Raw genomic sequence first — 57,671 nt, forward strand, 5'->3', positions numbered from 1 at the left:
AGGGCGTCGCGGTCGAGCTGGTTCTCCCAGCGGGCCACGACCAGGGTGGCCACGGCATTGCCGATGAAGTTGGTCAGGGCCCGGCATTCGCTCATGAACCGGTCGACGCCGAGAATGAGCGCCATGCCCGCGATCGGCACGCTCGGGACCACCGCCAGTGTGGCTGCGAGCGTAATGAAGCCCGCCCCGGTGATGCCCGCCGCGCCCTTGGACGAGAGCATGGCGACCAGCAGCAGCAGGATCTGCTGCTCGAGGCTGAGGTGGATGCCCAGCGCCTGGGCGATGAACAGGGCCGCCATCGTCATATAGATGTTGGTGCCGTCCAGATTGAAGGAATAGCCCGTCGGCACGACCAGACCGACCACCGACTTGGCGGCCCCGGCCCGCTCCATCTTCTCCAGCAGGCTGGGAAGCGCGGCCTCGGAACTGGAGGTGCCGAGCACCAGCAGCAGCTCTTCCTTCAGATAGCGGATCAGCTTGAGGATATTGAATCCATTGGCGATCCCGACGAGGCCCAGGATCCCGACCACGAACAGAATGGCGGTCAGATAGAAGGTCGCCACCAGGGCGGCGAGGTTGGCGATCGAGCCGATCCCGTAAGCCCCGATGGTGAAGGCGAAGGCCCCGAAGGCCCCCACCGGCGCCGCCTTCATCAGGATGGCGACCAGTTTGAAGAAGGCCGCGGAGATGGACTCCATAAAGGTCAGGACCGGCTTGCCGAGGTCGCCGATCAGGGCCAGGGCAATGCCGAACAGGATCGAGACGAACAGCACCTGCAGGATGTTGCCGGTCGAGAAGGCGCTGACCACGGTGTCGGGAATGATGCCCATCAGGAAGCCCTGGATGGTCGTCTCATGCGCGGCGCTGGAATACTGGGCCACGGCCCCGGCGTTCAGGGTCGAGGGGTCGATGTTCAGCCCCCTCCCCGGCTGGACCAGATTGGCGACGATCAGGCCGAGGATCAAAGCCAGGGTCGAGAACACCAAGAAGTAGGCGAAGGCCTTGGCCGCCACCCGCCCGACCTTGCCCAGATCGCGCATCCCCGCGATCCCGGTGACGATGGTCAGGAAGATCACCGGAGCGATGACCATCTTCACCAGCTTGATGAAGGCGTCGCCCAGCGGCTTCAGCGACTTGCCGAACTCCGGCCAGAAATGACCGATCACCGCCCCCAGCACGATCGCCGTCAGCACCTGGAAATACAGGTGGGCGTAGAAGGGCTTCTTCACAGCCGGAGCGGCCGCGGTCTGGGTGATCGGTTGCAACGCCTGTTCCTCATGGCGGACGCGGTCCGCGAAACTCCCGGGACACGATCTTCGAGTCGTGTTTCCAGCCTTATTCTGGCCTCAGGCGCGGCGAACGTGAAACCACATCGACAAAAATCTTAATCAACTGATTGTGCTAGATTAAATGTCCATTCAGCGCGGAATATCGCACTCGAAATGCGAAAATCCGCCACGACATCTAGGCAAAACGTGCGGATAATCGCACACTAGATCATGACCTTCACCAACCTGCAGAGCCGATTATCGACAATCCTTCGACCCACGGCGCGACCGTGGATCGGACTGGCTGTGGTCTGGCTCGTTCTCGCCATCGGCGCCGCCGTGGTCGCGGGGGAGCTGGCGCGACGGCAGGCCGAGGGGGATCTGGCACGGCAGGCGCAGGCGGGCGCGGCCCTGCACGCGGCGGTGCTGCGAAGCGAGCTGGAGAAGCACCGGTCCCTGCCGCTGGTCCTGGCCCAGGACCCGGAGGCCGTCGCCCTGCTGACCGAGCCCGGACCGGCGCGCACCGATCAGGTCGATCGCAAGCTGGAGCGACTGGCGGGCCAGACGCGGGCGGCGGTCATCTATCTGCTGGACGCCCGGGGCGTGGCGCGGGCGGCCAGCAACTGGCGGCTGCCGACCAGCTTCGTCGGCGAGGACTACAGCTTCCGTCCCTATTTCACCCGCGCCATGCAGACCGGCGACGCCGAGTTCTTCGCGCTCGGCACCGTCAGCGGACGCCCCGGCCTCTATCTGGCGCGCCGCATCGCCGATGCGACCGGGCGGGTCGTCGGGGTCGTCGTCGTCAAGGTGGAGTTCGATGCGCTGGAGGCCGACTGGCGCGGCTCGGGCGAACCGGCCTATGTCGCCGACCCCTCGGGCGTGATCCTGATCACCAGCGTGCCCGACTGGCGGTTCCGCACCGTCGCTCCGATGAGCGACGCCCAGAGGCGGCAGGTCCTGACCGGCCAGACCCTGGGCCACGACGCCCTGGCCCCCCTGCCCTTCCGCACGCCGGACGCGCGTCCCGCTCTGGTCAGCGCCGGCGTGGACGGTCCGCCGGAAAGCTGGATGGCGGCCTCGGCGGAGACGGCGACGCCGGGCTGGACCCTGCATCTGCTGTCGCCGGCGGGGACGGCCATTCTGGTGGCGGTGTCCAACGCCCGGGCCGTGGCCCTGCTGGCCGTGACCCTGATGATGGGCGCCGTCGGCATCCTGCTGCGCCGCCGCCAGCTGGCCGAGGCCCAGATGCGCGCCGAGGAGGCCGCCCGCGCCGATCTGGAGCGCCGCATTGACGAACGCACCGTCGAACTGCGCGCCGCCAATGACGAGTTGAACCGTCAGATCGACGAACGCCGCGCCGCCGAGGCCGGTCGTGAGATGCTGCGCGAGGAACTGGTCCAGGCCAACAAGCTGGCGACGCTCGGCCAGATCGCCGCCGGGGTGGCGCATGAGATCAACCAGCCGGTCGCCGCCATCCGCACCAGCGCCGAGACGGTGCTGGCCTATCTGAAGCGCGACGACGGCGAGGGCGTCACGCGCACCGCCAACCGGATCGCCGAACTGACGGCGCGGATCGGCTCGATCACCGACGAACTGCGCGCCTTCTCGAGGAAGACCACGTCTCGCCCCTCCGCCGTCAGCCCGGACGAGGCCATCGACGGGGCGCTGGTGCTGCTGACCGGGCGGCTGCGGGCCAGCCGGATCGCGGTGACACGGGCCAAGGCGCCGTTGCTGAAGGTGCTCGCCGACCGGGTCCGGCTGGAGCAGGTGATCCTGAACCTCGTCCAGAACGCGGTCGAGGCGCTGGACGAGGCCGGCGCGGCCGAGCCCCGGTTGAGCCTGTCCGTGGCGGCGGCTGACGGCGGCGTCGAGATCGTCATCGCCGATAACGGCCCGGGCCTGTCCGACGAGATCGCCGGCGCCCTGTTCACCCCCTTCGTCACGACCAAGGCGACGGGGCTGGGCCTCGGCCTCGTCATCTGCCGCGACATCGTGGCGAGCTTCGGCGGGGAGCTGAACACTCGCGCATCGGACGCGGGCGCCGTCTTTGTCGTTTCCCTGAAGGCCGCCTGATGGATTTCGCCCAGCCCAAGGCCGTCGCCCTGGTCGACGACGATGACGACTTTCGCGAGGCCCTGTCCGAACGTCTGGCGCTGGAGGGGTTCGAGGTCTCGGCCTACCCCTCCGCCGAGGCCGCGCTGAAGGCCGTGGACGCAGGGTTCGCGGGCGTGGTGGTCAGCGACCTGCGCATGCCCGGTCTGGACGGCCGCCAGCTGCTGGCGCGGCTGCAGGCGATCGATGAGGGCCTGCCGGTCCTGATGATCACCGGCCATGGCGACATCGCCGATGCGGTCGAGGCCCTGAGGCACGGCGCCTATGACTTTGTGGCCAAGCCCTTCGCCTTCGAGCGGCTTCTGGACAGCCTGAACCGGGCGCTGGAGAAGCGGGCCCTGGTGCTGGACAACCGGCGGCTGGCGGCGGCCCAGAGCGACGCCGGGCTGGAGCTGCCCCTGCTGGGGGCCAGCGAGACCATGGCGCGGCTGCGGGCCACCATCGCCCAGCTGGCCGACGCCAGGCTGGACGTCCTGATCGAGGGCGAGACCGGGGTCGGCAAGGAGGTCGTCGCCCGCGCCCTGCACAACGGCGGACGCAGGCGCATCCACCCCTTCGTGGCGGTCAACTGCGGCGCCCTGCCCGAGGGTCTGATCGAGAGCGAACTGTTCGGCCATGAGCCCGGCGCCTTCCCCGGCGCGACCCGGCGGCGCATCGGCCATATCGAACAGAGCCATCGCGGCACCCTGTTCCTCGACGAGATCGAGAGCATGCCCATGGCTGTTCAGGTCAAGCTGCTGCGGGTCATCGAGGAGCGCGAGGTTCAGCCGATCGGGGGGCCGGCCAAGACGCTGGACCTTCGCATCCTCGCCTCGTCCAAGATCGATCTGGAAGACGCCATCCGGGCAGGCGCCTTCCGCGAGGACCTTTATTACCGGCTGAACGTCGTGAAGCTGAGGGTCGCGCCGTTGCGGGAGCGGCGCGAGGACATGCCCCTGCTGTTCGCCCATTTCCTGAGGCGGGCGGCGGGGCGCGAGGGCCGGTCTGCGCCGGGGCTGACCGCGTCGGTGCGGCGGCATCTGCTGGAGCACGACTGGCCCGGCAATGTCCGCGAGCTGGTCCACTTCGCCGAGCGGGTCGCGGCGGGCCTGACCGATCCGGGCGGGGTGGGAACCGTCGAGGAAGAGGCCGGCGGCCTGACCGAACGCGTCGCCCGCTATGAGGCCGAGCTGATCCGCGAGACTTTGGAACGCTGCGACGGTGACGTCACCGCCGTCACCGAGGCCCTGCGGCTGCCCAGGAAGACGCTCTACGACAAGCTGCAGAAACACGGGCTGAAACCGGCGGATTTCCGGCGGCGCCGCGAAGGATAATTCCGCCCGGCACGCATTTTTTTACCCAAGGCACAAGCCAAGGCGATGATTCTTCGCTATAGGGACCAAATGGTCTGTCACTCGACGCAATTTCGCCGCCTGCCGCTTCGGCTTGACGCGCGACTTATCGGCAGCCGCCGCGCCTGATCTGCGCCCGGCGGCTCTACCCGCGCCGTAACCTGTCCAGACCATTCCAATAAGAGGAGACGCGCCCCGATGCTGCGCGATCCGTCCGTAAAATACCGTCCCTTCCCCCAGGTCGATATTCCTGACCGCACCTGGCCCTCGAAGACGATCACCCGGGCCCCGCGCTGGCTGTCAACCGACATGCGCGACGGCAACCAGGCCCTGATCGACCCGATGAACGCCGAGAAGAAGCAGCGCTTCTTCGACCTGCTGGTGAAGATCGGCATCAAGGAGATCGAGGTCGGCTTCCCCTCCGCCGGCGCCACCGAGTTCGACTTCATCCGCTCGCTGGCCGACCGCGGGGCCATTCCCGACGACGTCATGCCCCAGGTCCTGACCCAGGCGCGCGCCGATCTGATCGAGAAGACGTTCGACAGTCTGGACGGGGCCAAGCAGGCCGTGATCCACGTCTATAACGCCGTCTCGCCCGCCTGGCGGCGCATCGTCTTCGGTCTGGAGCGGCCCGAGATCAAGGGCATCGCCGAGACCGCCGCCAAGCTGCTGCGCGATCAGGCGGCCAAACGTCCGAACACCGACTGGCGCTTCGAATACAGTCCCGAGACCTTCTCCACCGCCGAACTGGATTTCTCCATCGAGTGCTGCGAGGCGGTGATGGACATCCTGCAGCCGACGCCCGACCGGCCGCTGATCCTGAACCTGCCGGCGACGGTCGAGGCGGCGTCTCCGAACGTCTACGCCGACCAGATCGAATGGTTCGGACGCAACATCTCGCGCCGCGACAGCGTGATCATCTCGGTCCACCCGCACAACGACCGGGGCACGGGCGTGGCGGCGGCGGAGCTGTCGATCATGGCCGGCGCCGACCGCGTCGAGGGCTGTCTGTTCGGCAATGGCGAGCGGACAGGCAACGTCGATCTCGTGACCCTGGCGCTGAACATGTACACTCAGGGTGTCGATCCGGAGCTGGACTTCTCCGACATCGGCGAGGTGGTCCAGACCGTCGAATACTGCAACCAGATCCCGGTCCACCCGCGCCACCCCTATGCCGGCGAACTGGTCTTCACCGCCTTCTCTGGCAGCCACCAGGACGCGATCAAGAAGGGCTTCGCGGCCCAGCAGACGCGCAACGACCAGATGTGGGACGTCCCCTATCTGCCCATCGATCCGGCCGATATCGGCTGTTCGTATGAGGCGGTGATCCGGGTCAACTCCCAGTCGGGCAAGGGCGGGGTCGCCTGGATTCTGGAGCAGGACAAGGGGCTGAAACTGCCCAAGCGCCTGCAGGCCGACCTGAGCCGCCATGTGCAGGAACTGGCCGACCAGACCAGCCGCGAGCTGAACGCCGCCGACATCTGGAGCGCCTTCCAGACCGCCTATCACCTGAACAGTCCGCAGCCGCTGCGGCTGATCGACTATCAGGAGGGCGCGGTGACCGGAGGATCGCGCCACTTCGTCGGCCGGATCAGTCTGGACGGGCAGGAGCACACCGTCAGCGGGCGTGGCAACGGCCTGATGTCCAGCGTTCTGGATGGTCTGCGTGAAGGCGTCGGCATCGATCTGGAGATCGCCGACTACCAGGAGCACGCCATCGGCCATGGCTCCGACGTGCAGGCGGCCGCCTATGTCGAGTGCAAGGGCGCAGACGGGGCGACCTGGTTCGGCGTGGGCATCGACGCCGACGTGGCCACGGCCTCGGTCAAGGCGCTGCTGTCGGCGGCGACCAGCGCCCGGGCGGCGGCTCAGGCGCGAAACAAGGCGCCGGAGCCGGTTCAGGCGTAGCGGGAAAGCGCCAGGTCGGCGGTCTCGATCTCCGGCTTCTTGCCGCTGATCTGGTCCGCCAGCACCCGCGCCGAGCCGCAGGCCATGGTCCAGCCGAGGGTGCCGTGGCCGGTGTTGATGTGCAGGTTGGCGATGCGCGTCGGGCCGACCACCGGGGTGCCGTCCGGCGTCATCGGACGCAGGCCGGTCCAGAATCGGGCGGCGTCGAGGTCGCCCGCGCCCGGGAAGAGGCTGGACACCGAATGCTTCAGCGTGCGCTCGCGCGGCGGCGGCAGGTCGTGGCTGAAGCCCGAGAGCTCGGCCATGCCGCCGACCCGGATGCGGTCGCCGAGGCGGGTGATGGCGACCTTGTAGCTCTCGTCCATCACGGTCGAGACCGGGGCTCCGGCCTCGTCGACGATCGGCATGGTGATGGAATAGCCCTTCACCGGATAGACCGGCAGGCGCAGGTCGATCGACCGGGCGATGGCCGTCGAATAGCTGCCCAGCGCCAGCACATAGATGTCGGCGGCGAGCTCGCCCTTATCCGTCGTGACCGAGACGATGCGGCCGGCGTCCACGCCCAGCCGCTGGACCGTCTCGTCGAAGCGGAAGACCACCCCGGCCTCGGCGGCCATCTCGGCCAAGCGGACGGTGAACAGGTTGCAGTCGCCGGTCTCGTCATGCGGCAGGCGCAGGCCGCCGACAAAGGGCACGTCGGAGCGGGCCAGACCCGGCTCGGCGGCGATACAGCCGGCGGGATCCAGCACCTCGCACGGCACCCCCTCGGCCTTGAGCACCTTCACGTCCTTGTCGACGTCGTGGAGCTGTTTGTCGGTGCGGAAGAGCTGCAGAGTGCCCCGCTGGCGGCCGTCGTAGGTAATGCCCGTCTCGCCGCGCAGGGCGTCGAGCTGGTCGCGGCTGTATTCGGCCAGACGGACCATCCGCTCCTTGTTCAGGGCGTAGCGGGTCGAGGTGCAGTTGCGCAGCATGGCCACGCCCCAGGTGATCATGTCCCAGTTGACGGCGGGACGCAGGATCAGGGGCGCGTGCTTCATCATCAGCCAGCGCGGCGCCTTTCGGGGGATCGACGGCGCGGCCCAAGGGGAGGAATAGCCGGGTGAGACCTGTCCGGCATTGGCGAAACTGGTCTCCAGAGCCGGTCCCGGCTGGCGCTCGATGACCGTGACCTCATGGCCCTGTTTGGCCAGGTACCAGGCGGTCGTCACCCCGATGACGCCGGCTCCGAGCACGATACACTTCAAGACAGACCCTCCAGAGGGAACATTCGACCCTTCTTAACGCGGGGTCGCGGAATCGGGTGCAGTCTGGAGAAGCGACGCCGGCTTGGCGAGCCCCCCTATTTCGGCGTCACCGGACAGACCACGGTGTCGGTCCGCAGAGCCGTCAGCCAGCCGGCCTCCGAGGCCGAAATCGCCTTGCCGTCGGCCTCCAGCGGGATGCGGACCCGGCTCGGCGGACGCCCCGCCTCCTCTCCCGAGGCGTACTGGCGCATGACCGCGACCTTCACATAGGCGTCGGGCAACGGATAGCAGGCGAAGAACTGGCCCCAGGTCTGGATGCCGGTCGCGTCCACGGTGACGGCCGCGCCCTGTTTGCGGTCCTGCAGGTCGACGGTCCGGCCCGCGCAACGGCCCATGACGATCAGCAGCAGGGCGAGCACGGCGATCACCGCCGGAACGCGCCACAGGGTCGAGCCGGCCTTCGGACGGGCGGCGGCGATGACGGACTTCCTCACCATCAGCCGATCACCCGGTTCGCAGAATCCTGCGCCAGCCAGTCGAGCACGGCGCGATCCTGCACCAGCAGGGCCGCGACCTTGGTGGCCGGGTTGTGGATGGCGTCGCTGCGTTGCTGGACGTTGATGGCCACGGTCAGGGCGCGCAGGGGCCGATCGTCGGGGGCGCCGACCGCATAGCGGGCGACGACGAGGGCGATGGCATGGCCCTTCTCCGCATCGAAGCCCGCGTCGGGCGAGACGCCCAGCACCCGGCCGGTATCGCGATCGACCTGCAGCGCCGAGGGCGCCGAGCCGCCCGCGCCCATGCGGTCGATGCGCTGGAAGGCCTGGGTCAGGGCGGCGACGCCGACACCGTCGATGACCGTGCGGCAGATCGGCTTGACCCGCTCATGGGCGCGACGGAGCCCGGACGTCGTGCCCGGCTGGTCGGCCAGGGTCAGCTGGCGCTGCCGCGTGTCCCACTTGAGCCCGCAGTCATAGGCGGCCAGCGCCATCATGGTCAGATCGACGGGATTGAGCGCCTGCTGCCGGTCGACGTTGGGCGTGCCGGTCTTGGCGAAGATCCGATACTCCTGACCCTCGGGCGCGGTCGGCAGCACAATCTCATGACCGGTGCCGCCCGGGCCGACGACGGCGCGCAGGCCGGTCATCATCGGCTTCCAGGCCTCGTCGCGGATCATCAGTGGCTGCAGCGGCGGCCGTTCGGCGTCGATCAGGAAGCGCGCCTCGACCTGACGCCGCAGCACCATGCGCGAAAAGACCTCGGCCAGCCTGAGCGTCGACCAGCGCGAGCGACCGCCGCCGAGCGCGCTCATCAGATAGTCGCCCTTGAGGTCGTGGATGACGTTGAGGCCGAGGGACTCCCGCTCGAGGCCGAGCGCCTGCAGCGCCGGACTGTCGAGGTTCACCCCGCCGGCCTTGGCCTGCCAGACGGAGGTGTCGCGGCGCGGAGTCTCGCGGTCGAACTCGGCCTGGACGCCGAACAGCCGGGTCAACTCCAGCGCCCAGGGCACCGCGCGCTGCTGGGCCATGTCAGGGACGATGCCGAACTCGCCCCGGGGCTGGCCCGACAGGATCGGCGTCACCGGCAGCTGGCAGAACTGGTTCCCGCCGAGGCGATAGCAGTCGGTCGGTGCGGGCGGCAGGGTCTGGTCCGGCTTCGTCGGATCGTCGCTGAGCGACAGCAGCATCAGGGCCGCCGCATATTTGTTGCTGGAGGCCTCGAGGAAACGGGTGAAGTTCATCCACGCCGGGCCGGAGACGGTGTCGGAGAAGGCCATGCCGTCGGCGCGGCGGGTGCCCAGATCAACGCCCAGCAGCTCGCGGAAGCCGGGCGCGCCGGGCCGGACCTCCAGCGTCGCAAGGGCCGGGAAGGTCTGGAGGATGGCCATCGACAGCGGCGCCTTGGCCACCGACCCCACGGGCATCAGATCGAAATTGTGATTGGAGGTGGTGAAGCGGTGGCGGCCGCGCGTGTCGTCCTGCTGATCCGCCGTCGCGACGGGCAGGCTGGCGATGGCCAGCACCTCCCCGGTCAGGCCGTCCATCATCGTCACAGCCGAGCGGAAGGCGGGCGCCGAGGGCAGCTGGTCGACGATGGCGTGGAGCTGGCTCTCGGCCTCGGACTGGAGCCGTTGGTCCAGGGTGACGACGATGGGGCGGTCGTCGCGGCGTGTGACGGCGGGCTCCAGCGACCGGGCGAAGCTCTCAAGACCAGACGCCCGCAGCCTCTGGCCGCTGACGGCCTCGAAGCGGGACACGGTCGGCGCCGCAACCTCATAGACGAAGCGTTCGGCCCGCTCGCCCCGGGTAAAGACCAGATCGCGGTCGGCGGGCAGGCGCAGATACTGGACCTCTCCCGGTCCCGCCGAGGCCTCGACCCCCGCCACGGTGACCGTGACCGGCGAGCCGCCGATGACGCGCACAAGGGCGTTCTGGTTGTCGAGGGCGATGACGTCGGCGACCTCTTTCTCGTCGACGAATCGGTAACGACGCGGCCAGAGCTGCTGCCCCTCCTCCGGCTTGAACAGGTTCAGGGTCGCGGTCGTCAGCCCGCCTTCGGAGGCGCCGCGCGCCGGGCGGAACAGGAAGGCCCGGGTCTCGCCGACGCGCCTCAGCGACGCCCCGCCCGAGGAGCCGGTGCGGAACTGGATATCGCCGCGCCACTGCAGCGTCCCGGCGTAGGGGCCGAGCACCTGATGCGCCGTGGGATCGATCTCGGTCAGGCGGGCGCCGCGTCCCAGGTCATCGTCGAACAGCCAGCGGCCCGGCTCGGTCATGTCGACGCGCAGATAAGAGCTGCGCACGAAGGCTCTCCAGCCCTCGGCGTCGCTCGGGGCCAGGGCCGAGGGCTGGATGCGGACCTCGCCGTCCGGACGCTGTTTGATCTCCAGCCAGCCACGCTTGAGCACCAGATCGTTGATCAGGGCGTTGTAGGCGTCGGCCTGACGCACGGCGTGGATGTCCGAGCGCGGATGGCCCATCAGCTCCCTGATCCACGGCGCGCCGACGATCAGCAGAACGAAGGCGAGGCCGACGAACCAGCCGGGGGCGATGCGCGAGGACGACAGGGACACGCGCGGGATGGAAGGGCCACGCGGGGCTTCCGGGGGCGGCGTCTGATCCGGGCCTTGCTCCGATCCGGCTGGCGGTGTGGCGGAGGCCTTGGCCGCGAGGGCCTCGGCGGCGGCGGCCTTCTTCTTGCCGGCGGCGATCAGGGACTTTCCACGGGCCATCAGACGGCCTCGTCTTCAGGGATGCGGGCTACCGCCGTCAGGCCGAACCAGGCCATGAAGAACAGGGTCATCCCCTCCAGCAGGTCGCTGTCGGAGGCGGCGGCCAGCAGATAGACGTTGCGGCCGGTGAAGGGCGCGAGCTGCAGATTGGCCAGCACCACATAGGCCCCGACGCCGAACAGGATCCACAGCGCCATCAGGCCGAGGATGCGTCCCTGCCCCGGCTCGCCTTCCACTTCGGCCCGGGTCGCCCGCGCCGCCGCCGCTGCCAGCACGCCGAGGCAGAGCAGCAGGGCGGCCGCCCCGAACCGGCCGTAGGGGGCCATGATGTGGATGGTCGAGACATTGTCGTTCAGCTGGACCGGCTTGAGCACGCTCAGATTGACCGGCGCCAGCCAGCCCCGGCCGAACAGGGTGGCGGTGTAGTCCGACAGGTGCTGGGACCAGACGCGCAGGTTCTCGGCCTCCCACGAGCCGTAGCGCTCGACCTGATCGGGCGAACCGAAGGCCCAGAGGCGCAGCTGGTTCTGGCTGTAGGCGCCGGCGCGAGACAGGATGTCGAGGGCGGGCTGGTCCGAGGCGGAAACGGCGGCGCGGGCGAGGTCGTCGGGCGAGGCGGCGGCGGGCGCCTGGAAGACCACGAGCGCCGCGAAGACCATCAGCACGGCCCCGCACAGGGGGGCGGCCCAGGCGGCGGCCGCGAGCCGGGATTCACCGTCGGTCGCCATGCGCCGACGCTCCCACACGCCCCACGCCGCCATGACCATGACCGGGATGCCGACGAGGGCGTAACCGTTGTCCTTGACCCCCACGGGCAGGAGGACAAACAACACACCGAGCGACAGGCAGAAGGCGACGCCGAGCTGGATCGCGCGCCGTCCCGTCGCCCTCGCCCCCTCGGCCATCAGGCCCGAAAAGCCGAGGATAAGGGCGGGCGTATAGAGGGCGCTGACGGCGAAGCCGAGCACCGGCAGCCGCTCCTTGATCGACATCAGCCCCAGCAGGCCGCGCACGATCCCGGTCGCCGGCAGGACGACACGCCAGTCGGCGACACGGTCCTTGAGACGTTCAGGAACAAGATCTTGTGCGCGAGATTGGAGATTCTGGACGAAGTCCGCGCCGCGCTCCGTCGCGCCCCAGGCCTGCACGCCGCTGAGGACGAGGACGACAGCCGTGGCCAGCAGCGACAGACCGCCGGGAGTCGGCGTCCAGAAGGCGCGCTGGAACGGCGCCGTGAAGATCGAACCCGGCGTCGAGATCATCCACAGATGCAGCGCGAGGCTCACCGCGAGCACGAAGCCGAAGACCAGCGCCAGCCGCATCGCCCTTCCCTGCGCCGGCGGCGCCACCAGCAGGAACAGGCCGGCCATGGCGACATAGGCGAGACCCGCTTCCCCTACGACCGAGATCCCGCCCGCCAGCTCCGGATCGGCGACGAGGCCGGCGAAGGCGGTCAGCATCCGCATGGCCAGCAGGGCCTGAAGGGCGACGAACAGCATCCACTGCAGCCGACGGCGCCCCGCGTCTTTGGCGCTCGTCTCACCGCGCCAGTCCTCGCCCCAGACGGCCAGAACCACCACGGCCCAGGCGAGGCTCAGCCAGCCGAGAATCCACGGCCCACCGAGCCGGTCGAGCCGCAGCTCCGCCGCCTTGCCGACCGCCACCGGATCGGTCAGGCGGAAGGTCCCCGAGACCAGTTCGGCGCAATGGGCGGGCTCCGGATAGGGGAGATCCTGGGTCAGGGCGTTGGACAGGTCGCCGCCCAACACGGGAAAGTCGGGCGCGACCGGCGACGGAGAGCCGTTCCTAGGACAGCGGCCCACGCGCTCGACCGCCGGGGTCGACAGGGCGGCGGTCAGGACTGTCCCGGACTGACCAAGAGCGATCTCGCGCCGCTCCTGCAGCCGGCCCAGAGGATCGCCCGGATCGACGGCGTTGTAGGTGCGGATGTCCCAGATCGACAGGGCGCGGGCCTGATCGACGGGAATGGGTTCGGGCTTCGGCGCCGGCAGCGGGACCACCTGCCCGCCCTCGACCTTGCCGAGCCGCGCCTTCGGATCGAGCAGGACGATCTTCCAGCCGCCAAACAGCTTGCCCGTCTGATAGACGAAGCCGTGCGTCGCCGGCGCGCCGGGCAGGACGCGATTCAGCGGATGGATCGCCTGCGACGGCTTCCACGACACCGTGGGGGCCAGACCGAAGGCGCGACGCTGCGGCAGGACGGGTCCGGCCTGACCTTCATGCTCGAAGCGGAGCGGACCGCGCTCGAACCGGTACCAGACGGCGCCGGGGGCCTCGCAGCCCTTCAGGCAGACGGCCATGCCGGGACCGAAGTCCCGCGCGCCAATGACGTCATAGCTTCCACCGTGCCGGACCGCCGCGACCGACAGGGTTTCGCCGACGGGATTGGGCGCGGGGGCCTCGGGAACCTCCATCAGGACCGCGTCCTTGCCGGGCGTCTGACGCGGGATGGTCACGACCGAGGGCGAGGCGCCGCGGATGAAGAGGTCGTCGTCAGGGCCGCCGCCAATGCTCAGGCTCCCACGCGTCACACCCACGGTCAGCCGGCTGAGCGACAGATGCATGTCCCCGAACCGGCCGTTCAGGGAGCCGTCGATCAGGCTGGCCCAGACGAGGGCCGGGGCGATCAGCACGCCCAGCCCGACCAGCCAGGGCGTCATCGGCCGCGACCGGTCCGATGCCCGCCAGATCACCCAGACGGCCGCCAGGAACAGGGCGGAAAAGACGAGCCCCAGCCAGCCGGTCATCGGCTCTCCGGATCCGGCCGGTGATGCGAGACATAGAGGCGGCGATAGGCGTCGCGGACCCGGGCGAAGGCATAGACCCCGACCGTCATCCCGCCCGCCAGCAGGATCAGGATCAGGCCGCCGAGGATCGCTCCAGCGCCCGCTCCGAAGCTCCGGGCCAGCCGCGCCTGATCAAGCATCTTGTCAAAACCCTGGCACAGGCCATTGGATTCGCTGATGCGATAGGCAACGGCCGCGCGGCTGACCGGGTTCGACTGCGCTTTCGAAAACGGTCCACAGACGTGACGGTCCAGCCAGTCGCGCTCCTGCCCCGGTCCGGCCGGAAACGGCGGCAGGCCTTCCGGCGCCTCGCCGTCGCCGCGCAGGAATTCGGCCCACTGGAAGGCGGAGTTGCCGGCGGCGGCGCCCAGGCCCTCATCGCTCTCGGCGCCCGCCGGAATGACCATGGCCCCGCGCTCCCCGCCCCAGGGCGAGGGGAAGCCGGTCAGCCAGATCGCGACGATCAGCCAGAGCACCACGAAGGCGGCGGCCAGCACCTGGACAGGCCTCTGGTCCGCCTCGCCGAAGACGATGTCGATGCCGTCCATACGCCAGCGGCGCAGGCGTTGGGTCAGGGAAACAGTCGGTGCGGCGTCGGTCACAGGCTGCGTCTCTTCAGCGGGGTCAGGCGGCCGTCATCCCGGAAGCGGCGGATGGCGCGGGCGGCGGAGATGAAGGCCCAGTCGGCCTGGCTGGACAGCTGCTGCCCCCGCCCCGCCCACTGGATCCAGCGGATCACCGGGACCACGCCCCAGCTGCGCCGGCTGTAGTCGACGCGCAGGGGATCGCGCTTCCTCCGCGCCGGGTCCTCGGACTCGGCGAAGGCGGTGACGAAGTCCAGCTTGCACCAGCGGAAGCCCTCCATGCACTGCACCAGCCCCCGCCGGAACCGGCGCACCGTGGTCAGGGGATCGTCGTCGAACTTCTCCAGCGCCAACAGGTCTTCCTCAGCGTCCTTGAACAGCAGGTGCAGCAGATTGACAGGCTTGTCCGGCACGCCGTCGGCATAGGCGTCCTGAATCTCGCGGATGTAGTCCTTGATGACGTCGGCCTTGGCCAGGCCGATGAAGACGGGCTTGGACGGGCGTCTGGCGGTCGCGGCGTGGGCGATGACGCCATCCCGGCCCATGGCGATGACCTCGTCAACGTCGACGCCCGTCTCGAGCAGGGACAACAGGTCCTGCAGCCGGCCCAGTGTCTTGATGAACCGCTCGAGCTGGGGATTGGACTTGGCCAGTTCGCGGGCCTGGGCCTCCAGCGTTTGCTGGGCGCGGGGCACGCGGCTGCGCCCGGGAACCGTCTCGTCGTCCCACAGGGCGTAGCGTTCGGCGGCGCGCTCGGCCAGCAGCACCTCGTCGGCGGGCAGGACGATGATCACCGACTTGCACACCTGCAGGGCCAGCAGCTCCTCGCGGCGGCCGAACAGGTCGATGCCCGCCACCCCCTCGAACCGCTCGCCGGGCATGTCGATAATGTGGAACAGGTCGTCGGCGTGAGCGCCCTCGGCCCCGCCGACCGGCAGGAAGCTATGGGAGGAGATGTTGTTCGACCGGCTGACCCGCGCACCCTGATCGGCGAAGGCGGGCTCGGATCGCAGCGGGAACCACGGATCGTGGAACAGCTTGTGCTTCAGCCGGGTCAGGAACCAGCTCTTGCCCGCCGAGGCGAAGCCGAGAAGGACGACCACGTTCTGGTCGGCTGTCTTCCAGCTGTTGAGCAGGGTCTCGGAGACCGGCTGGTCATGCTCGGGCACCCCGGCCAGGCCGCGTGCGGGCCGGCGTGGCGCCGGACGGGCGGCGGACTTGGCTGCATCAGCGGTGTCGGCGATTTCGGCGGCGGGCTCGGCGACCGTCTCCACGAGGGTGGCTTCCAGCACGACGGTCTCGCCGTCGGGAGCGCTGCCCGGAGGCCTGTCGAAGGTCGGGACGACGATATCGGTCCCGGCCGCCGCGAACGGCGTCACGACCGGCGCGGCCTCGGCCAGGGCGTCGATGCCGGCCAGAAGCGCGGTCTGGTCCTCGCCGGAGGTCGGGGCCTCGGGCGGGCGCGGCTTGGCCGCCTCCTCGCGCCGGACCTCGACGCAATAGGGACATTCGTCGAGCTGCTCGGGGTAGGAGATGAAGTGGATCGGGCAAGTCTTGTCGGCCATCAGCGCCCTCCTCCGCTCACCGCATGGAGCGCCGTTTTCAGCGCCGTAACATAGGCTTGTTTCGGCATCTGGATGTCGTTTCTCAGGATCGGCGAGAGCACGCGGCCGGCATAGGCCGAACGGACAGCGGGGCCGCCGGCTTTCAACAGATCATAGACGGCCGGGGTCGCCAGAGCCGCGTCCTCGGCGCTGGCCGGGAGCGCCAGCAGGCTCGCGACGGCCTGGGCGCAGGGCTTTCCGGCGCCCGGCTCGGGCAGGCACAGACCGATCAGCCGCACCGTCAGTCGACGCCGTTCGGCCGCGCCTTCAGGCTGGATCGACGCCTTGAGCAGGCGCAGACGGGTCGCGGCGGGCAAGCTGTCCAAGGGGTACGCCGCCTCCGCCGCCAGCCGGTCGGCAAGCCCGGCAAAGGCCAGCAAGTCCAGCGACTGGGCCGACATCCACGGCAGGACGCCTTCCCGCAGGGCCAGGGCCGCAACCGGGGCCACGGCGGCGGGCCGGTCGGCGTTGGCCTCGACATAGTCGTTCAGATACCAGGCCGCGCCTTCGGCCTCGCCGGGCTGTTCCATCAGACGACCCAGGGCGATGGCGGCGCCCTTCAGCAGGTCGGGGCCGTCGGCGGTCTGGTCTGCCTGATCGGCGACGGCGGCGAGAAGCGCCGCGCGGCCCACGGGGTCGAGATCGAGACAGGCTTCGAGAATGGCGATGGCGGCCGCAGCCTCGGGCGCGTGGTCGGCATAGCGCGGCGACCAGTCCAGACCCCGGCCGGCGCCGGTGGCGCGGGCCACGGCCTCGACCTCGGTCCAGACACGCCAGGCGGCGGGCGGGGCGGCGGGCGCCGTCGCGGGCGTCAGCGAGGCGATCTGGCCTTGCGTCAGGCGGCCGGCCCGGCGGGCGGATTTCGCGGGCGCATCGCCCTCCCCGGCCCCGCGCACGATCAGGCGGAAGGCCTCGTCCGGATCGAAGGCGCCCGAACGGGTGAAGGCGCCGGAGGTGGCCCAGCCGGTGATCCGCGCCCGCTGTTCGGACGGATCCATCCCCTCGACGGCGCCGATCAGGACGGCCTCCGGGCTGGCGGCGCCGACCGCGATGTCCTGATCGACCCACTCCAGACCGAAGGGCGCCAGACGCGGTCCGGCGTCGGCGCGGGACAGGACGTCGAGGTCGAGCCTCAGCGGCGCATCGGCGAAGGTCAGGTCATCCTCGGCTGTCGGCGCAGGGATATGGGCCAGCAGCCGATGCGCCCGCCAGTCCAGGGCCCGCATGGCCGTCGCCGGAACGATCACCACATGGGCCATGGCCACTGTGCCCAGATCGGCTTCGCCGAGGAAGGCGACGCGGGCGACGGCGAACATCTCTCCCGAGCCATCCAGCGGAAACATGACCACGCAGTCGGACGGCTGCCGGTCGGCCCAGCCCGCCAGGGCCAGACTGAAGTGGCGCAGCATCCCCTCGGTCGCCACCACCTCGGGGCGATCCGACGACTGGGCGAGGATGGTATAGCCCCGGCCGTTCTCGACCGGGCCGAGCACCGCCGTCGCCAGCGTGGCTTGGCTCACCGGGGCCGCTCCTGAAGCTGGGTCGCCATCCCGGTTGGCGCCGCGCCGGTCGCCGGAGCGGTGGAGGTCGCCGGAGCCGTTGGGGGCGTCAGGCCGTCCGCCGTCGCGGGCGGCAGGGCGTTCGGATCGGCCAGCACGGTGGTCGGCGTCGCCGGCGCCGGCTGCAGCTTCTCGAGCCCGCCGCCCAGCGCGAAGCCGCCGAGGAAGATAGCCACCGCCAGCAGGGCGGCGACGCCCATCAGGATAATGTCGCGTGTGCGGTTCGGCGCGGAGGGCACGGAACCGGAACGGAAATCCGTCGCGCCGCGGGGGTCGGTTCCGATGCGTCGCGCGATCGCCTCGGCCAGGGCCTCGCTGTCGATGACGGCGCCGCCGTGGCGCAGTTCCTCGACCGCGCCCGCCATCTCGCGCCGGACGATCCCGGCCAGAAGCTGGGCGACCGGAGACTTCGGGTCGGCCGCCACGCGCCCGCCCGCCTCCCGCAAAACCAGATCGATCAGATCGCGCCGGACCTGATCGAGGCCGTCATCCTGAGCTGTCGCCATTTCCTGCTCCCGATCCCTATGCCTATACGATTCCGGCCCGAACACACGTGAACGAGAAGACAGAAAGAAGGCCAGTTTCCGTCACCCGTTCACCATCCCGCAATCGGGCGAATAACGGGGGTCGATAGTTGGTCGAGACGGACGCGGGCGTCGGGGTCGCCGGCCTCGGCCGCGCGCGAATACCACCGCGTCGCCTCGCCCAGATCCCGGACCACGCCCAGACCGCGCTCATAGTTCTGGCCCGTCCTGAACATCGCCCGCGCATCCCCGGCCTGCGCCGAGGTCAGCATCAGGGCCGCCGCAGCCGTCGGATCCGGCTTGAAGCCCGCCAGACCGTCCAGATGGAACAGGGCGAGGTAGTACGGGACGCGGGGATCACCGCCGGCGCCCGCGCGCTCCAGCCAGACCCGGGCCTCGCGGTCGTCGCGCTGAGCGCCGCCCCAGCCCTGATAGAGATATTCGCCCAGACGCCCCATGGCGGGTGTGATCCCGGCCTCGGCGGCGGCGCGGAACAGCGGATAGGCATTTTCCGGGTCGGGTTCGACCGACCCCGGAACGCCGGTGTCATAGAGGAGCGCCAGATTATACCGGGCCGCCGCCACGCCCTGATCGGCCGCTGCACGATACCAGCGGATGGCCTCGGCGCGGCTGCCGACCGGTGCGGGCTGCACTTCGTAGAAATAGCCGAGATTGGCCATGGCCAGGGCGTCGCCCCGCGCCGCCGCATCGACCGTGTCGGGGGTGATATTGGCGCCCTCCACGACCCGCCAGCCCGAGCCCTCCCCGCATTCGAGGACCGCATCCGCGACCGAGGCCCAGCGGCAACCGGCCGGGGCGGAGGGCGGCGCGGCCGGAAGCAACACCGGCTCCGGCTCAGGCGCTGGCGCGGACGCGGCGATCGGGGCCTGAACCCGGGCCTGGATGGCGGCGGACAGGCTTTCCGAGGCGTCCACGGGCGCGGTGTTCAGCCCGACCGTCGGATTGACCGTGGTGTTCAGGCGCGGCGTCGAGGTCGGCGCATTCAGCCGGGGCGTGATGGTCGAGGGCGCGGGGCGCGGCGCGGGCGGCGGACGCACCGGAACCGGAGCTGGCGTGGGCGCGGGTGTCGGCGCCGGAACCGCCCTCGGGATCGGCGGGGTCGGGGCGCGCGGCCGGACTCGGGGCGCCGGCGCAGTTCTCGCAGGGGCCGCTCTTGGGGCCGTTCTGGGCGCGGGCGCCGGTCTCGGAGCGACCACGATCCGGGGCGGCGGCGGCGCGCATCCGCCGAGCGCCTCGCGCTTGGCCGCGACCATGGCGCTGTCGAAGCCGGGATTGCGGGCGGTGAAGGTGGTCAGCTGGGCGCAGGTCTCCACGCTCTCCAGTCGCAGGCCGCCGGCCATCTGGGCCTGCGAGACGCCCGGGACCGCAGCGACAAGGATCAAGGCAGGGATCAGTCGGCGGAACATGCGGTCCACCTTTCCGTCGAATTGGCCACATCCAGCCGCCGCTCAACCATCTCGGAGCCGTCGCGGGTCAGGAGATAGCGCTGGCCGGTCATCAGCTTCGGTCCGTCGAGGATGACCGACAGCCGGTCGTCCTCGCGCGGCTCGGCGATCTGGCCGACGGCGGGATCCCCGTCCCCGACCGCGAACGAGAAGCGGTCGTCCTTGATGGTCAGACGGGCGGTCACCTCGCCCGAGCGCCAGCAGCCGGCGAAGGCGCCGTCGCGCGCCTGGACCAGCCGGGCCTCGATCCTGAGCGCCCCCTCGTCGGCCAGACGGATCTGGTCGGGAGACGGAATCCGCGCCGTGGCGCCCTCTGCGGGCGCATTGACCTTCCGATACCAGTCCAGGCTCTGCCGCAGGACGGCGGGGCTGGCCTCGCGCTCCCCCGCCGAAGCCTCATAGAAGTCGCCGAGGTCGAGCATGGCCGAGGTCTCGCCGGCCGAGGCCGCGCGCTGCAGCCATTCCAGCCCGGCCTGTTCGTCCCGCCCGGGCGTGTCGCGAAGATAGAAGGCGCCGAGCCGGGCCATGGCGGCGGACTTGCCCGCCCCTGCGTCGGCGACGTCGGTCGGCCTCAGGGTCCCACGATCGACCGTCTGGCCCTCGCCGGAGCCGCAGCGCAGGGTCAGGTCGCTCTCGTCCTCGCCGTAATTCCATGAACAGCCGTCCGGCGCCTTCGGAAGCTCGCGGTGGACCGGTGTCGCCTCCGCTTCGGCCGGGGCCGCTTCGGGTCGGGCGCCGCCGAACCTGCCGCCCGCGAAGGCCACGACAGCGACCAGACCGGCGGTGGCAGCCATCACCCCGACGCCGATCGCCCGGCCCCGCCCGACCTTCTGGCCCGGCTTGGTCGCCTTCGGGATCGACCCGGTCTTGTAGGACAGCATCTCCGGCGTCGGCGCAGGCCGGAGCATCCCGAGATCCTCAACCACCGGCGACACAGCGGGATCAGGCGCGACCGATGGCGGGGCCAGGGCCAGGTCGTCCGGTGGCGTCGGCGGTACGTTCAGGTCCTCGACCGCATCGAACCAGACGCGCCCCTCCACCGGCGCCGGCTCCGGCAACCCGGCGACCGCGCGCCAGTCGGCGACCGTGGCGAACCGGTCGGCGGCGTTCCGCGACAGGCCCGTCTCCACGGCGGCGATAAAGGCGACCGGATAGGCCGCCGCCTCAGGCCGGGCCGACAGCCGGGTCTCGTCAGTCCAGCCGAACCAGTCGGGCGCGTCCCGCCCCGTGATGACGCGATAAAGGACGGCGCACAGGCCGTAGACGTCGGTCGCCGGAACCAGGGGCGCGCTCGCGGTCGCATCCTGGGCCTCGAAGGGCGCGAGCCCCGGCCGGAACAGGCCGTCGAGCCGCCGCACCAGCGGGATGAAGGGCCGCCGGTCGACCGAGGGGTCGTGCAGCACCGCCCGCCCCGTCCCGACCCCGATACTCTCGGCCGCCAGATTCAGATGCAGCTGCCCCCGGGCGTGAATGGCCTCCAGCCCGGCGGCCAGATCGGCGGCGAGGGTCAGCACCGCCTCGGGCCGGACCACGGCCCCGCCGCCCAGCCGCGCGGCGAGGCTGACGCCCATGGGCTCCGTTCGCACAACCGCCAGATCATCGAGATCGGAGATGGTCCGAATGGTGCCCACATTCGGATGCGACAGACCCGCCAGAGCCGTCGCCTGGGCCAGAAACGCCCGCCGCCCGGCCTCATAGGCCTCGGCCCATTCGGGATGGGCGACGACAGGTTCGCCGGTCTCGCTGCGCACGAGAATCCCGGCGGGCCAGTACAGGCGCACGCGCTCGTCAGGCGTCTCGTGCGTCCAGACGTCTCCGACGGATTGGGAGCGGTTCGCTGAAATCAGCTTCAGCACGGTCTGGCGTCGATCCGACGTCATTACAGCTCCGCCGCGAACAGGCCGACTGCGAGGCGAACCGTCGCCCCCGCCCTGTCCGTGATTACTGGCGCCCCCATGCCTGAACACACTCTAGGGTCACTCACGCCCCGCGAACAAGTCCGCACAAACCCGAAAGTCGGCTCGAAAAGAAACTCCCCCGAACCGGGTCAGATTCGCGACACCGTCCGGGGTGCAAATCGTCCCTGTCGACCGATGCGGGACTGGACCCGGAGCGGGGCTTGATGTTCGGTGCGGGCGACGGAATTGAACCGTCCGGGGCCGCTCCCACGGTCCACGCAGAAACCGAGACCCGAGGCGACGCGCATGACCACCCATCCGACCCACGATTCCGAAGTCTATCCGGTTTCCGCCGAATGGGCGGCGAAGGCGCATATGGATCGGGCGGGCTATGAGGCGGCGCGGGTCGCGGCGCACGACACGCCGGACGCCTTCTGGGCCGAAGCGGCGAAGCGTCTGGACTGGGTCACGGCGCCGACCAAGATCAAGGACGTCAGCTTCAACAAGGACGACTTCCACATCCACTGGTTCGCCGACGGCGTCCTGAACGTGGCGTACAACTGCGTCGACCGGCATCTGGCCGAGCGCGCCGACCAGACGGCGATCATTTTCGAGGGCGACGACCCGTCGGTGTCGGGCGCCATCACCTATGCGGAGCTGCACCTTCAGGTCTGCCGCATGGCCAATGTGCTCAAGGACCTCGGCGTCAAAAAGGGCGACCGTGTCACCATCTATCTGCCGATGATCCCGGCCGCCGCCGTGGCCATGCTGGCCTGTGCGCGCATCGGGGCCATCCACTCCGTCGTCTTCGGCGGCTTCAGCCCCGACAGCATCGCGGGCCGCATCGAGGACTGCGGCTCGACCGTGGTCATCACCGCCGACGAGGGTCTGCGCGCCGGCAAGCGCATCCCGCTCAAGGCCAATGTCGACGAGGCCCTGACCAAGGTCGCGGTCGAGAAGGTGCTGGTCATCGCCCACACCGGCGCCGATGTGCCGATCGTCGAGGGCCGCGACGTGCGCTTCGAAGACGCCGTGAAGACCGTCGCCGACGACTGCCCGTGCGAGCCCATGGCCGCCGAGGACCCGCTGTTCATCCTCTACACCTCGGGCTCGACCGGTAAGCCCAAGGGGGTGATGCACACCACCGGCGGCTGTCTGTTCTGGGCCAGCTACACCCATGAACTGGTCTTCGATTATCGCCCGGGCGAGGTCTTCTGGTGCACCGCCGACGTGGGCTGGGTCACAGGCCACTCCTATGTCGTCTATGGCGCGCTGGCCAACGCCGCCACGACCCTGATGTTCGAGGGCGTGCCCTCCTGGCCCGACAACGGCCGCTTCTGGCAGGTCGTGGACAAGCACAAGGTCGAGATCTTCTACACTGCGCCGACGGCGCTCAGGGCTCTGATGCGCGACGGCGACGAGCCGGTGAAACGCTCCAGCCGCAAGTCCCTGCGCCTGCTGGGCTCGGTCGGCGAGCCGATCAACCCGGAGGCCTGGCGCTGGTATCATGAGGTCGTCGGCGAGGGCCGGCTGCCCATCGTTGACACCTGGTGGCAGACCGAGACGGGCGGCATCCTCGTCTCCCCTCTGCCCGGCGCCACCGACCTCAAGCCCGGCTCGGCGACCAAACCCCTGCCCGGCGTGGAGCTGGAGCTGGTCGATGCCGACGGCAAGGTGCTGGACGGCCCGAACAGCGGCAACCTCGTGATCACCGACAGCTGGCCCGGCCAGATGCGCGGCGTCTGGGGCGACGACCAGCGCTTCTTCGACACCTATTTCAGCGCCTATCCGGGCAAGTATTTCACCGGCGACGGCTGCCGCCGGGACGAGGACGGCTACTACTGGATCACCGGCCGGGTCGATGACGTCATCAACGTCTCGGGCCACCGGATGGGCACCGCCGAGGTCGAGAGCGCCCTCGTCCTGCACGACGACGTCGCCGAGGCCGCCGTGGTCGGCTTCCCCCACGACATCAAGGGCCAGGGCATCTACGCCTTCGTCACTCTGAACGCCGGCGTCACCCCCTCCGACGAGCTGCGCAAGGCCCTGATCGCCCAGGTCCGCCACGAAATCGGCCCCATCGCCGCCCCCGACGCCATCCAGTTCGCCCCCGGCCTCCCCAAGACCCGCTCCGGCAAGATCATGCGGCGGATCCTGCGCAAGATCGCGGAGAACGACCTGGGGTCGCTGGGAGACACGTCGACGCTGGCGGATCCAAGTGTGGTGGAGGATCTGGTGAAGAACCGGGTGGGGTGAGCGACTTCGGCTGAAAACTTCAGCCGCGAGCGACGCAGCGCTTGCCGAGGGGCGACAGCTGTTCTATCAGCCTCGCCTCCCGCCGGAGAGACCATCCGGCGCTGCGAAGACCCTCGGGCGAATCGTGGAAACGGACAGGTGGCGGAGTGGTCGATCGCGCACGCTTGGAAAGCGTGTGTAGGTGAAAGCCTACCGAGGGTTCGAATCCCTCTCTGTCCGCCACCGACCCCAGCTAAATTGGCTCTGCCGTCCCGATCACCCGCGGGATGCCGTGATGCTGGCCGTTTGCTCGCTCCAATGTCCCGTGGATGCCGGCGCCAAGCCCCTAGATCATCGCCTTATCCCAGCCGCTCTCCCCACGAGTCTCCGCGCTGTCTGTGGTAGGAGGACTTTGCATGTTCGCCTGTTTATTTAAAAGCGCGGCCCGACGCACCAGCTGTGCTTTGCATCTCAACCAAGGCATTCCGCGCTTTACGAGGCGATCGGGCCCAGAACCGTGGCCCAAACCATGCCAATAACAGGCGGGTTAACAGGCCGGTATCAGGCGCTTAGCAGGCCGTGATCACGCGGCAAGCAGGCGGGCAACAGGGATTTCAAGTCAGGTCGGGGCTTGGAGGCGTCACGCAAACGCGCGCCGTTGATTCCCCCAGTCGGTCGGAATGGGCTCGTGGAGCAACCGGGCCAGCGTGAGACCCGGCGACTGCGTCCCGGACAGGATCGCGCGCTGAATATCCGGAGCCAGGAACGCCAGCCGGACAAGCTTGCGTTCGTAGGCGCTCTCCGGCTGCTTCATCTGACCATCGCCAACCGAACCGTCCCCCGCCCGCCAGCCCATGAGCTTGGCCAGCCGATGCGACTGCTGAAGACCGCGGATCAGGGTCGGGTCCCGTTTAACCGTCTTCCGCGCCGTTCCAGGCGGAAGGATCTGCTCGACTCGACCTCCCCGGCGCCGGCAACGGACCGGGACGATCAGGGCCAGGTGGTCACGATCTGCCGGCGTGAGGCCTTTTCGTCCGGCTGGCGTCAGTCGATCGGCGGTCAGCTCAAGGCGGACCTCGTCGGCGAGTATCTCGACGCGGCGAACCGCGCCGATGACCGATCCGATCCCGTCAGCCGCCCCGCCTAGCCGGGGCTGAACCGCGCTGCTGACGACCTCATGGATCGTCTCTGCTGTGACGCGTCGTATAGCGGCGCCCTGATCGACCTTATGCTTCTGGCCGGTCTGGAGCGGCGACGACACATAGTAGCGATAAACCCGGCCGCCACGACCGTAGCCAAACGAAGGGCTCATCGGGTGGCCATCAGCGTCGAACAGCTTGCCCTTGAGCTTCAGATCCGCCGATCGCAGTGGCCTCTCGGCGCGGGTTACAGCATTACCGGCCAACTGGTGCTGGACACGGTCGAAGACCGCTCTATCCACGATGGCCGGATGCAACCCTGGCGCAGCCACGTCACCATGAACGATCTCTCCGATGTAGATGCGGTTCTTGAGCAGGTGGAACAGCATCCCGCGGCTGTATGGCGCGCCACCGGCCCGGACGCCTTTGCGGCTTAGCCGCTCGCGAGTGCGCCAGCCCAAGGATGCGATATGTTGCTCGACTGCGGACACCGTTCCCAGTTCGAGATAGAGCTGGAAAATCGCTCTCACACGCTCAGCCCCTGAAGCCTCGACGACAAGTGCACGGGTCGTCTGATCTTCGGGCAGATCGTAACCGAGCGGCGGGACGCCGCCCATCCACATGCCCTTCTTTTTGGACATTGCGATTTTGTCGCGGATACGTTCGCCCGTGACTTCCCGCTCGAACTGAGCGAACGACAGGAGCACATTCAGCGTCAGCCGCCCCATCGAGGTCGTCGTGTTGAACGACTGTGTGACGGACACAAACGAGGCGTCGGCCTTGTCCAGGCGTTCGACGATGCGGGCGAAGTCCGACAGCGCGCGGGTCAGGCGATCGATCTTGTAGACGACGACCGTGTCAACCAACCCCGCATCGACATCAGCCAGAAGTTTCCGCAGGCCCGGCCGCGTCATATTACCGCCAGAGAACCCGCCGTCGTCATACTCGGTTGGAAGCGCGATCCAGCCCTCGGCGGCCTGGCTTTTGATGTAGGCCTCGCACGCCTCACGCTGCGCATGCAGACTGTTGAACGCCTGATCCAGGCCCTCCTCAGTGCTTTTGCGGGTGTAGATCGCGCAGCGTGTCCTGGCCTTCGTCATGCCGCTGGTCCCCTCAGTCCAAAGAACCGCGGCCCATTCCACCGTGATCCCGTGATCACCCGCGCGACTTCCGACAGGCTCTTGTAGGCCTGTCCTTGCCAGCCAACCCGGCCATCCGGTTCCACGACCACCTCGTGGCGAATGCCCTGCCACTCGCGCGACAACTTCGTCCCTGGCGTTAGCAACGATGTCGCCTTTCCGGCGGCGGGCCTGCGAAGCGTCCGGCGAAGTTCGACGTCTATGCCACCCTCTTCTGCGGCCTGGATCCGATACGCCAACATCAACGCAAGCAGCTCGGGGGACCGAAGTCTCGGTGGCGATCCGAAGCGCTTTCGCCACTCTTCGCGAAGCTTGATCAAATCCATGCCAGCGATCGCTGCGAGTTCAGCTGCATTCATCGTCTCTTTGTCGGCCATGAGATGAACAATTGCTCGAATTCTATTCGAAATCCAATCCGAACTCACGCCAACTAAAATAACATCCTATCAACACTCATTGGCGGCACGTTCGGATCACGTGCATACTGAAGAATACAGTTGACGGGGCCGAGCAGTTTGATAGGTTGCCGATATCAGGCGGCCCGGTGGACAGCCCGATGTCGGCAACCGTGCCGTCCCCGCACCCGTGTCCGGCTAGGCCGGCCGCAACTTCGCGGGAAACACCTCTGAGCCGCAGAGACGCAAGGCGTCCGAGCGAGTTGGTCTAAGGGGCCGGCGCAGATTCCGATCCAATTTCAGGAGTTTCGCCATGCTCGCCGTGGATGCGCCAACCCGTGCGCTTGAGATCGTCTATCGTCCTTTGAAGGACCTGAAACACGACCCCGCCAATCCCCGAACCCACCCGTCCAGCCAGATCGACCAACTGGCCCGCAACATCCAGGCGTTCGGGTTCGTGAATCCGATCCTGGTCGATGAACGGATGATCATCATCGCCGGTCACGGACGGGCGCAGGCCGCCAAAAAGTGCGGGCTGGAGCATGTGCCCGTTATCATGCTGTCGGGTCTCGATGAGGTCCAGAAGAAGACTTTGCGGATTTTCGACAACCGGATCGCTCAGAAGTCGGGCTGGGATCAGGATCTGTTGCGCGAGTTGATGGTGGATATCCAATCCTCAGAGATCGAGATAGACCTCGAACTGACGGGCTTCACCGTCGGCGAGATCGACGTCATGCTCGCCCAAAAGCCGGGAGCCAACACTGACGACACGCCCCTGCCCCCGCCCAGCAACGCTCCACGGGCCAAGCTCGGCGATATCTGGGTTCTGGGCGATCATCGGATCGGCTGTGGCGACTGTCGCGATCTGGAGTTCCTGGCGCGCGTCGTCGGACCCGACGCCAAGGTCGACGCTGCATTTCTCGACCCGCCTTACAATGTCTCGATCCAGGGACATGCGAACGTGCGCAGCAAGCACCGCGAGTTCGCCATGGCCTCGGGCGAAATGAGCGACACGGAGTTCGAGGGCTTCCTTCAGCAGACGCTTGGCGCCTGCGCCTCGGTGTCCCGCGACGGCGCCGTGCATTTCGTCTGCATGGATTGGCGCCATGCCAGCCACCTGCAACACGCGGGCGATCAGGTCTACGGCGACCTGCTGAACCTGTGCATTTGGAATAAGTCCAATGCCGGCATGGGCTCGCTCTATCGGTCCAAGCACGAGCTGGTTTTTGTCTACCGGGTCGGTGACGCGCAGCATTTCAACGCCGTTGAGCTAGGCAAGCATGGCCGCAACCGAACGAATGTCTGGGACTATCAGTCCGTCAACGGCGGCGGGGGCCGAAGCGGGGAGCTCGACTGGCATCCGACCGTCAAGCCGGTCGCGCTGGTGTCCGACGCCATCAAGGACGTCACCAAGCGTCGAGGTCTGGTGCTCGACGCTTTCCTAGGATCCGGCACGACCTTGATCGCCGCTGAGCGATCAGGCCGTCAGTGCCGAGGGGTCGAAATCGACCCGGCCTATGTCGATATCGCGATCCAGCGCTGGGAAGCGGCGACCGGCCGGGAAGCCATTGTCGCGGACGCGCCCGCCACGGCGACCGAGGAGCTCGTCTGATGGACGACGAGGAAATCTTCCCGAAGAGCCAGTCTCGGACAGCCAAGGGGCAGTTCGCGAAGGGGCGTTCCGGCAATCCGATGGGCCGGCCGAGGAGCAAGCACCAACGCGCGCTTTCAGACCGCCAGTTTCGACGAGACGTTCTAGCAGTCACCGAGGAGGTCATCTCGGTCAGAACACCGACAGGCACGCAAATGATGTCGGTCAATCTGGCCATCCTCCTCTCAATTCGAGCGAAGGCCGTTCAAGGGCACGCGCCGAGCCAGCGCTTCCTAGCGAAGCTCCACCATGACGCGCTCTTGGCTCATGAGAAAGCCAACCCGCGCCTCACGCAGATGCTTGAGCGTCGGGAGGAGGTTGCCGTCACCAAGAGCGTAGACGGGCTCAAGAAGTCGGAGTGGAAGGACCTGAATCTGGTCCGTAAGTACTCTTGGCGCCTATGATGGCGGTAGTTGCGGGTTGCGCCGCCAATGGTGGCTGATGAGGACTTGAGAGTTCGACGCAGGGAAGCAACAGTCGGTTCGGCAGATATGCATGCACGACCGACAAACTCCGGCTAGCGAAGGCCCCTCCCCGATCCACGAACTCATCCGGACGCGCCCCGAGGCCTTCGACTTCGGGGACGCGCCGGATACCCGGCCACTCAGCCACAGCTATGAGGCCGACATGAAGGCTCTCCGACCCGTGTGGATCACGAGCCTGATCAAGCGGCTGACCGAGGACTGACGGAGGCGCGTGTGGCGATGTCAGCACCGGAGTTCATAACATCAGCGATCAGGTTAGGTCTTCGCGGACGTCCGGCTCAAAATGCCGACCTGCTCGACAGCGATCGCCAACATGGCGTCATCCATACCTCGGACATGCTCGATTAGGCTGGCCTCCAACTGCAGCCGCCGGCGTCCTGCCCCATGTGGCTTCGTCGGCTCGTCCACCAGCTCGGATAAGGTCAGCCCAAGCGCGGCAGCGAGGTCAGCAAGCGTCTCGAGCGTCGGCAACTGGCGGCCCCGCTCGATATTTGAGACGCTCTCTGCGGTCTTGCTAATCGCTTCAGCCAACCCTTCCTGGGTCAGGTTTGCCCGCTTTCGAGCAGCGTGAACTCGCGCGCCAATCGCCATCTTCAAATCATGCGCCATACCGAACTCTGGGTTCGGGCTAGGCGTCAGACCATGAAGCTGGCTTCGGGTTGAGAACCATGCATGAAGTGGACTTCGGATTAGTCGAAAAAGGTCGGCATCATGCTGTGTTCGAGGTTGGCGACGGTCGCACTGGCAACCCTGGTGCTAAGTCCAGGACAGACTATGGCTCAAAGCCAAATCCAAGCCGGATCTGCGCCATCGGATCTGCCTGTGTGTTCGGGCGTCGGCGGTCCCGACATCGACTTGCGAACACAAACCTATCCTGCGCTTGAGCGAGAAAGCGAGGTCGAAGTGGGTCAGGTTCTTCTGGACGCTACGCCGGTCGTGATCAGGGCCGGGACGCTGGAATTGAAGTCGCCCGCCACCTTCGGTGGCCGGTTCCTCTTCACAGATTTCACCGTCACCATCCCAGCTGGCCCCGTGGTCACGGACGCAGCCGGCAATCACCGCCCGGCCGCCTATGAAGTGAAGTACGGATCTGAACGAGGCCCAAGAACCGGTAGCGGCCGACCCTCAGTGAGACTTGAGGTCGACGAAGGCGGAGCTCAGCTTTCCGGAGTTCTAGAAGTTTCAGGAGGCAGACGATATCCGATCGAAGGCGCAAGCTTCGCGATTACCGAATGTTATCTCACGACATCAGCACGCGTCCGCAAACAGTTGACCTATGTGGGCGTGTCCCGCGGCGTCATCACGCTCGAGTATCGCGAACTCGCTGGAAATCTGGTGCGGCAAGCGTTCACGCGAACCCTGACGTATGACCTGGCTGAAGGTGACATCATCGGCGTGCAGGGCGCGAGGCTCAGAGTGATTTCTGCGGACAATGTAGGCCTAGCCTACGTGGTGCTGCGGCCGTTCTCCGAGTAGAGCGATTGCAGCTACCGCCGTGCGGACCGCTTTGCGCCAAAAGCAGACATGAGGCTCCATTCGAGAGTCTGCCGTTCGCCTTCACGCGCGCCAGCCAAACCATTTCGGCCTGAACAACTTCACGAAAGTGCATAGCGCCACGATGGCTGGGCTCAAAAAACCGGCTTCCGCATTCGATTACCTGACCAGCACATCGACACGATCAAGCCCAGGACACGGACTTTCCGATGAAGGTAGACGTGACTTTTTATAAAGCTGGGAACCTACGCTCCCCGGATGAGCGGCGAGCCGGCTCTCGAGGCAGATAGTGAGCGTTAGGGGCGCAATCCCGCCCTGATCAATCCGGCGTCGACAAAATCAGGGTTCCGATCCCGGCGCCCTCGGGATGGAAGCTGAGGATCCGCCTGTCGCTGGCGTCGGCGCGATCGCGGGCCCACTGCACCTCCCCGGCGACCAGGGCGTCGGTCGCGCCGGAGACCTTCATGGCCGTTCCCCGCAGCAGTCTGCCCCTTGTCGTGGTGAAATAAAGGGCGGTGTCGTCCTCGACGAAACCGGCGATCTCGCGCTCGATCACGGAGACGATGAAATAGTCGCCGATCCGGGTCACCCAGGGAAAGACGATATGGGTGGCGACGCCCATGCCGGGCTCCAAGCCCTTTTCGTTGACCACCTTCATCGCCACCGGCTCAGCCTTCAGCAGGGTGGTGAACTGGGCATGGGTCTCCAGCCGATCCAGGAAGGCCTCCATCGAGACGACAAGGTCATCCGGTCGCCGTTCCGGCGGTAAAACCCTGGAGAGAGCCTGGATGGCGGTGATGGCCTGGGCCCAGTCTATCGTATCCTCGCGGTCGCCCTTGAACACCATGTTGGAGGCCGGCAGGGAGCCCTGTTCCGTCCAGATCTCCAGGTCGAGGACACAGCCATACATCCAGGACCGGAACCGCGCATCGCGCAGAAGGTCGTCGAGGGACCGGGGCGCGCCGAGCGGCGCGGACCAGTCCGCCTTCACCTCCCCCTCGTCGGAAATGATCAGTTCCATCGGTCCTGCCGCGACCCGCAGCCGGCGCCCAGCCTTCGGCAACCAGTCCCCTGCCGCCACGAACAACTGCCCGGGCCAGTCCAGGTGCTCGGCGGTGTCGCGGCGTTGCACTGTCAGAACGCATCTGGACGCAGGCTTCACCTTGATCGACAACCGGCCGGGACCTTTGGTGGTCGTTGGTCCCTCGATGCCGAAGCGGATTTCGGTGGCCGAAAAGGCCTCGATCGGCAGGTCCTTGCGCAGGCCGAGCAGGAGGTCCTCCAGATCGGTCGCGCCATGGCCTTCGGCGAGGACGAATTGCCCTTGGCCCCATCCCGCCTCATAGCCCAGGCTGCCAGCGAGTGTGGACTTCTTGCCGGCGTAGTCCACGCCGACATCGGCGAGGGCGTCGAGGAGGGTTTCCGCCAGATTGTCGTCGACCCGCTCCTTCGCCGAAAAGGCGATGGGCAGATAGCGGGTATTGAGCGCCCTGCCCTGCGCGGAGGCCTCGCGCGCGGCCTTCAACGCCTCGCCCATCTCGACCGCCCAAATATGACGGAGATAGAGGGCCTCCGGCTTTTTCGGGCCGTTGGGATAGGTGACCAGAGCCACGAAACAGGGTGTCGGGTCATTGGCGAACTTCACCGCGTTCGACAGCTTGACCCGCGTCGAGGTGCGACGCGACTGGTTGGACTTCACTTGGATGAAGCATCTGGTCAGGGGTGGGTCCTGATCCGGAAAGGCGGTCTGTACCCGGGACGGAAACTCGACAAGGAGGTCCCAACCGTGATCGTCCTCGGTGACATTCTGGACGCTGGCGCCGAGCGCGCGGCAGAGTTTGGCCACCTCGCCTTCGGCGTTTCGATCGGGGCGGGGTTTGACGGTCATGATCGCTGGACGGGTTACGGAATCGAGAACGGGCCCAAAGGATAGGCGGGCGCGTTTGACGAGAGAAGCGTGGGACCGCAACGCCGCGCCGCAGGACGGCTGAGGGCCGACCGCATCGAAACGAACCGTAATCCAATGGAGATTTGCGCGTTCCGGATCAATGACCTAGAGCTTGGCCGTTTCCACAACCCGGGGTGGCGAATTGTATATCGAAAAGCTGCGCCTGCGGAACTTCCGCTGTTTCGGGGATGTGGCCGAGGAGTTCACCTTCGATCCCACCCTGACGGCGGTGGTGGGCGCCAACGGGGCCGGCAAGACGGCGATCATCACAGCCCTGATGAAGCTGTTCGGAACCCGCGCCGAGGACCGCCGGCTGACCCGCGAGGACGTGCATTTCGGACGTTTCGAGGAGCCTGGTGCGGCGCCGGACCCTGCGGCGGTTCCGGCTCCGCCGTCCGCGCCCGCGATCCCGGCGGCGGCCACCATCCCGTCTAATCTGGCCGAGCCTCTGGGCACGCCCGCCCCGCCGCCCCTGCCGTCCGGCCTCCCGGATGTGTTGAGCCCGCCGGCCCCGCCGCCCCCGCCGCCGTTGATCCCCGTCCCGGAGCGGCAGGTGGAGATCGAGGTCACCCTGGCCTTCCCCGAACTCGACCAAGAGGGCGCAGACGGGGATGCGGTCGCCGAGATCTTCAGGGCCATGTCCGCCGCCGGTCCCGGCCAGCCGCTCAAGGCCCGCATCCGGCTCGAGGCGTCGTGGAGCTATGGCGCGGACGACGACGACATCAGCACGAGAATCTACTGGATCACGACGCTCGATCCCGTGCCGTTCGGCGACAAGGACATCGCCAAACTGCCGTTCTCGGCGGCCGACCGGCGGCGTTTCGAAATGCGTTATCTGCCGGCGACGCGCGACGGCAATGCGATCCTGAAGCTGGCCCTGCGCGAACTCCTCGTCTGGCTGGAGAAGTTCGGCGACTGGAGCGGCGGGCGCGAACCCATGGCCAAGCAATGGGAGGGTCTGCAGGAGATCTTCGACACCATGCCGGCGATCAGCAAGGTGACCGGCGAACTGGCCGTCACCTGGGGCCGGCTGTTCGAAGGTCCCCATCTGAAGTCACCCCGGCTGACGATCCTCGCCCGTGAAATCCAGCGGGCCCTTCGCGAACTGTCCCTGACGCTGGGACCAGGGCCGGGCGGACGGCACCGCCCCGTTCAGGACCTCAGCGAGGGTCAGGCCTCCCTGTTCTATGTGGCCCTAGTGGTCACCCTGTTCAAACTGGACGCCGAGCTCGCAAAGACCCCGACGCCCGGGTTCCGCCAGATCGACACGGCGCGTCCCTGGTTGACGATCCTGGCTGTCGAGGAGCCGGAGAACCATCTGGCGCCCTTCTATCTGTCGCGGATGGTCAATCTGCTGAAGGAGCAGGCGGCGGGCGATGGGGTCATGGCGCTTCTGACCACCCACTCGGCCAGCGCCCTGAGGCGGGTGGGCCCCGAGCAGGTCCGATATGTCCGCCAGGATCTGACCACCCTGACCTCGTCGGTGCGCTCGATCGTGCTGCCGGACAAGACGAGCGACGCCTACAAATTCATCCAGGAGGCGGTCACCAGCCATCCGGAACTGTATTTCGCGCGCCTGGTGATCTTGGGCGAGGGCCGCTCCGAGGAGGTCGTCCTGCCCCGCATCGCCCGGGCGCTCAATCCGGACATGGAGCTGGATCCGTCATTCGTGGCCTTCGTTCCCCTGGGCGGCCGGCACGTGAACCATTTCTGGCGTCTGCTGAGCGGGCTGCAGATCCCCTATGTCACCCTGCTGGACTACGACCTTGGGCGGCATGGAGGCGGCGCGCGCCGGATGAGATACGCCGTCGAGCAGTTGCGGGAGATCAAGACCCCGGGCCTGCCCCCCCCGCAGGATCTCAAGACCTGGGACGCCTATGACGCGGCCACGCTTTCGAGCACGCGAACCTGGCTGCAGGGCCACGACGTCTTCTATTCGGCGGAACTGGACCTGGACATGATGATGCTCCAGGCCTTCCCGGTCGCTTATGGGGCGATCGCGGATGTGGATCCGGCGACGGTCGTCCCGGGGAGCTTCGGTCAAACGGTCTTCGGCAAGAGCGGAGCGGGAGTCGCGGCCTATGGGACGCCCCCTCCCCCGACCGACCTGCAACAGGCCCAGTACGCCAGCCTGTTCAAGGGAGGGAGCAAGCCCGTGTCCCATGTCGAGGCCCTGTCCCGTCTTGATGACGCTTCGATCAAATTCTTCGCGCCTGCCCCGCTGCGGGCGCTGTTCCTTCGTTGCGCAACGCTTCTGACGCCGGGAGCAGTGTGATGGCCCTGATCGCCCCGGACGCCTGGATCCCGCCCGATGGGGTCCGGCTCGATGCCGAGACCCTGGCAGCCGTGCGTAGCCGCGCCAGCGCCGTGATCGTGGCTGGGCCCGGCGCGGGCAAGACCGAGCTCCTGGCGCAGCGCGCGGCCTTTCTTCTGGCGACGGGAGACTGTCCGGCGCCGCGGCGCATCCTGGCCATCAGCTTCAAGCGCGACGCGGCCCGCAACCTGCACCAGCGCGTCGCATTGCGGGCGGGCGACGAGCTGGCCAAACGGCTCGAGAGCTATACCTTCGACGCCTTCGCCAAGAGCCTGATCGACCGTTTCGGCGCGACCCTGCCGGATTGGTGCCGCCCGGCCCGCGATTACGATATCATGTTCCCGAGCTGGCGCGATTGGGGCGAATTCGCCGATCGGGTGCGCGGCCAGGGGATCAACGAGAACGGCTCCCAGATCGAGAAACGGCACGCGACCCTGACGCTGGAGCCCGGGCCCCTTCCGATTGATTACCAGGCGGGGCAGCTGGTCAATGCCTCGGGGGTGGCGTGGTGGACAGAGAGCCTGCGTTCCACGCCGCCGCGCCTTACCTTCGGCATGATCGCGACCCTCGCGATGACGCTGTTGACCCACAATCCGCAGGTGCGGGCGGCGCTGCGGCGGACCTATTCCCATGTCTTTCTCGACGAATTCCAGGACACCACGACCCTGCAGTACGGGGTGCTGAAGGCCGCCTTCCTCGGTTCCGACGCGGTGATCACCGCGGTCGGGGACAGCAAACAAACGATCATGACGTTCGCCGGCGCGCGCACCGGGATCTTCAGCGAGTTCGCCCAGGACTTCGGGGCCGCCCCGATCGCCCTGACGAGCAATTTCCGGTCGAACGCCCGCATCGTCGAGATCGTCAACGCCATGGCCCGGCAGGTGGAGCCGGACGCCGTGGTTGTCCGCTCCGCTCGGCCGGCTGAGCCGCTCCCCGTTCCGACCGACGCCGTGCTGCGCTATCCGAGCCCGGATCATGAAGCCACCGATCTCGCGAGGTCCATCTCTCAGGAGGTGAAAGCCGGGACTCGGGCGCCGGAAGACTTCATGCTTCTAGTCCGGCAATCCGCCCCCCAGGTGGAGAAACAGCTCGCTCCCGCCTTCGCCGCCCAGGGGCTGACGCTCAGGAACGAAGCCCGATCCCTGGGCGCAATCCAGATTCAGGAGCTGATGACCGAGCCCCTGGCGGACCTAGTGATCAGCCTGATCCAGATGGGGGCCGGCGACCGCGAAGGCGCGCCCTTCCACCGCGTGAGGACGATGATCGGCGCCGTCTATGGCGACGCCGATGGTCGGCCGGCGTCGGAGGCCCGGGTTGAACGTTCGATCCGCGAGGCCGTCGCGATCGTGCGCGACAAGGTCGGCGAGCCACCCGACCCGGCCGCGCTCCGCGCGATAGTGACTGCGGTCGTGGCGGTCTTCGGCGATACGGCCGTGGCGCAACTGAGCCCGGACTACGCCCGCCCCGACCGCCTCGCCGACATCCAGTCGAGCCTTGCGGACTATCTGAAGGAATGCGCCGAGGGTGCCCCGGACTGGCTGACCTTGGTGCAGCGGTTCCGGGGCGTCGGCCAGGTCCGGCTGATGACGATCCACAAGAGCAAGGGGCTGGAGGCCCACACCGTCGTCTTCCTGCGGCTACAGGATAACGGGTTCAACGCCAACGCTGACATGTCTGAAGAGGCGTTGGCCTTCTTTGTCGCCGTGTCCAGAGCACGGGACCGGTTCTTCGTCACTACGACCAGTCTCCAGCAAGGACGAGTCCAAAGGTTGTGGGAAATGGTCAAGGCGGCCAACATACCGGATTGGCATCCCTAACGCTTCTGCCTTGCGGCGCCACAAGCCATCTAGGCGGGGCGGCGCTGATTCCCTCATCAGCCGAAGACATCACCTATCTGCTGCTGATCCTTCCGCGTGATGGCGACGAGAGCCTGGACGAATATCGACGGCGCCGGGCACAGTCTCTGGACCTGAGGATTGTCGCGGCCAAGGCCGCGCAGCCCGCGCTTCGCAAGATCATCGGAATCGGTCTGGGACAGGCCGAGGAGCGCGGCGGCGCCGAGGACCTCGCCTTTGTAGACACCCCGGGAAAACGGGTGCGCAGATGCAGGGCGGTCTCGGCCTCGTCAAACGGCTCAAGCTCGATTCGGATCGCCTCGGCCGGGGGATCGAAATCCACAACACGGTGGGTACGGCTGGTGAACACCATGCACACGCCGTCCGGCACAGGCATCCGGATCAGGTCCCGCACAAAGGACCCCGGATCGCCCTGCTCACGCGCCGCGGTCTCGGCGTTGTCGGCCGCATCGACGATCAGGCAGAGCACCGCGTCGGGGGTCAGGGCGCGGATTTGGCGGGCGGCCTGTTCCAGTCGGTGGACGAACGCCCGCATATACCCCTTGGCGTCAGCGTGGACGGTCGGAACCAGCGGATGGCACCAACCCCGAGACGCCATTTCGTTGGCGATCTGGACAAGGCCATCCTGATGCCGATGCCGGAAATCCAGAGCATTCCTGTAGAGGCCGACGCCATAGCAATCATAGAGGATCGCCGCCGATCCCTCCGGCATGGCCTGGGACAGCCGGGCGGCAAGGACGGACTTTCCGACACCCCCATCCGCATGAATGATGACGGGCGCCTTGGCGCTCATAATGGCGGCGAGGAACGCCGCCTCCTGGCGGCGGGCGATCGTTCCCTCCGGTGAGGGGATCCGCGATGGCGCGGGAAAAAGATCCGCCTCGGACGCCTTGAGCGCCCGAAGAACATCTGGCCGCAGGATCGTCGGATTGTCCTTGAAGTCCGAGGTCGCTTTTCTCGTGACCAGCTCCTTGAGCTGGACCGGAGCGTCGGCGTCAGCATCCGGGAGATAGCCGCGCACCTCCTCGCTCAGGAGGTTTCGCTGGTTCCAGACGTCGGGCGCACAGCCGTCGAGGTCCAACAGGCTAAAGAAGGCCTGGACCTGGACGCCCTTCAGTCCTGTGAATCTGACAAGGCTCTCCGCTGTCACGTCATGAGATAGCGTCTGACCTTTCGCGAGCTGTTCCACCGACGTCAGGACCGGTTTGGAGAACCGCCGGTTACTGATGAACTGGAACCGGATACGTCCGGCCGCAAATGCCGCCGGGTACTTTTTGAGGCGGCTCCGGTAGCGGGCGCCGAATGCGGCAAGGGTCTTCTTCAGCTCATCGGGCGTCCAGGAGACGTTGGCGCGGCGTGTGGAATGTTTGAGCTGAACGTAGCGGACCGCGGAAGCCGCCTCGGGCGTCTCGCTTCCATAGTAGAGGCCAACGTCGATGATCTCGTCTCCGACCAGACCGTCGGGCCCCTCCTTGTCGACGATGGAAGCGCCTTCAATCGTTACGGCTGTCAATCCGGACCCTGGGGTCAGGAACTCAAGGCATCGCCGGGCGGCCCAAGCGTAGTGAAACTGGTCCCCGTCACGACTGGCGTGAACAGGGTTACGGGCGCCCATCGGCCAACTTCCGCCTTATCTCGACCCACCGTCTCATCACATCCACACCGCGTTGGCCGAACCTCATCTCGAAGCCTACGCTCTTTCTTGGCGGCAAAGACAGACGCGGCACGAGCAACTCAGGATTGCTCAGCTTCGATGATTCCTATGCGGGAGGAAAGCCCGTGCAGGACCCGACCGCACCCCCTTCGCCTGCGCGACCGGTAAACGGGAGTAAGACCAGATGCGCCATCTGTTGCCTGCGAGCGGCCAGCCGTTGGCAGATTCGACGCCAGCGCGAGCAATCGAAGCGCGACCTTGTCGCCGTCGCCACCTGACCGCCGCCGCGCCCGGACATCCGGGCAGTACGGCGAACAGATGACGAATCACGCAGCCTGCACCCTTGCACCTACGAGCTCAAAGCAGACCTCCCGAACTTCGCCTAAGAGCCCAATGCCGACATCTGCCCATTCTTAGTCACCGCCTGAACGCCGGCATTGTTTTTGAGCGGGCAATCTCGCGATGAGTTGGGATCGCGCTCTGGGCCTTTTCGCGAATTCTTGGGCATCGGGGGATAACTGCAGACGCCATGGTGGCGGCGGCGGCCAGTTGCGACATCGAGATCTACAGCTACGAACGAGCGTGGATAGCCAGAGCGATGTCGCTTTCAAGCAGCCGTTCCTTGCGGCATGCGGCATCGCGAACGAGAAACAGACCAAGGATTGCGACGACGTGTCTCTGACGGAGTAGCCGCCAGCCGGCGGGCTAACGAACGAACGCGTAATGCCCGCTGCATTGCCGGCATGCCGATGAGACCGCCGTGCTGTGCGCCTCCTATCGCAGACGCCATCAAGCTCCTATTTCTGGAAGATGGCCATTGCGACGCTGGATGAACTCAGGGATCTGCTGCGCACTGAAGGCGTCCGAACCGCCTATGTGAAAAGACTCGCGCCGAAACAGGATAACGAGAAAAATCAGATCCTTCTGGCCAGCACCCTGGACGGTGTGACCAACCTGTTTCCTGCGCGCATTGAGGCAAGGTCAGTCAGCCAGAGCATCGCCAAACGCGGATCAGCTCCCGGCCAGCCCAAGCTTGAAGCGCTGATCGATTTCGCGTGGCTTGATGAAGGCGGCGTCCGCCACCCTGCCCGTAACACCCGTCTGATCGACTACTTCCAGTATCCGGAAGTCCGGATGTCGTCGTTTATTTCCGGTTGCGACCTCGCGCCTGACGCACTGAGAAGGGATCACCTGGCCGCCTACGGACAGCGCATCCTGGTGATGGGAACAGCCACCGACGGGCAGGTCATCGGACTCGTTCTGACCGAACGCGACGACCCTCTGGTCCCGATCTTCCCGGACCTTCCTCGCGCTTCCGCCGGCGGCCTCCTTCGGGTGCTTGTCGTCGATGGCGAGGCCGGCGTCGAGCCTGCTGAACTTCTCAGGAGGGAACTGGCGACCATCGTCCGCGGGGGATGGCATAAGTCCCGCATCAACCGCGGGGGCAACATCGTGCCGTTCGCTGGCGCACAGGGCGGTGGCTATACTCTGGAGGCTTTGCTCGGCGTCGCCGCAAACGGCGCCAAAGCGCCGGACAAGCATGGCTTTGAGATCAAGAGCTATTCCCAGTCTAGGATCAGCCTGATGACGCCGACACCTGATCTCGGTTTTCAGGGAACTCACAGCTTCCGAGAGTTCATGGCCCGCTACGGCAGACCCGGGGATGGTGACCCGGACACACGCAGGTTCACGGGCACCTACAGGAACGGCGAGATCAGCGACCGGACCGGTCTGCAGCTTACGGTTCGTGGCTATGACGCGCAGACCGACACCTTCGCCCAAGATGTCGCGGTTGAACTCGTCGAGGCCAACACGGGCGAGGTTGTTGCGGGCTGGTCACTGGAGAAGCTCGCCAACTGCTGGAACGCCAAGCACGCCAACGCCCTGTACATCGCCGTAGAGGGCCGCGATGGTGACAACGGGCTAAAGGAATACCGGTACGCGGACCGCTGGCTGCAGGGCCGCGGCACGGAGGTCGGTCGACTTGTTCGCGCCATCCATGCCGGTCTGGTATTCTACGACCCTGCAGACACGATCTACGCCGACGGTAAGCCCAAGGTCAGGTCCCAGTGGCGGATCAACACAAGGGACCTGCCACGAGCGATGGCTGTCCTTTACGCGGAGTCCTCGACCGAAATGGTCTGAGAAGTTCCGATCGACGCAGATCTGGCTTCACCGTTCAGAAACCAGGAACAGGCGTCCACCACGTCTTCCAGCGGCTGGCGTTCAGGCCCCCTCAGCGCGCATTCCCACACATCGAGAACGCGCCACCCAGCCTCGAGAAGAAGCTGACGATTACGCTCGTCCCTTGCGATGTTGCCGCCGATCTTGGTGCGCCAGAACTCAGGACGGGTGCCAGGCCACCGGAACAGATGACAGTCGTGGCCGTGCCAGAAGCAGCCGTTGATGAAGATCACGGCCTTTCGCGACGGGAACACCAGATCAGGTCGCCCCGGCAGATGGCGGTCATGCAGGCGATAGCGGAAGCCACGGGCATGAAGCGCGCGGCGGATCTGCATTTCCGGCTTCGTATCCCTGCCCCGGATGCCGGACATCATCCGGCTCCGGGTCGCAGGATCGACGATGTCAGGCAACGTCGCGCTCAGGCTCCTGCTGGGCGAGAGCCGTCATCAGATGCGGCTCCATATGCTTTGCGATCGCCTCGATAACCGGCACCACCACGGCGTTGCCGAATTGTCGATAGGCTTGGGTGTCAGAGACCCGGATTTTCATTGCCGGCCTGCCGGGCTGGTCGAAGCCCATGAGGCGGGCGCACTCACGCGGGGTCAGCCGGCGCGGGATCTTCCCCTTGCCCTGATCGATCAGAATTTCAGAGCCATCCTTGTGGTACCGCGCCGAAAGCGTGCGGGCGACGTCCTTCGGACCCACCAGTCCGAAGCCGAAGCCATTGCCCTTGAGGCGGTGTTTCTCGGCGTAGTTCTGGAGATAGGTCCAGAGATGCTGGCTCAGCGTGTACTTGGCCGCGGCGGGCCCCTGCGCCCCCTCGCTGTAGTCCTCCATCGGCGGCGTGTCATAGCCGGGGGCGCCATGCAGGATGGACGCCAGTGTCGGCTTCGCGTCAGGGATGGCCAGATCGAGCATCGAGAAGGGGGTCGGATCGCGGAAGCCTACGATGAAGATCCGCTCGCGGTGCTGTGGCGTCCACGCACGACCATCCACGACCCTGTAGCTGATGTGGTAGCCGAGCCGCTCCTGCAGCACCTCCTTGATGACCTCGAAGGTGCGCCCCTTGTCGTGGCTGGTCAGGTTCTTGACGTTCTCCAGCAGAAAGGCCGCTGGACGGTGATGGGCGATGATCCGGGCCACATCGAAGAACAGAGTACCCTGCGTTTCGTCGGCGAAGCCGTGCGCCCGGTTCAGCGAGTTCTTCTTGGACACGCCAGCCAGAGAGAAGGGCTGGCAGGGGAAGCCCGCGAGCAGGACATCGAATTCCGGAATGTCGGCCTCGGCGACATTGCGGATGTCGCCCGCGATCGGATGGGGATCGTGGGGGAAGTTGGCCTGGTAGGTGATCTGGGAATACTTGTCCCATTCACTCGTGAAGACACACCGGCCGCCAATGCTTTCAAACCCGCGGCGAAGCCCGCCAATGCCGGCGAACAGGTCGATGAAGCGGAACGCCGCCGGCTTTGAGAGATCCTCAGATGGCGCAGGCGTGTGGGCACGCAGAACTTCCAGAACGGCCTTCCTCGGCTTAGCCTCCCCGCGCTCCCAGCGATAACCTGTACGTTCGTCATACCCCGCAAGATCGGCGGCCTCTGCGACCGAAAGGCCGGCCTGAAGTCGGAGCGTACGGAAGTCGGACAAGAATCACCTCTGGGTCGATTTCCGACACCGTGGCGTCATTCAGCCCAAAGAACAAGCAGAGAACGAACTGCGCTTCACCCCGATTGTCTTGCCGTCGAGATTGATGATGAAGCGATCATCGAGAGCCTGGATTTCCACACAGCCGTAATGAATTTGCCGGTGATGATTTGCGCAAACACAGATGATGTTCTGTGGCCCGAGGGCGCCGACCGTCAGCATGGAAACCGGCATCACATGATGAGCTTCCACATATCGGCCGCCGCCTCGTTTCAGGAAGCCTTCACTCTGCAGGCCCAGCCCCTCACAGACTGAACAGCGATAGCCGTTAGCCTGTTTCACCCAGCGGCCCACTGGCCCCCGCTCGATGCCGGCGCTCAGTTGATGCCGAACGACTGGCGTCGCGTTCTCGTATTTTTTGCGAAGCGCTTCGAGCGCCTTCTCGCTATCTGCCTGCGCAAGAGTGCGCCAATCCGTCTCGTCGAGAAGGCCGGACAGGCCTTCGCCATCTTCATCGACGCCACCAGTTCCGTGCACCAACAACGTGGAAAGATCAGCCAGACGAACAATGCCCGGCGGCCTGATTCTGACGTCGAGCGCCAGCCGCTTGGTCGTGTTGCCACTTGTTCCAAGAGGGCGACCGATGGCAGCCCCTGCCCTTCCCAGGGCTTTGCGCAGTTCATCGGCGACTTCGACACTGAGCTTCAGAGGCAAATCAAACGGGGCCGGTCGGACCGCCGTATCCAGAGCTTCATCGATGTTGCGCCGTTTCGCTACGGAACTGACCACTTCGGCAGCAACCAGTTCAGCCCCGGCCTCCGCAAGACGGACAAGAAGAAGCTCAAGCGCCCGAGGATATTCCGTTCGGTTGCGTCCCTCACCGCATTCGATAATGATCCTGAAGTCCGGCGTCGCGCCGGAAACCGAGAACGCAGCCTTTAGAGCTCGACCATCATCCAGTCGAGGAGTCTGCCTGCCATCGACCGCGCCGGCAGGCTCGATCGCCTGCGCCAGGTCGTCCCGTATCCGGGAGTGACTGGCGAGATCCTGAATTTTGGCGACGAACAGCTGGTCGTCGACAACCCCCATCAGCAACTCATCATCCTGATTTAGCCAGGCGCTGATGAACTCTCTGCCGAGACGGCGCTCGCGTTTTGGATGCCCACGCGCATGATAGAACGAAGCCGTGACATTCTGCCGTGAAGCATCCCCGAGAACCCGGATAGAGCGTGGACGAGTCGGGGTGCCGTCGTCGGGTTCAAGACCCGCATGCTGCAGAACCTGCTTCTGTTCCTCAGAGGGAACATAAGCACTTTTGGCCTTGTCGTTGTAGCTGACGGTCTTGACCCCGTAGCTGTCGAACAGCGCCCCCCAATCTTCCGGCATTGGTCTCTCCCCGACGACAACTCAGAGCAGAGTACCGGACCAGGTCAGGCCGCACCACCGCAGCCGTGATGTGCAAAGAGTTGGTCAGCAGCCGCATTCTCGATAGCGGCAGGCTCGGCAGACAGCCTCCTCGGATCAGCACAATGTGCTGCGAGAGCCTTGGGGATTTAGCGCCACGAGGATAACGCCCGGCGTCGTCCACGATGAACCTCCCACAGCTTTGCCGCTATCACCTCCCGGCTAGGCCCACGCTCAGGTTGTGGTACGGTGCCGCTTTATGGGCTGAAGCCGCTACTCCTCAGGACCAATGACGGAAAATGACTTTCGCGATCTGATTGATCGCGTTTCGCGTCTGATGGGTGATACGCGTTGCGGCGACCTCGCCGACGAGGCGCTCTACACCTACTCGGATGGTGGCGAGACCTTTCTGCTTCCGCCGAAGAAGCGATTGATCGAAATGCTGGAGGCGTTCGATCGGCGCCTGACCCTGTTCGACCGAAGCCTGCTGGATAAGGCAAATTCCAGGATTGCAGATGTGGTAGGGCCCACCTGGACAGGGCGCGTGGTGGTGGAAACCGCGCGTGATGAGAGTGAAGCAGCAATCCCGTTCGTTGACCTCTCCGAAATCCCCGACCTCGGTCAGACACGCAAAACCCTGCGCTCACTTATCTACGCGCTTCAAGAGGACTCCGGCGAGCCTGAACCATGGGTGCAGGCATGAACAAGCAGGATGCAGCTGATGAGATCGAAGCGATTTTCGATCAGTTCAATGCGATCATAACCAGCTCGACCAACGCAGAGTTCGCTGCGCTATCGAAAGGTAAGTTGTTCGAACTCTACGTTCTCTCGCAGGTTCTCACCGACCTACACGATCGAGGTTGCAGTATCCGGTTCCGCGGATCCTCACTCAAATTCAAGGCTGCGCCGGGCCTCATCAAACTGAGCGATCCACATTTTGAGGTCATCCCGCCAGATGGCCGCGTTCTGAGGATATTTGTGGATATCGAGTTTTCCACCCTTGGCGCTCAACGCGGCACTTCGACCGACGACAGCTGCACCCATGAGCTGGACATCGTTCTAACCGATGCCGTCGATGGGTACCCGATCCACAGCCAGATCTGGCTTGGCGTAGAGTGCAAATCGACAGCGAAATTCAACAAAGCTCTCGTCAAGGCAGTGCTCGGCGTTCGACGGGAGCTCGGTTTTCTTAGCCGCATTCAACCATCCTGGCTGTCCGCAGTTGGCGCCGGTAACGTAACGGTGCCTGCATCCAACCCCTCAGCTGAATTCTGGCTGGCGTATCTCGATCCAAAGGGCGACGACTACCGTCAGAGCCCGGCCGCTTTTGGCATCGAGTTCCGGCATTTTGCCCTCTGACCCCTACGCCAAAACTGCGCGGAAAAAGGGAATAATCCAGAATGATGCTTCTGCTCGAAGACAGGAAGGCGAAGGCCCAGGCTCAGGCCACGCTCCAGAAGACCATCGCCGAAAACCTGACGCGACAGCGCGTACACAACATCGGATTTCCGTCCGGGAACGTGAACGAGACAATCTATTCGGACGGCGAAGGGGAACTCTGGTGCGCTTTCAGCGACGCGTCGGAGGCTACAATACCCCGGAGATGGAACGCCTTTGGGGTGTTTGAGCCAGCGCGGTATTCACAGCTGATCACGGTCGAGATCAACATCCCAACGACCAGCAACTCCGCGGCCGTTGCGGGTTTTTTCGCGGAGGATCCGGTCACCCGCCACGTCTATCTCATGCATGATGGCAGCATCGGCGGCGGTCGGAAGGGCGTCGGGCGGGCGGCGTTTCTGAACTGGTCGAAGTGGCAGCCGCGCGATGTGTCTGCGAGTGACGGCCGCCTGAGAGAGGGGATTATCATTGGCCGCGTCGACACCAGCGACCTCCCGATGCGGATCTGGGAGTTCGTCAAACAGGTCAGAAGCTTCAAGGACGCTGTGAAGAATGGTGAGGTTGTCGATGCACCACCGGCAACGCCGCCGTCCTGGGGCGATTTTCAGGATGAGGGATCTGGCCGGCGTCGAGGCACCCGCAGCTCCGACATCGACTACGTTTCCTACCATGGCGACGTGGTCCGGGCTCTCCACGACGAGCGGAAGCTGACGTGTCAGACCAATGAGGTCGTCACGAACAGCAAGCTCATCGACCTTTGCGTTCTCTCCGGCAACGCGCTGACTGAGGTCTATGAGGTGAAGACCGGCAACGACAGACAGTGCCTCTATACGGCCGTCGGGCAGCTTATGATCCATGGGCAGGGTACGAACCATACAGCCTCACGAACACTGGTGATCCCAGAGGGCCGAATTCCTGCGGACATCAGCCGCTTCATCGCGGCGGCAGGGATTACGGTCAGGCGGTTTTCGATCACGGGTGGCAAGAAGCCAAAAGTCATACTGCTGTAATAGGCCTGCTCACCGACACGTGCTGCCCGCCTGATGCTCCGCCAGCGGAAAAAACATCGGGCGTCGTGCCCGGGTAGCCATAAAGTTCGGCATCAATGCTAGCGAGACTGTCCCTGATCTCGACGAGGCGTTCAAAGCTGACATCCCGATCGAAGGTTTCGCTCGCCAGCCTGTTAGCCTCGCGTATCAGTCGTTGTCTCTGCCTGCGATCCAGTCCCATTTGCGCCTCCTGCTGCGGCCCCGTTTCGGCGACCACACATGCTCGAAGTGCGCCTGACGTCGAGCGAAACATCTCACCGGTAGCTGATCCTCAGCTCCACATCAGGAAATTGCTAGACGCCCCGCACCGTGACCTTAGCAAAGCCATCGAAGAGTGGACGCCAGATCGCGCGCATTGGGCCAACCGCCGGGACGGTTGGCCCTCGGCCGACCTGATGTCGGACGGCCTGGCGGGCTCGTAACGGGTTCGCCGCCCTCCCCGCCACCACCCTTGATCCGCCCCACACGGCGGCTTCTCCGATGGTCCCGGCGCTTGAAGGGTCCCGGTCCCCTACGTTGTCACGCGGCGACGGCGCTGCTCTCGTCGAGTGAGACGGCCGCCACAATCCCTTTCAGGCCCTCGAGAAGGTCCTGGTGTCCAAGTGAGAAAAACTGCTCGATCGCCGGTCGCGACAGGATGCGTTCGAGGAAGCCGGCAGCGACGACAAGAAGCAGCAGGTCTTCGCCGTAGGACGCCTCCAGCTCCTTATAGTCGTTGTTGGCGGTTGCCATTTCGCGCTCGAGCCGATCCATCTGCTCCGGCGACAGACCGGTCGGCTTTCTCGCTTCCTGGGGCCTTTGAAGATCGGCCGGCTTGGTCATGGCCAGCAGGGCTTTGACGTAGTTGGCGCTGTAATTGTTTGCCGAGATCATGAGCTCGGCGACTTCCAGCTGCCGGATGGGTTTCATCTTTCGCAGCTTCTGAAACGCATGGATGCCAACCGACTTATCCTTCAGCAACTCGGCGACATCGGCGTTTATGCCGTTGAGCAGGTAGCGACGGCGATGGATGGCATGCACGTCAACGCTAAGCGCCGCGGCCAGCTTTTCCTCTGAAACACCGCGCTCGATCGCGCGCACGATCATGTAGTGCTCCTGAATTACCGCCAGGCGATTGACCCGTTTGTTGTAGGTGAAGGCCTCATCGTCATCGGCGATGAGGCAGCGCGCCTCTGGCGCGCCCTGCTCCTTGAGGATGCTGAGACGCACATGGCCGTCCAATAGGGTAAAGCCGCCACCCCGGATGCGCGATATGACGAGCGGCTCGACCAGTCCGACCTCTTTCAATGAAGCGGCGATGCGCTTGTATTTGGCGGACTCAGCCACGGCCGCGGTCAGCATCTTTGAGGGGAGGATCTGGTCCAGCGCCACAACATGTACGCGCTGCTCGAAGGCGATGTGCACGTTCTCCATCAGATCCGATCCTGGCCGATCCGCGCGGCAAGCGCGGTTGGCAGTGTGTGGAAGCCTTCGGCGCGCATCAGTGCGACGAAGTGGGAGTCCGCCAGCAGGTGCTTCATGGCGTTGGTGACGAACATCAGACGCGACCGGGTCAGTGTGCCGCGCCGAGCCACCGCCTTGCGGCGCTCGGCTTCTCGTTGAAGAGAGCGGATTAGGCCGTCGCTTGTCACAGCCTTCTGCACCCGGTTGCCTGTTCGCCGGTGATGCATCCCCTTCCCGCTATTGTTCCGCTGCTCGATGATCTGGCGGATCGCGAGGACTTGGTTTCCAGGAATGGCCTTTTCCTCATAGGCTTGGGCCAAGGCCTGCTGAACCTCGCCATCCTTGGCCTTGGCGATTTCCATCGCTACGGTATGGGGCATCACGCCGCGCTCGACAGCCGAGATCAGCTTCTCCTCGCCGTTTTCAAGGAGATAGCAGATTGCGCCGATGTACTCTGGACTGAAGTCCACCTTCACGGCGATCTCGTTGTAGCTGTAACCCCTCTCCCTCAGCGAGCCGATCGCGCGTACCAGCTCCAATGGCGTGTGCTGACGACGCGCCAGGTTCTCCACCAAGCTCATGATGAAGCAGTCATCTTCAGCCGCATCGATAACGATCGCCGGAATTTCGGCCTGACCCAAGGCTATGAAGGCCTCCAGTCGGCCCTGCCCACACACCAGATCATAGCGATGCCGGCCTGGCCGCTGAGAGACAGTGATCGGCTTCTTCAGGCCAAGATGCTCGATGCTGGTGACGAGCTCCTGGAACACACGTTTGTTGCGAGCCCGCGGGTTCAACACCGTGACGGCGTCTACTCGTACCATCTGGATTTCCGGGGCGTCGGTCATGCCGCTCTGAGCTCCGTGCGACGCGTCAGATCGTAGAAGCCATCCAGGCTGTCGAAGCGGAAGGCGTCCAGAATGACGCCGTTGTCTGGCGCTAGCCGAATGCTCGGATCCATGCCGCTTTCGATCCACGGCAGAAGGTAGTAGTCGCGGATCTCCGCGTTGCCGGCCTCCATACGCACCGCGATGGTGATGTCAGGACGCAGCCCCTGGTCGAGCCTGATCTTCCATCGCAGACTTCCGGCCGCGGACTCATGGCAGCGCACGATGACGATCGAAGCGGTAAACTCCTGGTTCACCTGCAGAAGGCCGGAGCCCTCGACCTCGGTGACGGCGCCGCCCAACTCGACGATCTGCCTCATCACCTGGGCGACAATGTCGGGATGCATCGCCCGGAGCGTCCGGTTGGTCTCGATGTAGCGGAAGTCCCGCGCCGGCGAGTAGCCGATTAGCTGATACGCCCTGACCAGGCTTCCGAATCGGGAGCGGAAGGTCGCGGTCGACGCCATGCCTTCGACCTCGTCGATCACCAGGCCCGACAGCCACCCTTTCTGCTGCAACAGGGCGGAGAGCTGATTGAGGAGCTCCTCATCCGTGTAGCGGATGCTGCGCTCATGGATGATGCGCTGAGCGGCTTCGAAGAAGTCCGGCTCGACGATCGCTTCGAAGGCGCCATCTTTCCGCACCCACATGTCCGGGGTGTTCGAGACGCGCTTGGCTTTAAGTTTGAAGGAGGACCGGTTGTAGATGTTGTTGCCGATGTACTTTTCGTTGGTGAGCACCTGGTGGACAGTCGCCCTCGTCCAGGGCCGGCCCTGATCGGTAAGTACCCCCTCGGTATTCAAAGCCGTCGCAATCTCGGACTCTGATCGGCGCTGCACGACAAACATCCGATAAAGGCGCCGCACGATCTCCACCTCGACGGGCGGGCCAGGCGTCAGGATGACGCGGTCGGTCTGCAAGCTCTTTTGCTCGCCGCGGTTCAGCTCGCCCTTTGGAGCCCCATGCTCGTCCACGAGCTGACGCCGCAGGCCAAAGCCAGCCGGCCCGCCCTGCCGGAATCCGAGACTGATGAGACGGCACTGGCCGGCGAACACCTTGGTCGAGAGCTCGCGGCTGTACTCGCCCGCCATCGCCCGCTTCATGCTCTTTATAACGGTGGCGCTGAGGCTGCCGTCATTCTCAAACTGCTCAGCGCAGTAGTGAACAGAGAGGCCGGCCTCGCGGCAGATGAACTCGTAATAGGCGCTCTCGTCGGCGTCCTGAAAACGGCCCCAGCGGCTGACGTCATAGACGAGTATAGCCTTATAGTCGGCGCGCCCCGCGCGAACGTCGGCGATCAAAGCCTGCAGCGCTAGGCGGCCGTCAAGACGGAGGCCGCTTTTGCCAGCGTCCTCGTAGGTTCGAACAATTTCAAAGCCACGCCGCGCTGCGTAGGCCGTAATCGCCTCAGCTTGGTTCTCGGTCGAGTATTTCTGATGCTCGGTGGACATCCGAACATACTGAGCCGCGCGCACGCTGCTGGCGTCCTCACCCCGACTCTGACCTCGTGCCTGGTTCATGGCCCACGACAGTCCGACGCCGCTTCTACGGCACGCATCCGCCGAACTCTATTTGGACGTTGCCGTGAAAGTCGCCTCACAAGATGGACTGAAGTTTTCAGTCCAAAAAAGGAAAATCATTTCACGCCAAGGAGGTCCATGATGGAGAGCTTCCCGGAGCGCATTGCTGCCGCGATACGGGCTGAGTGGGGGTCCACCCCGTCAGCTCGCAAGGAAGTGGGGCGCATTACTCGCGCCAATGAGCGAGCCGTCCGAAACTGGTTTGAGGGCCGCAATGGTCCGAGCGCCGAAAACCTTGTGGCCCTTATCCGCCATTCGGACGCCGTCTTCGAAGCGGTTCTTGAAGCAGCAGGGCGAAGGTCCGTTCTTGGAGCCATTCGGGTCTATGCGCTCAGGGAGCGTCTAAGAACCCTTCTCGAATTCCTCGACGAACCTCCCGCTTAGCAATCGTCAAATCCAGGTCTTGAAAGCCGCCACTTCAGTGGTCGCGGATCGAATTCTTGCACCCAAAATCCAGCGGCGTCGCCCGTCCGTTCTTGGAGACTTGTTCTCGGTGGATTGTTTGCACCGCCACGCCCTCCTTTGACCGAAAACGACGGCCCTTTTTCCGGAGCGTCGCGCGTCCTATCTATCGTCCTGACCCATAAGAGGAGCGACAGACATGGCCAAAACCGAAACCGCGATCCTGGCCGGAGGCTGCTTCTGGGGCGTGCAGGACCTGCTGCGCCGCTATCCGGGCGTGCTGGAGACCCGCGTCGGCTATTCCGGCGGCGACGTGCCCAACGCCACCTATCGCAACCACGGGACCCACGCCGAGGCGATCGAGATCGTCTTCGACCCCGAAGTCATCACCTATCGCAAGCTTCTGGAGTTCTTCTTCCAGATCCACGACCCCTCGACCCTGAACCGTCAGGGCAACGACCTCGGGACCAGCTATCGCTCGGCCATCTTCTACACCTCGGACGAGCAGAAGCAGGTCGCCCTGGACACCATCGCCGACGTCGACGCCTCGGGCATCTGGCCCGGCAAGGTGGTGACCGAGGTGACCGCCGCCGGCCCCTTCTGGGAAGCCGAGCCCGAGCATCAGGACTATCTGGAGCGTCTGCCCGACGGCTACACCTGCCACTTCATCCGCCCGAACTGGACGCTTCCCGTCCGGGCCGAAGCCGCCGCCTCCTAAGGCCGGTTTGCTCCTGAAATGCAGAAAGGCCGGGGAGCCCCCTCCCCGGCCTTTCCTTTGTCTCTTGCGCAGCGCCGATCCCCTAGGCGGCCACGCAGTGCTCCGCCGTGCGGCCTGTCGAGGCGGGCGCGGTGCCGGAGCGAGACAAGGCCCAGCCCAGCTCTCCGATCAGCTGGTCCGGGCGAACGGGTTTGCCGACATGTCCCACCATGCCGGCCTCGAAATAGCGCTGGATCTGTTCGGCCTGCACGGCCGCCGTCAGGGCGATGATCGGCGTGCGGGCGTTCGGCGCCTGCATGGCGCGAATGGTCCGGGCCGCCTCCACCCCGTCCAGCACCGGCATGTTCACGTCCATCAGGATGGCGTCGTAGTGACCCTTCCGGGCCGCGCTGACCGCCTCGGCCCCATTGCCGACCACATCGACCTCGAAGTCGAGGCTGCCGAGGATGGCGGCGACCAGACCGCGCGTCGCCGCAGAATCATCCGCCAGCAGAATCCGCGTCGGCGCCGTCTCGGCCCCACGTTTGGCGGGGGTGTCCAGAGGGACCTCGAACCAGAAGGTCGAGCCCGACCCCAGCTCGCTCTCCACGCCGATGCGGCCGTCCATCAGCTCCACCAGACGGCGGGAGATGGCCAGACCCAGGCCGGTGCCACCGTACAGGCGCGTGGTCGAGGCATTGCCCTGGGTGAAGCGATCGAACAGCCGCGCGATGGCCTCCGGTGCGATCCCGACGCCGGAATCCTTCACCGAGACCCGCAGGGCGGCGCCCCTCATCTCCAGCGACAGATTGATCCGGCCGGCGGCGGTGAATTTGACGGCATTGGCGAGGAAGTTGACCACGACCTGACGCAGATGGCCCTCGTCGCCGATCAGGGTCTCCGGCACCGCATCGGCGACCCAGATGTCGAGCGCCAGCCCGGCCTTGCCGCACTGTTCCTCGACCAGCGCCGCCGCGGTTTCGGCCAGGGCGCGGGGCTGGAACGGGACGCAGTCCAGATCGACGCCCCCGGCCTCCAGCTTCGAATAGTCGAGGACGTCGTTGATCACGCCCAGCAGGGAGCGGCTGGCGACCGAGATGCGGTCGACATAGTGCCGCTCCTTCTCGGACAGGCCCTGGCCGAGCGCGAGGAAGGTCGAAAAGCCGATGACGCTGGTCAGGGGCGTCCTGAGCTCGTGGCTCATATTGGCGAGGAAGTCGGACTTGGCCTGGGAATGGGCCTCGGCCAGATCGCGGGCCTCGATCAGGGTCTGCTGGGCGCGGACCATGTCGGTGACGTCCTGGAAGACGCCGAACAGGGCCGCGACCTCTCCGTCGGGACCGCGCTCGCCTCGAAACCGGGTGCGCATGACCCGCTCTTCGCCGTCCGTGCGCACCAGCCTTATCCGGGCGTCATAACCGTCGCCCGTCCGTCTGGCCGTCTGGGCCAGACTTTGCAGGCGTTTGGCGTCCTCGGGGTGGCAGGCCGCCAGAGCGTTCTCCAGCGAGGGTTCGACCGAACCCGGCTCATAGCCGTAGATGCGAAACACCTCGTCCGACCAGGAGACGGCTCCGGAGGCGATATCGATATGCAGGTGCCCGAGACCGGCCATGGCCTCGGCCAGCTCAAGCGTTCGCCGCCGGGCCATGCTTTCGCGCTCGGAGCGATCCAGTTCGACGAGATCCGCAGCCATGACCGCGAACCGTTTGAGCGAGGCCTTCTCCCGGTCGGAAAGATCGTCGCGCGGCGTCGCGTCCATGACGCCGATGGAGCCGACCGGAGTTCCGGCGCGGTCGCAGATGGTCGCGGCGGCCAGGAACCTCAGCCCCAGCGGCCCGGTGACGAACGGATGGTTGCGGATACGCGCGTCCGAGGCGCGGCTGATCACCATCAGGGCGCCGGGCCCCTGGGCCATCATCGTCTGGGCGAGGTTGAACTCCAGCGGAATGTCGATCCCGTCCAGGCCCACGATGGTCCGGTGCAGCTCCCCGTCTTCGCCATAGATCGACACCAGGCCGATCGGCGCCGAAAACGCTTCGCACACGGCCTTGACCAGCCGGTCCATAGGGCTTTCGGACCGGGGTCCGCCGTGGAAGAGTTTCAAGGGCACGAGGGGCGCTCCTTCTGAACGAGGCCCCACGCAATGTTCACGACGAGAACAACAAGATATTACCCGCGCCGCGTGTCCCTTTGAAATTGTTGGTAAACAACACCAAAGTTAGGTGACTTCTGTCACTTTCGTCTGCAACACTGAGGTCAGGGCGCGGCCCGATGTCCACAAGACCTTGTGCCTCGCCTTGCGGCGGCCGGTCCGGCGTATTCACCACCAGTCACCTCGCCGGGCCGGTCGTTTGCCGCCTCACCCCGTCGGGCTGCCCTTGTCGAAATCCGACCAGACGTCGTCATAGTCCAGCTGCATGGTCGGGGCCTCCATGGCGTGGTCGGTCGGGCGGATGACCCAGCGGCTCTCGAACATGAAGGCCATGGTGTTCTCGATCTTGTGCGGCTTGAGGTCCGCCTCGACCGCCTTGGCGTAGCTGGCCTGATCGGGCCCGTGGCCGCTCATGCAGTTGTGCAGCGAGGCGCCGCCGGGCGCGAAGCCGCCTTCCTTGGCATCATAGGCTCCGAGGATCAGCCCCATGAACTCGCTCATGACGTTGCGGTGGAACCACGGCGGCCGGAACGTCGCCTCGGCCACCATCCAGCGCGGCGGGAAGATAACGAAGTCGCAGTTGGCCGTCCCCGGCGTGTCCGACGGGCTGGTCAGGACGGTGAAGATCGACGGATCGGGATGGTCGTAGCTGACCGTGTTGATCGTGTTGAACCGGCGCAGGTCGTAGCGATAGGGCGCCAGGTTGCCGTGCCAGGCCACCACGTCGAACGGTGAGTGATCGAGCGTCGTCGACCACAGCCCGCCCTGGAATTTCTGCACCAGCTCGACCCCGCCCTCGACGTCCTCATAGGCGGCGACCGGCGTCTCGAAGTCGCGCGGATTGGCCAGGCCGTTGGAGCCGATAGGCCCCAGGTCCGGCAGGCGGAACAGGGCGCCGTAGTTCTCGCAGACGTATCCCCTCGCCTGCGCCCCCGTCAGGGCGACGCGGATGCGGACGCCGCGCGGGATGACCGCGATCTGCTGCGGCTCAAGATCGATGATCCCGAACTCGGTGGTGATCGTCAGCCCGCCTTCCTGCGGCACGATCAGCAGCTCGCCGTCGGCGTCGAAGAAGACCCGTCCCTCCATGGAGCGGTTGCAAGCGTAGAGGTGGACGCCGATGCCGGCATTCTGGCCCACGTCGCCGTTGCCGCCATAGGTGACCAGCCCCTCGACGAAGTCCGTCGGCGCGGTCGGCATGGGCAGAGGATCCCAGCGCAGCCGGTTGGGCGTCGGCGGCCGCTCGAACGGGCCGGACTTGAGCAGGCTCCCTCCCGTCCACGGGGTGAAGGGCGGATGGTTGGCGGTGGGGCGCAGGCGGTAGAGCCAGCTGCGTTTGTTCTCATGCCGCGGGGCGGTGAAGGCCGTACCGGACAGCTGCTCGGCATAGAGGCCGAACGGCGCGCGCTGGGGCGAGTTCTGGCCCTCTGGCAGGGCGCCGGGCACGGCCTCCGATACGCCGTGATTGCCGAAGCCGGGCAGATAGGCTCGCGCGTTCGCCATTGGGTCCTCCGAGTCTTGTTTTGACGTCGGTGTAGGGCTTCAGGCGCGCCGAGTGGAGTCCCGGATCGCCAGACCGAAGGGCACGACCACGCTGGGCGGCAGATCGGCGTCCCCGGCCTTGGCCCGGATCAGCAGGCGCGAGGCCTCGGCCGTCATGGCCGCGATGGGCTGGACGATGGCGGTCAGGGGCGGATGGCTGAACTTGACGATGGGAGTGTCGTCGAAGCTGACGATGGCCAAATCCTCGGGCGACTTCAGGCCCCGGCTGGTCGCCACGCGCAGGGCCGCCAGCCCCATCTGGTCGTTGGACGCCACCAGGGCGGTCGGAGGCTCGGCCAGGGCGCAGAAGGCCTCCATCGCCGCCGTGCCGGACTCGAACGAGAAGTCGCCGCGCCCGATCAGGGCCTCGTCGATGGCGAAGCCCCGCTCCGTCATCGCCTGTTTGTAGCCATCCAGACGCGCGCCGCTGATGGCCCATTCGTCGCTGCCGGTGATGAAGCCGACGCGGGTATGGCCGAGGTCCAGCAGGTGTTCGGTCGCGGCCTTGCCCGCCGCGCGGTCGTCCATGGTGATGGCGAAGCCGGGGCCGTCGGCGACCGAGCCGATCCGTGCGAACGGCAGGCCCAGCTGGACCAGCAGGTCGATGATCAGCGGGTTGTCGGAGTGCGGCGGGGTCAGGATGACGCCGTCGGGGTGCAGGGCCGAGATCGCGCCGCGAACCTCGCGCTTGACGTGGCTAGAATGGGTGTCGACCAGTTCGAAGATCATGCGGTAGCCGTGCTCGGCGCACTCGAGCATCCCGCCCATCAGCATCTTGTCGACCCAGTCGGTGCCCTCGCCCAGACGCCAGCCCTCGATGGTCCTGTCGCGGTCGTTCAGGGCCAGCAGCAGGTACGAGCGCGAGCCGCCCATGCGCTGGGCCGCGAGACTGGGCACATAGCCGAGCTTGGCCACGGCGGCGTTGACGCGCTCGCGCACCTCGGGACGCACATTGGGCCCGTTGTTGATGACCCGCGAGACGGTCTGCAGCGAGACGCCGGCCTCGGCGGCGACGTGTTTGATCGTTACCGGGCGACGCACGCTGTTCCGTTCCCCGGCTGTCCGCTGAGTCCACTCATAAGGCCACGCTAGCCGATCCCGTCGCGCCCGTCCCGGCAAAGATCATACGAATGCCGGGCTGATCGGGTGCGCGATGGGTCAGGCCGCCATCTCCGGCGTGACCGCCGCGCAGTGTCTGGCGATGAACTCTTCCTGGGTGGGCAGATCGGCGACGACGCGCCGGAGCATTTCCCGCGCATGGTCCAGCTGCTCGGGCACATTCTCGAACGGAATGCGGTCGACCAGCGGATGATAGCTGCGCGGATGGACCCCCATCCCTTCCATCACCGACTGCCAGCTGACGGCGCGGAACAGCTCGTCCAGCCCCTCGGCGCGGGTCCCGTTGACGCGGAACAACTCGATCTTGCGCTTCAGCGAGGCCGGCGGCTCCATCGCCTTGACCTCACGCCAGAACGGCGTGTCCTCCCGCTGGGTCGTGCAGTAGTGCAGGATGACGAAGTCGCGGATCTCCTCGTAGTCGGCGATCATACGGCGATTGTACTCGGCGGCCAGGGCCGGATCGCAGTCGCGGTCGGGCAGGAAGCGGAAGAAGAAGTCCATGCCGCGGTAGATCAGGTGGATCGCCGTCGATTCCAGCGGTTCGATGAAGCCGCCCGCCAGGCCGATGCCGAGGACGTTCTTCTCCCACAGCTTCTCGCGCACACCCGTCTTGAACGGCACGATCCACGGCTTGGTGACGGGCGCGCCCTCGCACTGGGCCAGCAGGGCCGCGGTCGCCTCGTCGTCGCTCAGATGCTTGCTGGAGAAGACATAGCCGGTGCCGCTGCGGTGCTGCAGCGGGATGACCCAGCGCCAGCCGCAGTCCATGGCCTGGGCCCGGGTGACGGGCATCGGCGGGGTCTCGTTCTCGATCTGCAGGGCGACGGCGCGGTCGCACAGCAGCCAGTCCGACCAGTCGTGGAAGCCGGTCTGCATCGCCTTGCCGATCAACAGGCTGCGGAAGCCCGAGCAGTCGATGAAGAAGTCGGCATCGATGGTGCGGCCGTCCTTGAGGATCAGCTTCTCGACGAAGCCGTTCGGCAGCAGGGCGACATCCTGGACCATGCCCTCGGTCCGCTTCACCCCGCGCGCCTCGGCGTATTTGCGCAGGTAACGCGCGACCAGCTTGGCGTCGAAATGCAGCGCATAGCTGGCGCTGGCGATCGGCGTGTTCGGAGCCTTGTACGGCAGCATGAATTTGCGTTCGCGCGCCATCACCGCCGCCGGGGCGAAGTCCTGCAGCGGGCCCTCATAGCCGTTGGCCTTGGCCTTGAGCCACAGCTGGTAGAAGTCGGACAGATCGACCCGGGCGCCGAGTTCGCCGAACGGGTGGAAATAGTTCTCGCCCTTCACCCGCCAGTCGCGGAAGTCGATGCCCAGCTTGAAGGTGCCCTGGGTCTCGCGGATGAACTCCTGCTCGTTGATGCCCAGTTTGGCGATCAGCTCCAGCAGGGGCGGCACGGTCGATTCGCCTACGCCGACGGTCGAGATGTCGTCGCTTTCGACCACCTCGATGGCGCCCATCGTCCCCTTGAAATGCTCGGACATCAGGGCGGCGGCCATCCATCCGGCGGTGCCACCGCCGACGATGCAGATCTTGCGGATCGGGCGATGAGGATTGTTGGCCATAAGCGTGTCTCTCAAGCGGCTACAGGTCGGTCGAGCCGCGCCAGGAAGGCGGCGTGGCTCGGGGTGCGGGCTACGGTTTCGGCGACGGCCGCCCTCATCTGGTGAAGGCTGTGGGCGAGTTGGCCGGGGTCCAGCCCCTCGACGGCGGGATCAAGCTGTTCGGGCAGGACGCCGAAGCCGTCGTAGATAGCCAGCCAGCTGGCCGGGTGGAACATCTCCCAACGATAGCGGACGAACTGTCCCCTCGCCTTCCAGAGCTCGACCTTGCGGGCCAGGGTCTCTGGAATGGCGGCCTCGCGGCGCTCTTTCCAGAACGGCTCGTCGCGACCGTTCAGCCAGTAGTGCAGGATGATGAAGTCGCGGGTGCGCTCCATCTCGCGCGCGGACTGATCGTTGAACTCGTCGATGATCGAGGGCGCGAAGGTCTTGTCCGGGAACAGGGATTTGAGCCGTTCGATGCCGTTCTCGATCAGGGCGATGCTGGTGCTTTCCAGCGGCTCGAGGAAGCCGGCGGACAGGCCGATGGAGACACAGTTCTTGACCCAGGCCCGGTCGCGGCGACCGGGTCGGAAGCCGATGCGGCGTGGCTCCATCAAGGGCTTGCCCATCAGATTGGGCATAAGGGCGTCCAGGGCCTGCTGGTCGGTCATGTGGGCGCTGGAGAAGACCAGGCCGTTGCCGGCGCGGTGGCGCAGCGGAATGCCCCACTGCCAGCCCGCCGCATGGGCGGTGACCTGGGTATAGGGATGGGGCTCCA

At 66.2% G+C, this 57,671-nt stretch carries 42 protein-coding genes and 1 tRNA gene (1 of these 43 running past the window's edge); 16 read left to right on the forward strand and 27 right to left on the reverse strand.

The features are described from left to right. Nucleotides 1-1,265 (reverse strand): dicarboxylate/amino acid:cation symporter (locus tag AC07U0_RS12235; RefSeq protein WP_494720290.1); only part of this gene is annotated, 1,265 nt, incomplete at its 3' end. A 234-nt stretch (nt 1,266-1,499) separates the two neighbouring features. Here AC07U0_RS12235 and AC07U0_RS12240 point away from each other — a divergent pair. From AC07U0_RS12240 to leuA, 3 genes are all read left to right on the forward strand, one after another. Then, nucleotides 1,500-3,341, forward strand: coding sequence for a sensor histidine kinase (locus AC07U0_RS12240; protein WP_494720291.1), 1,842 nt, complete (start codon nt 1,500-1,502; stop codon nt 3,339-3,341). Then, on the forward strand, nt 3,341-4,693 hold the full coding sequence (locus AC07U0_RS12245; RefSeq protein WP_494720292.1) for a sigma-54-dependent transcriptional regulator: 1,353 nt from the start codon (nt 3,341-3,343) through the stop codon (nt 4,691-4,693). Before AC07U0_RS12240 ends, AC07U0_RS12245 begins: the two co-directional genes overlap by 1 nt. A 216-nt stretch (nt 4,694-4,909) precedes the next feature. Next, nucleotides 4,910-6,619 carry a 2-isopropylmalate synthase gene (leuA, locus tag AC07U0_RS12250; RefSeq protein WP_494720293.1) on the forward strand — a complete coding sequence of 570 codons (1,710 nt, stop codon included), beginning with the start codon at nt 4,910-4,912 and terminating at the stop codon, nt 6,617-6,619. On the opposite strand, the gene AC07U0_RS12255 is transcribed toward leuA, so the two are convergent. From AC07U0_RS12255 to AC07U0_RS12300, 10 genes are all read right to left on the reverse strand, one after another. Then, nucleotides 6,610-7,863 (reverse strand): D-amino acid dehydrogenase, encoded by a 1,254-nt coding sequence (locus AC07U0_RS12255; protein WP_494720294.1) that lies wholly within the window; start codon nt 7,861-7,863, stop codon nt 6,610-6,612. The two genes, leuA and AC07U0_RS12255, sit on opposite strands and share 10 nt — an antisense overlap. A gap of 95 nt (nt 7,864-7,958) precedes the next feature. After that, nucleotides 7,959-8,360: a hypothetical protein gene (locus AC07U0_RS12260; RefSeq protein WP_494720295.1), complete on the reverse strand. Its 402-nt coding sequence runs from the start codon at nt 8,358-8,360 to the stop codon at nt 7,959-7,961. Continuing rightward, entirely contained in the window at nt 8,360-11,095 is a 2,736-nt protein-coding gene (locus tag AC07U0_RS12265) for a hypothetical protein (RefSeq protein WP_494720296.1), read from the reverse strand. Before AC07U0_RS12265 ends, AC07U0_RS12260 begins: the two co-directional genes overlap by 1 nt. Further along, nucleotides 11,095-13,863 (reverse strand): hypothetical protein, encoded by a 2,769-nt coding sequence (locus AC07U0_RS12270; RefSeq protein ID WP_494720297.1) that lies wholly within the window; start codon nt 13,861-13,863, stop codon nt 11,095-11,097. The genes AC07U0_RS12265 and AC07U0_RS12270 overlap by 1 nt, the downstream gene beginning before the upstream one ends. Beyond that, complete coding sequence (locus AC07U0_RS12275) at nt 13,860-14,504, reverse strand: hypothetical protein (RefSeq protein WP_494720298.1); 645 nt, start codon at nt 14,502-14,504, stop codon at nt 13,860-13,862. Before AC07U0_RS12275 ends, AC07U0_RS12270 begins: the two co-directional genes overlap by 4 nt. Continuing rightward, nucleotides 14,501-16,051 carry a hypothetical protein gene (locus AC07U0_RS12280; RefSeq protein ID WP_494720299.1) on the reverse strand — a complete coding sequence of 517 codons (1,551 nt, stop codon included), beginning with the start codon at nt 16,049-16,051 and terminating at the stop codon, nt 14,501-14,503. The genes AC07U0_RS12275 and AC07U0_RS12280 overlap by 4 nt, the downstream gene beginning before the upstream one ends. Further along, complete coding sequence (locus AC07U0_RS12285) at nt 16,051-17,610, reverse strand: hypothetical protein (RefSeq protein WP_494720300.1); 1,560 nt, start codon at nt 17,608-17,610, stop codon at nt 16,051-16,053. Before AC07U0_RS12285 ends, AC07U0_RS12280 begins: the two co-directional genes overlap by 1 nt. Continuing rightward, a complete protein-coding gene (locus AC07U0_RS12290; RefSeq protein WP_494720301.1) occupies nt 17,607-18,155 on the reverse strand; it encodes a hypothetical protein in 549 nt (182 codons plus the stop codon). Before AC07U0_RS12290 ends, AC07U0_RS12285 begins: the two co-directional genes overlap by 4 nt. A gap of 89 nt (nt 18,156-18,244) precedes the next feature. Continuing rightward, the gene (locus AC07U0_RS12295; protein WP_494720302.1) at nt 18,245-19,576 is read right to left on the reverse strand and encodes a tetratricopeptide repeat protein; all 1,332 of its coding nucleotides are present in this window, start codon (nt 19,574-19,576) and stop codon (nt 18,245-18,247) included. An 8-nt stretch (nt 19,577-19,584) separates the two neighbouring features. After that, a complete protein-coding gene (locus tag AC07U0_RS12300) occupies nt 19,585-21,519 on the reverse strand; it encodes a serine/threonine-protein kinase (RefSeq protein WP_494720303.1) in 1,935 nt (644 codons plus the stop codon). Nucleotides 21,520-21,843: 324 nt separating this feature from the next. Here AC07U0_RS12300 and acs point away from each other — a divergent pair, with 324 nt between their 5' ends. Then, nucleotides 21,844-23,793 carry an acetate--CoA ligase gene (gene acs, locus AC07U0_RS12305; RefSeq protein ID WP_494720304.1) on the forward strand — a complete coding sequence of 650 codons (1,950 nt, stop codon included), beginning with the start codon at nt 21,844-21,846 and terminating at the stop codon, nt 23,791-23,793. 132 nt (nt 23,794-23,925) lie between these two features. Further along, nucleotides 23,926-24,015: transfer RNA gene (locus AC07U0_RS12310), tRNA-Ser, on the forward strand. 397 nt (nt 24,016-24,412) lie between these two features. Here the strand turns inward: AC07U0_RS12310 and AC07U0_RS12315 are convergent. Then, a complete protein-coding gene (locus AC07U0_RS12315) occupies nt 24,413-26,011 on the reverse strand; it encodes a recombinase family protein (protein ID WP_494720305.1) in 1,599 nt (532 codons plus the stop codon). Then, the gene (locus tag AC07U0_RS12320) at nt 26,008-26,427 is read right to left on the reverse strand and encodes a DUF2924 domain-containing protein (RefSeq protein WP_494720306.1); all 420 of its coding nucleotides are present in this window, start codon (nt 26,425-26,427) and stop codon (nt 26,008-26,010) included. The genes AC07U0_RS12315 and AC07U0_RS12320 overlap by 4 nt, the downstream gene beginning before the upstream one ends. Nucleotides 26,428-26,758: 331 nt before the next feature. Here AC07U0_RS12320 and AC07U0_RS12325 point away from each other — a divergent pair, with 331 nt between their 5' ends. The 3 genes from AC07U0_RS12325 to AC07U0_RS12335 all read left to right on the forward strand — a co-directional run bounded on the left by AC07U0_RS12325 (nt 26,759) and on the right by AC07U0_RS12335 (nt 28,783). Continuing rightward, a complete protein-coding gene (locus AC07U0_RS12325) occupies nt 26,759-28,057 on the forward strand; it encodes a site-specific DNA-methyltransferase (RefSeq protein WP_494720307.1) in 1,299 nt (432 codons plus the stop codon). Continuing rightward, the gene (locus AC07U0_RS12330) at nt 28,057-28,500 is read left to right on the forward strand and encodes a DUF5681 domain-containing protein (RefSeq protein WP_494720308.1); all 444 of its coding nucleotides are present in this window, start codon (nt 28,057-28,059) and stop codon (nt 28,498-28,500) included. The genes AC07U0_RS12325 and AC07U0_RS12330 overlap by 1 nt, the downstream gene beginning before the upstream one ends. A 91-nt stretch (nt 28,501-28,591) precedes the next feature. Then, the gene (locus AC07U0_RS12335; protein WP_494720309.1) at nt 28,592-28,783 is read left to right on the forward strand and encodes a hypothetical protein; all 192 of its coding nucleotides are present in this window, start codon (nt 28,592-28,594) and stop codon (nt 28,781-28,783) included. Between the two features lie 53 nt (nt 28,784-28,836). Here the strand turns inward: AC07U0_RS12335 and AC07U0_RS12340 are convergent, their stop codons facing one another. Next, complete coding sequence (locus tag AC07U0_RS12340; protein ID WP_494720310.1) at nt 28,837-29,190, reverse strand: helix-turn-helix transcriptional regulator; 354 nt, start codon at nt 29,188-29,190, stop codon at nt 28,837-28,839. Nucleotides 29,191-29,355: 165 nt separating this feature from the next. On the opposite strand from AC07U0_RS12340, the gene AC07U0_RS12345 reads away from it, so the two are divergent. Then, a complete protein-coding gene (locus AC07U0_RS12345; RefSeq protein ID WP_494720311.1) occupies nt 29,356-30,057 on the forward strand; it encodes a hypothetical protein in 702 nt (233 codons plus the stop codon). Between the two features lie 337 nt (nt 30,058-30,394). Here the strand turns inward: AC07U0_RS12345 and AC07U0_RS12350 are convergent, their stop codons facing one another. Continuing rightward, complete coding sequence (locus AC07U0_RS12350; protein ID WP_494720312.1) at nt 30,395-31,963, reverse strand: hypothetical protein; 1,569 nt, start codon at nt 31,961-31,963, stop codon at nt 30,395-30,397. 202 nt (nt 31,964-32,165) lie between these two features. On the opposite strand from AC07U0_RS12350, the gene AC07U0_RS12355 reads away from it, so the two are divergent. Next, nucleotides 32,166-34,298 carry an ATP-dependent nuclease gene (locus AC07U0_RS12355; RefSeq protein WP_494720313.1) on the forward strand — a complete coding sequence of 711 codons (2,133 nt, stop codon included), beginning with the start codon at nt 32,166-32,168 and terminating at the stop codon, nt 34,296-34,298. Next, a complete protein-coding gene (locus AC07U0_RS12360; protein WP_494720314.1) occupies nt 34,298-36,154 on the forward strand; it encodes a UvrD-helicase domain-containing protein in 1,857 nt (618 codons plus the stop codon). The genes AC07U0_RS12355 and AC07U0_RS12360 overlap by 1 nt, the downstream gene beginning before the upstream one ends. 73 nt (nt 36,155-36,227) lie before the next feature. Here AC07U0_RS12360 and AC07U0_RS12365 read toward each other — a convergent pair whose 3' ends face one another. Beyond that, entirely contained in the window at nt 36,228-37,808 is a 1,581-nt protein-coding gene (locus tag AC07U0_RS12365; RefSeq protein ID WP_494720315.1) for an NACHT domain-containing protein, read from the reverse strand. An 849-nt stretch (nt 37,809-38,657) separates the two neighbouring features. Between AC07U0_RS12365 and AC07U0_RS12370 the strand changes: the two genes are divergently transcribed. Then, nucleotides 38,658-39,992, forward strand: a complete 1,335-nt coding sequence (locus AC07U0_RS12370; RefSeq protein ID WP_494720316.1) for an MvaI/BcnI family restriction endonuclease — start codon at nt 38,658-38,660, stop codon at nt 39,990-39,992. On the opposite strand, the gene AC07U0_RS12375 is transcribed toward AC07U0_RS12370, so the two are convergent. The 3 genes from AC07U0_RS12375 to AC07U0_RS12385 are packed head-to-tail and all read right to left on the reverse strand — an operon-like array spanning nt 39,962 to nt 43,058. After that, the gene (locus AC07U0_RS12375; protein ID WP_494720317.1) at nt 39,962-40,441 is read right to left on the reverse strand and encodes a very short patch repair endonuclease; all 480 of its coding nucleotides are present in this window, start codon (nt 40,439-40,441) and stop codon (nt 39,962-39,964) included. The genes AC07U0_RS12370 and AC07U0_RS12375 overlap by 31 nt on opposite strands. Further along, complete coding sequence (dcm, locus tag AC07U0_RS12380) at nt 40,434-41,675, reverse strand: DNA (cytosine-5-)-methyltransferase (RefSeq protein ID WP_494720318.1); 1,242 nt, start codon at nt 41,673-41,675, stop codon at nt 40,434-40,436. Before dcm ends, AC07U0_RS12375 begins: the two co-directional genes overlap by 8 nt. A 39-nt stretch (nt 41,676-41,714) precedes the next feature. Then, entirely contained in the window at nt 41,715-43,058 is a 1,344-nt protein-coding gene (locus tag AC07U0_RS12385; RefSeq protein ID WP_494720319.1) for an HNH endonuclease, read from the reverse strand. A 307-nt stretch (nt 43,059-43,365) separates the two neighbouring features. On the opposite strand from AC07U0_RS12385, the gene AC07U0_RS12390 reads away from it, so the two are divergent. Genes AC07U0_RS12390 through AC07U0_RS12400 form a run of 3 tightly spaced genes read left to right on the forward strand, consistent with a single transcriptional unit; the run spans nt 43,366 to nt 45,484 of the window. Then, the gene (locus AC07U0_RS12390; protein WP_494720320.1) at nt 43,366-43,779 is read left to right on the forward strand and encodes a hypothetical protein; all 414 of its coding nucleotides are present in this window, start codon (nt 43,366-43,368) and stop codon (nt 43,777-43,779) included. After that, entirely contained in the window at nt 43,776-44,435 is a 660-nt protein-coding gene (locus AC07U0_RS12395) for a hypothetical protein (protein ID WP_494720321.1), read from the forward strand. The genes AC07U0_RS12390 and AC07U0_RS12395 overlap by 4 nt, the downstream gene beginning before the upstream one ends. A gap of 41 nt (nt 44,436-44,476) precedes the next feature. Further along, nucleotides 44,477-45,484 carry a hypothetical protein gene (locus AC07U0_RS12400; protein ID WP_494720322.1) on the forward strand — a complete coding sequence of 336 codons (1,008 nt, stop codon included), beginning with the start codon at nt 44,477-44,479 and terminating at the stop codon, nt 45,482-45,484. A 558-nt stretch (nt 45,485-46,042) separates the two neighbouring features. Here the strand turns inward: AC07U0_RS12400 and AC07U0_RS12405 are convergent. The 3 genes from AC07U0_RS12405 to AC07U0_RS12415 are packed head-to-tail and all read right to left on the reverse strand — an operon-like array spanning nt 46,043 to nt 49,373. Beyond that, nucleotides 46,043-46,936, reverse strand: coding sequence for a plasmid partitioning protein RepB C-terminal domain-containing protein (locus AC07U0_RS12405; RefSeq protein ID WP_494720323.1), 894 nt, complete (start codon nt 46,934-46,936; stop codon nt 46,043-46,045). Beyond that, nucleotides 46,936-47,814, reverse strand: coding sequence for a plasmid partitioning protein RepB C-terminal domain-containing protein (locus tag AC07U0_RS12410; protein WP_494720324.1), 879 nt, complete (start codon nt 47,812-47,814; stop codon nt 46,936-46,938). Before AC07U0_RS12410 ends, AC07U0_RS12405 begins: the two co-directional genes overlap by 1 nt. Further along, nucleotides 47,811-49,373, reverse strand: coding sequence for a recombinase family protein (locus AC07U0_RS12415; RefSeq protein ID WP_494720325.1), 1,563 nt, complete (start codon nt 49,371-49,373; stop codon nt 47,811-47,813). Before AC07U0_RS12415 ends, AC07U0_RS12410 begins: the two co-directional genes overlap by 4 nt. A gap of 661 nt (nt 49,374-50,034) precedes the next feature. Here AC07U0_RS12415 and msrA point away from each other — a divergent pair. Next, nucleotides 50,035-50,553 carry a peptide-methionine (S)-S-oxide reductase MsrA gene (gene msrA, locus AC07U0_RS12420; protein ID WP_494720326.1) on the forward strand — a complete coding sequence of 173 codons (519 nt, stop codon included), beginning with the start codon at nt 50,035-50,037 and terminating at the stop codon, nt 50,551-50,553. 82 nt (nt 50,554-50,635) lie between these two features. Here the strand turns inward: msrA and AC07U0_RS12425 are convergent, their stop codons facing one another. The 5 genes from AC07U0_RS12425 to AC07U0_RS12445 all read right to left on the reverse strand — a co-directional run. Beyond that, nucleotides 50,636-52,642 carry an ATP-binding protein gene (locus AC07U0_RS12425; protein WP_494720327.1) on the reverse strand — a complete coding sequence of 669 codons (2,007 nt, stop codon included), beginning with the start codon at nt 52,640-52,642 and terminating at the stop codon, nt 50,636-50,638. A gap of 249 nt (nt 52,643-52,891) precedes the next feature. Beyond that, on the reverse strand, nt 52,892-54,187 hold the full coding sequence (gene hmgA, locus AC07U0_RS12430; RefSeq protein WP_494720328.1) for a homogentisate 1,2-dioxygenase: 1,296 nt from the start codon (nt 54,185-54,187) through the stop codon (nt 52,892-52,894). Between the two features lie 39 nt (nt 54,188-54,226). Beyond that, nucleotides 54,227-55,267, reverse strand: coding sequence for a LacI family DNA-binding transcriptional regulator (locus AC07U0_RS12435; protein WP_494720329.1), 1,041 nt, complete (start codon nt 55,265-55,267; stop codon nt 54,227-54,229). 117 nt (nt 55,268-55,384) lie between these two features. After that, nucleotides 55,385-56,914 (reverse strand): tryptophan halogenase family protein, encoded by a 1,530-nt coding sequence (locus AC07U0_RS12440; protein WP_494720330.1) that lies wholly within the window; start codon nt 56,912-56,914, stop codon nt 55,385-55,387. 11 nt (nt 56,915-56,925) lie between these two features. Continuing rightward, nucleotides 56,926-57,671: the 3' portion of a tryptophan halogenase family protein gene (locus AC07U0_RS12445; protein ID WP_494720331.1), read on the reverse strand. It continues 793 nt past the right edge of the window; only the last 746 of its 1,539 coding nucleotides appear in the window; its start codon lies off the right edge, out of view; the stop codon is at nt 56,926-56,928.

Source organism: Brevundimonas sp. GW821-FHT02A10 (assembly GCF_059422025.1).

What these genes read in the sequence shown, in the direction of transcription:
- AC07U0_RS12320 (WP_494720306.1), bottom strand. Translation starts at nt 26,427, where the DNA reads ATGGCCGACAAAGAGACGATGAATGCAGCTGAACTCGCAGCGATCGCT.
- acs (WP_494720304.1), top strand. Translation starts at nt 21,844, where the DNA reads ATGACCACCCATCCGACCCACGATTCCGAAGTCTATCCGGTTTCCGCC.
- AC07U0_RS12370 (WP_494720316.1), top strand. Translation starts at nt 38,658, where the DNA reads ATGGCCATTGCGACGCTGGATGAACTCAGGGATCTGCTGCGCACTGAA.
- AC07U0_RS12300 (WP_494720303.1), bottom strand. Translation starts at nt 21,519, where the DNA reads ATGACGTCGGATCGACGCCAGACCGTGCTGAAGCTGATTTCAGCGAAC.
- AC07U0_RS12240 (WP_494720291.1), top strand. Translation starts at nt 1,500, where the DNA reads ATGACCTTCACCAACCTGCAGAGCCGATTATCGACAATCCTTCGACCC.
- AC07U0_RS12290 (WP_494720301.1), bottom strand. Translation starts at nt 18,155, where the DNA reads ATGGCGACAGCTCAGGATGACGGCCTCGATCAGGTCCGGCGCGATCTG.
- msrA (WP_494720326.1), top strand. Translation starts at nt 50,035, where the DNA reads ATGGCCAAAACCGAAACCGCGATCCTGGCCGGAGGCTGCTTCTGGGGC.
- leuA (WP_494720293.1), top strand. Translation starts at nt 4,910, where the DNA reads ATGCTGCGCGATCCGTCCGTAAAATACCGTCCCTTCCCCCAGGTCGAT.
- hmgA (WP_494720328.1), bottom strand. Translation starts at nt 54,187, where the DNA reads ATGGCGAACGCGCGAGCCTATCTGCCCGGCTTCGGCAATCACGGCGTA.
- AC07U0_RS12440 (WP_494720330.1), bottom strand. Translation starts at nt 56,914, where the DNA reads ATGGCCAACAATCCTCATCGCCCGATCCGCAAGATCTGCATCGTCGGC.
- AC07U0_RS12365 (WP_494720315.1), bottom strand. Translation starts at nt 37,808, where the DNA reads ATGGGCGCCCGTAACCCTGTTCACGCCAGTCGTGACGGGGACCAGTTT.
- AC07U0_RS12410 (WP_494720324.1), bottom strand. Translation starts at nt 47,814, where the DNA reads ATGACCGACGCCCCGGAAATCCAGATGGTACGAGTAGACGCCGTCACG.
- AC07U0_RS12265 (WP_494720296.1), bottom strand. Translation starts at nt 11,095, where the DNA reads ATGGCCCGTGGAAAGTCCCTGATCGCCGCCGGCAAGAAGAAGGCCGCC.
- AC07U0_RS12360 (WP_494720314.1), top strand. Translation starts at nt 34,298, where the DNA reads ATGGCCCTGATCGCCCCGGACGCCTGGATCCCGCCCGATGGGGTCCGG.
- AC07U0_RS12335 (WP_494720309.1), top strand. Translation starts at nt 28,592, where the DNA reads ATGCACGACCGACAAACTCCGGCTAGCGAAGGCCCCTCCCCGATCCAC.
- AC07U0_RS12340 (WP_494720310.1), bottom strand. Translation starts at nt 29,190, where the DNA reads ATGGCGCATGATTTGAAGATGGCGATTGGCGCGCGAGTTCACGCTGCT.
- AC07U0_RS12350 (WP_494720312.1), bottom strand. Translation starts at nt 31,963, where the DNA reads ATGACCGTCAAACCCCGCCCCGATCGAAACGCCGAAGGCGAGGTGGCC.
- AC07U0_RS12260 (WP_494720295.1), bottom strand. Translation starts at nt 8,360, where the DNA reads ATGGTGAGGAAGTCCGTCATCGCCGCCGCCCGTCCGAAGGCCGGCTCG.
- AC07U0_RS12345 (WP_494720311.1), top strand. Translation starts at nt 29,356, where the DNA reads ATGGCTCAAAGCCAAATCCAAGCCGGATCTGCGCCATCGGATCTGCCT.
- AC07U0_RS12280 (WP_494720299.1), bottom strand. Translation starts at nt 16,051, where the DNA reads ATGGCCGACAAGACTTGCCCGATCCACTTCATCTCCTACCCCGAGCAG.
- AC07U0_RS12245 (WP_494720292.1), top strand. Translation starts at nt 3,341, where the DNA reads ATGGATTTCGCCCAGCCCAAGGCCGTCGCCCTGGTCGACGACGATGAC.
- AC07U0_RS12315 (WP_494720305.1), bottom strand. Translation starts at nt 26,011, where the DNA reads ATGACGAAGGCCAGGACACGCTGCGCGATCTACACCCGCAAAAGCACT.
- AC07U0_RS12325 (WP_494720307.1), top strand. Translation starts at nt 26,759, where the DNA reads ATGCTCGCCGTGGATGCGCCAACCCGTGCGCTTGAGATCGTCTATCGT.
- AC07U0_RS12415 (WP_494720325.1), bottom strand. Translation starts at nt 49,373, where the DNA reads ATGAACCAGGCACGAGGTCAGAGTCGGGGTGAGGACGCCAGCAGCGTG.
- AC07U0_RS12385 (WP_494720319.1), bottom strand. Translation starts at nt 43,058, where the DNA reads ATGCCGGAAGATTGGGGGGCGCTGTTCGACAGCTACGGGGTCAAGACC.
- AC07U0_RS12405 (WP_494720323.1), bottom strand. Translation starts at nt 46,936, where the DNA reads ATGGAGAACGTGCACATCGCCTTCGAGCAGCGCGTACATGTTGTGGCG.
- AC07U0_RS12395 (WP_494720321.1), top strand. Translation starts at nt 43,776, where the DNA reads ATGAACAAGCAGGATGCAGCTGATGAGATCGAAGCGATTTTCGATCAG.
- AC07U0_RS12270 (WP_494720297.1), bottom strand. Translation starts at nt 13,863, where the DNA reads ATGACCGGCTGGCTGGGGCTCGTCTTTTCCGCCCTGTTCCTGGCGGCC.
- AC07U0_RS12400 (WP_494720322.1), top strand. Translation starts at nt 44,477, where the DNA reads ATGATGCTTCTGCTCGAAGACAGGAAGGCGAAGGCCCAGGCTCAGGCC.
- AC07U0_RS12330 (WP_494720308.1), top strand. Translation starts at nt 28,057, where the DNA reads ATGGACGACGAGGAAATCTTCCCGAAGAGCCAGTCTCGGACAGCCAAG.
- AC07U0_RS12390 (WP_494720320.1), top strand. Translation starts at nt 43,366, where the DNA reads ATGACGGAAAATGACTTTCGCGATCTGATTGATCGCGTTTCGCGTCTG.